Origin of the sequence: Amycolatopsis melonis (assembly GCF_040064235.1) — a bacterium.
In the GTDB taxonomy this organism is placed as follows: Bacteria; Actinomycetota; Actinomycetes; order Mycobacteriales; family Pseudonocardiaceae; genus Amycolatopsis; species Amycolatopsis melonis.
On sequence record NZ_JBDZYD010000001.1, the window covers coordinates 914,087 to 971,757 of the forward strand.

Below are 57,671 nucleotides of genomic sequence, written 5' to 3' on the forward strand. Positions count from 1 at the left end.
AGGCGGTCGTGAGTGTTCAGGCGGGTATCCGCCTGAACACTCACGACGCTAGCGGGTGGTGCGGATGCGGACGACCTCGAACAGGTCGATGACCGGCAGGTCGACCGTCAGCACGTCGCCTTCCGGCCGGGCCGGTAGTTCGTGCCTGGCCACCGAGGCGGTGGCGGGCCCGGTGGCGCCGTGGACCACGAGCCGGCCGTCGCGCACCGGGATGTGCGGGCCGAACGAGCGGCGGCGGGCGCCGGTCTGGTTGAGCAGGTGGACCACGTAGCCGTCGTCGTCGCGGCCGAGGATCAGCTCGACCTGCTCGGGCAGTTCCGCGCGGACCGGGGCTCCGGCGAGCGGTTCGAGGACGTCCAGGAGGTGGTCGCGCACCTCGGTCTTCGCGAACTCGCGGTAGGTGCGGCCGACCGTCCACGTGAACACCGTCGACGTGCCGGCGCCGTGGCCGATCGAGGCCACCGCCGGGTCGCCGGTGGCGGTGTGGCCGTAGGCCAGCTCCGGCGGGCCCCATGGCGCCTGGGCGAGGATCGTGCCTGCCTTGGTGGCGCCGGATTTCCAGACGCAGCGGGCGTTGCTGCCGTGGATCGGGACGACCGAGCCGCCGAAGACGCCCTCGTCGATGCGTGGCTGGTCGTCGAACGTCGCGTAGGTCGACCACACCTGCTTCCCGGACGACGCAGGGCCGATCCGGCGCACGGCCGGGAACGCGGCCAGCTCGGCGCCGCCGTCCGCGGTGAACGCGCTGCTGCCCGTGCTCAGCAGGTTCCCGCCACTGTGAACGAATTCGTCGAGCAAAGCCGCTGCCGGCCCGATCGGCCCGGTGTCCGGCAGGACGAGAAGCCGATAGCGCTCCAGCGGGATCGACGTCAGCTCGCCCAGCGGCAGGACGTCGAACGGCAGGTGCCGCTGCTGCAATGCCTGGTAGATGCCGCGGAATTCGTCGAGCGCGGCCGGGCGTACCAGGCCGATGGTGGCTGCCGGCCGTAGTGCCGCGTAGAGGGCGTGGTGGTCGCGGTGGAATCTCGTCACGTCTCGGGCCAGGGAAACGCTTGTCATGGGGAGCCGGCCCGGCGCGCCGAGGATGTAGGTGGACGGGTTGCCGCCGCGTGCGATCGCTTGCAGCAGGTGCTGGGCCACGTGCTCGGGCTGCTCCGCCGCCATGCGGTAGGTGGAGTCGACGTGCGCGGGGACGTTCACCAGCAGCGGGGTTTCGGGTCGCGACGAGCGGTGGGCGCTGACGGCTTCGGCCGTCGCGTGCGGCCACAGTTCTTTGCCCGGGAAGTGCCGGAACGCGTTGTTGCCTTCCTGGTAGCCGACGGTGCCGCCCTGGTTGAGCACCAGCGCGAGGTCGCGGTCGCGCGTCGCGAGGTGGTCGGCGTACCGGCGGCCCAGCTCCGCTTTCGTGCTTCCGGTGTATCGCCGCCACGATCCGAACGTCGGCGAGTCCCGGCTGTTGGGCAGGTCCCCGCCGCCGCTGAATTCGGCGAAGCGCTTGACGCAGGACGCGCAGTGGCAGACGCCGTGGATGACCTCGCTGTAGTCGCGCTCGTTGAAGTTGAACCAGTTGAAGAAGAACCCGTCGACGGGGTAGCGGTCGAGGATCTCGTCGAGGATGTCGAAGGCGCGCTGCTGGTAGTACTCGCCGGACAGGCACGTGCTGTACAGCGCGTGGTAGACCTGCGGTTCGCCGCCGGCCGAGACGAACAGCCAGTCCGGGTGCGCGGCGGCGGTCCCGGCGGTCACCTTGGAGAGGTCGAGACGGGCGAGCACGCGGACACCGCGCCGGGTGGCCGCGGTCACCGCGTCGCCCAGGAGGTCACCGGACGGCCGGTCGGCGAGGAAGGGATTCCGCGCCTGGTAGGGGAGTTCCGTCGGATAGAACGCGGAGATCCCGCCGGCGTTGAGCAGCCACGTGTCGGCGCCGTGGCTTTCGACGACGTCGAGCGTGGCTTCGACGTCCATGGTGGCGTCGATTTCCTGGAGGTTGGTCTGGAAGACCGTGAACGGATGCTGCCACCGGCTGGGCATGGGCTTGCTACTCCTTCAGGCGTGGTCCGCCACGGCTCGGTGGTCGCGCAGGAGCCGGAGGGCGGCGTGGTCGTGGTCTGCGAGGCCGGCGTCGACGGCGGCCTCCAAGAGGCCGTGCACCAGGCTCGCTCCCGGCAACGCTGTACCCAGCCCCTCCGCAGCCTCGGCCGCGAGCCGCAGGTCCTTGCGGTGCAGCCGGATGCGGAAACCCGGCTCGTACTCTCCCTTGATCATCCGCGGCCCGTGCACTTCCAGGACTCGCGATGCCGCGAATCCGCCCATCAGGGCGCTCTGGACGGCCGCGGGGTCCACGCCGGAGGCCTCGGCGAGGTGCAGTGCCTCCGCGACGGCCTCGATCGTCAGGCCGACCACGACCTGGTTCGCGATCTTCGCCACCTGGCCGGCACCGGACGGCCCGATGTGCGACGTCCGCGCGCCGAGCACGGCGAAGAGCGGCCGGGCCCGGTCGACCGCTTCCGCGTCGCCGCCGACCATGATCGACAGAGTTCCTTCGCGCGCGCCGATCTCCCCGCCGGAGACCGGCGCGTCGAGGTGGGCACCACCGGCACCGGCCACCTGGTCCGCGATTTCCCGTTCCGCCGCGGGCGAGATCGAGCTCATGTCGATGACGAGCGTGCCGGGCCGCAGCGCCCCGAGCACCTCACCCATGACTTCCTGGACGTCAGGGGTGTCCGGCAGCATCAGGATGACGGCTTCGCTGTCGCGGGCGGCCTCCGCGGCCGACCCGGCGTACCGCACGGTGTCCCCGAGCACCTCCCGTGCGGCCGTGGTGTCGCGGTGGACGATCAGCCGGTGCCCCGCCTTGGCGAGGTTGGCCGCCATGGGCCGTCCCATCACGCCCGTGCCGATGAACCCGATGTCCACTTCAGACACTCCTCTTCGCGTTGTCCAGCACGAGTTCCGCGACCTTCTCCGGCACGGCGGCCGGCGCGAGGTGGCCCACCGACGGCAGGATCTCCACCCGGCCGCCGTCGACGGCGGCGGCGATGGCGTGTTGCTCGGCCGGCGGGGTGGCCGGATCCTCCGCACCGCCGATGACGAGCGTGGGGGCCTTGATCGCGGCCAGGTCGTCCCGGACGTCCGCCTCGGCGAGCACGTCGCAGCCCATCGCGTAGCCCGCGGCCGGGGTCGACCGCAGCATGGCCGAGTAGGCCTCCACCACCTCCGGCCGCCGGTCCCGGAAGGCCGGTGCGAACCAGCGGGCCAGGACGGCGGGCACGATCGGCTCCAGCCCCTGCGCGCGGACGGTCGCCGCGCGCTCCAGCCAGCTTTGCCGGTCCAGCACAGGAGCACAGCACATCGCGGTGACCGAGCGGACCCGCTCCGGGTTCCGGCTCGCGGCCCGCAGGGCGATCATGCCGCCGAGCGAAAGCCCGGCGAAGTGGGCGTGATCGAACCCGAGCCGGTCGAGGACCGCGAACACGTCGTCGACGAGGTCGTCGAGCCGCGTGGTCGGCGGGGCGTCCGCGGCGGTCCCGTGGCCACGCTGGTCGAACCGCACCACGTCGAACGACTCCGTGAGCCGCGGAGCGACGTCGTCCCACAGCGCGGTCGTCGTCCCCAGCGAGTTCAGCAGGACGAGGGTGCGCGAACTGCCTTCCATGTGCCTCAGCCCTTCGTAGTCGAGCTGGGCCGGTCTCGCGTGTAGACGTCGCGTTCGGTCAGCGCGTTCAGTAGGGGCTCGCCGGCGCGGTACCGCCGGGCGTTCTCGATGATGATGTCGACCGAGCGCTGGGTCCGGTCCGGCAGTGCGGGGGTCATGTGCGGCGTGATCAGGACGTGCGGGGCGCTCCAGAGGGCCGAATCCGGCGGGAGCGGTTCGGGATCGGCGACATCGAGGCCGGCGCCCGCGATTTCCCCGGCCTGCAGCGCCTCCACCAGGGCGTCCTGGTCGACGACCGGGCCCCGGGCCAGGTTGATCAGGAACGCGGTGTTCTTCATCGCGGCGAACTCGGCGGCCGAGAACAGGTGGTGGGTGGCGTCGGTCAGCTGGGTCGCGAGCATGACGACGTCCGCCTCGGCCACGAGCCGGTCCATGCTGTCCCCGCGGTCGGCGGACAGCAGGACGTCCACGTCCGCCGTCGCTTCGCCGTCACTGCGGCGGTAGACGATCACCCGCATCCCGAACGCCTTGCCCAGGCGCGCCATTTCCCGTCCGGTGTGGCCGAAGCCGACGATGCCGAGGGTCTTGCCCCACAGGGAGAGCCGGTCCGCGTAGCCGGGCGCCGGGCGCCACAAGTGCGCGTCCTGCATTTCGAGCAACCCGCGCGCGTCGAAGGTGAGGGCGAGCGCGAAGTAGAACGCGTGCTGGGCCAGCGCGGGCGCGGAGCGGCCCGCGGAGCCGGTGACGAGCAGGCCTCGCTCGAACACTTCGGGTCGCGCGGACCGGGTGAGTCCCGAGTGGTCGCAGTGCACCCAGCGCAGCCGGGGTGCGTCGACGTACCGGTGGTCGAGGTCGCCGGCGATCACGGCGACGTCCGCGTGCTCCAGCGCGGCCGCGATCCCGTCGGCGTCCCACGGCTGAACGTGCACGACCTCCGCGGGCGCGAACGCCCGGCGCAGCTGGTCCAGGTGGTCCTCGCCGAACATGACCGTCGCCAGGACGCTGCGGATCTCCGGGGTGCGATCGCTCATGGTTCCCTTGCTGCTAACACGCGTTACCAACGCGCGTTAGTAGACTCCTCCAAGCGGCTCCGGAACAAGGCCTGGCCCGGTAACGACTGGGTAACGGGGCTGGGTGGGATGCGGCTGCTGAAGTCCGCCGCGCGCTATATCTGCATGTCGCGCCCAGTGATCGGTGAAAGGCCCATGACGCGCTCGAGCAGACGCATCACCAGCGAGGACGTCGCTCGCGCGGCCGGGGTCTCGCGCACGACGGTGAGCTTCGTGCTCAACGACCGGCCGGGGCAGTCCATCCCCATGGAGACCCGGCAGCGCGTGCTGGAGGCGGCTCGGAACCTCGGCTACCGCCCGCACGCGTCCGCGCGGACGCTCGCGGCCGGGCGCAGCGACCTCGTCCTGCTGGCCATCCCGGACACCCGGCTCGGTCCCGCCACCAGCCGGTTCGTCGAAGAGCTCGCCGCGGCACTGGCGGAGCACGGGCTGACCTTGATCACCCACCTCGCGGGCGCGCCGCTGCCGGACGTCTGCGCGACCGTGAACGCTTCCGCGGTGGTCGGGCTGAGCCCGTTCGACGCCGAAACCGCGGACGCCCTGCGCCGGGCCGGCGCCGAGGTCGTGCTGCCGCTGCCGGACCCGCGCGGTGGTGTCGACGAGGCGATGGAACAGGTCGGGCGGTTGCAGGCCGGGCACCTGATCGACCGCGGGCACCGCCGCCTCGGCTACGCCATGCCGGTCCATCGCGGGCTGCGTGCCATGGCCGATGCCCGCCTGGCCGGCGTCACCGCCGCGTGTGCCACCGGCGGCATCGACCCGCCGGTGGTGGCGGAGCTCGGCCTGGCGGTCGCCGACGCGAGCCGGGCGGTGACGCGGTGGCGTGCCGCGGAGGTGACGGCAGTGTGCGCCTACAACGACGAGACGGCGATCGCCGTGCTGGCCGGTGCGCACGACCAGGGCCTCGCGGTGCCCGCGGACCTGGCCGTCATCGGGGTCGACGACATCCCCACGGCGAAACTGGTGACCCCGGCGCTCAGCACCATCCGCTTCGACGTCCACGAGGCGGGCCGCCGGCGCGCCGAAGCGGTCGTGGCCGCCTTGGCGGGGCAGGAGCCGGTGTCGTCGCCGGACATCGGCGGGCCGTCGGTCGTGCCACGCGACTCGACCTGACGCGCCGATCAGGCTTGGCCGGCGGGGCGGACGAGGATCTCGTTGATGTCCACTGTGGCCGGTTGGCCGACCGCGTAGAGCACGGCACGGGCGATGTCGGCGGGGTCCAGTTTGGGCTCTTGGGCGCGTTCGGGCGGGATGCCGCCGGTGTCCACCAGACCGGGCTGGACGAGAGTGACGCGGACGCCCGTGCCGATGCATTCGGCGCGGATGTTCTGCGCCAGGCCGGTCAGGGCCCACTTCGTCGCCGAGTACAGGTTGCCCGGGCGGATGCCGCGGCCGGCGGCCGAGCCGGTGAGCACGAGGTGGCCGCGGGATTCGACCAGGGCCGGGAGCGTGGCGCGGGCGGTCAGGGCGGGGCCGTAGACGTTGACGAGCACCATGTCCCGCCACTGGTCCGGCGGGGCGCCGCGGGTGCCGAGGAATGACGTCACCACGCTGGCACCGGCGTTGGCGAACACGACGTCCAGCCGGCCCCAGGCATCCCGCACCCGGGTGACGAGCCCGCTGAGCTGCGCCCAGTCGGTCACGTCACAGGCGACCGGCCACACGCGGTCGGGGTCGCCGAGCCGGGTGGCGAGGTCGGACAGCTGGTTTTGGTTGCGGGCAACGAGTACCAGGCGGTAGCCCGCTTCGGCGGCGAGCCGGGCGGTGGTGGCGCCGATGCCGCGAGAGGCGCCGGTGATGAGGAACACGGGATCGGTCACGGAACGCAGGCTAGCCAACGAACCGCGAATGGTCTAGACCATAGGGGTATCTGTCACCCGAGTGAGGAGCACCCGTGGATTTCGCCACCGACTTCGGCGCGGCCACGCGCGAACACCTGCGCCTGATCGAAGACCGCAATGCCGCCACTGTGGACACGGTGGCCGCCCGGCTCCTCGACGTCGTCCGCGCCGGGCGGCTGGTGCACACCGCGGCGGCTGGCCACAGCCTGGCCGCGGTGCTGGAGACGTTCTACCGTGCCGGCGGCCTGGCGTGCGTGCGCCCGCTGTTCCACCCCGGCCTGCTGCCGCTGCACGGTGCCCAGGCCAGCACCCAGCTCGAGCGGGTGCCCGGCCTGGCCGCGTTGCTGGTCGCGCAGGCGCAGGTACAGGCCGGCGACGTCGGGGTCGTCTTCTCCAACTCGGGCGTCAACGCCTTTCCGGTGGAAATCGCCGACGAACTCAAGAAACGCGGCGCCTACGTGGTCGCGTTCTCCTCCCGGCCCCACATGGACAACGCCCCGGCGCGCTCCTTCGCCAAGCTCGGCGAGCTGGCCGATGCGGTCCTGGACACGGCGATCCCGCCGGGCGACGCCGTGGTCCCCACGGCCGGCGGCACCACCGCGGCGCTGTCCACCCTCTGCTCGACCTACCTGTGGAACCTGCTCCTCGTCCGCCTGGCCGCGCTGGCCGGTGACCTCGCCGTCCCGCTCTGGCAAAGCTCCAACCTGCCCGGCGGCGACACCGCCAACGCGGGCCACCTCGACCACTACCGGGCCCGGGTGCCGATGCTGTGAGCGAAGCTCGACCCGGCGATCGGGTGATCGTATGCTGCGCGGAACCGATCGAACGAACAGCCGGCGAACGAAGGTCGAGATGCGGGAGTCGGGCGAGGACAGGCGGCGGCGGATCCTGGCCGTCGTCGAGGCGCGGGGGCAGGCGCGGGTCACCGAGCTGGCCGCCGAGCTGGCGGTCTCGGTGATCACCGTGCGCCGGGACGTCGAGGAGCTGGCCAGGGCCGGCCGGCTGCGGCGGGGCCACGGCGTTGTCCGCTCGCTGGTTCCGCGGCGGCCGGAGCCTGCGCCCGCGCCGGACGGGGGCGGGCCGGTGGTGCTGGTCGTGCCCGAACGGCACGCCTACCTCACCGAGGTGCTGCACGGGGCCCGTGCCGCGCTGGAGGAGGCCGACGTCCGTGTTGTGCTGCAGCCGGCGCCGCAGGTGCCCGGCGCGGAACGGACGATCGTCGAGCGGCTGCTCGCCGAGGATGCCCGGGGCGTGCTCGTCGCGCCGCGCTGGCGCAGCGTCGTCGACGAGGAGGCCGACGATGGCTGGCTGGCCGCCGCCGACGTCCCGGTCGTCCTGATGGAACGGCGCCCGCGGCCCGGAAGTGCGCTGCACGCCAGGGATTCCGTGTGCACCGACCACTGGTACGGCGTGCACCTCGCGGTGACGCACCTGCTGGCCCTGGGGCACCGGCGGATCGTCCTGGCCGCGCGCGACGACAGCCCGACCGCGCGGGCGATCCGGGCGGCGTTCACCGACATCTGCGCGGGACGGCCCGAGATCGAAGACCGGACCGTGGTGCTCAGCGCGCCGGGCGCCGGCCGGCAACCCGCGCGCGATCTCCGCCCTCTCGCCGACGTCCTGCGGGAGCGTGCCGCGACCGGCGTGGTCATGCACGGCGACGTCGACGCCCTGATGCTCGTCCAGCAGCTGGCCGACGCCGGGATCACGGTGCCCGGCGGCTGTTCGGTGGTCGCCTATGACGACGTCGTGGCCGCTTTGGGGAGCACACCGCTGACCGCGATCGCGCCACCCAAGGCCGAAGTCGGCAGGCTGGCCGCGGAGCTGCTGCTGGAACGGCTGCGCGAACCGGCCGGTCGGCCGCCGCGGCGGGTCACCGTGCTGCCCGAGCTGAAGGTCCGCGGGTCCACCCGGCCACTGATCGATTGACCGAGTTGCCCGGGACTATTGACCGGAATTCGGTCAGGCACCCAAACTGCGGGGAGCCCGCGACCCGCAGGAGGCGTCGATGCCCAGCCGCCGGACCATCCTCGCCGCGGGTCTCGCTTTTCCCCTCGCCGCCGCGTGCTCCGGACCAGGCGGGGACGCCCCGCGCGGCGCCATCCGGATCACGTTCTGGTCGGCGCTGCGGGGCAGCCAGCAGGTGGTCGACGCGTTCAACAAGACGCAGAACCGGATCCACGTGGTGTTCCAGCAGATCCCGTCCGGCGACCAGGGCGGGTACGCGAAGCTGAGCAACGCGGTCCGCGCGGGCAACGCACCGGACGTCGCCACCATCGAATACCCGCAGGTGCCCGGGTTCGCCATCGACGGGGTGGCCAGGGACCTCACCGGCCTCGTCTCCGATCGCCTGCGCGCCAAGCTCCTCCCGCAGGCGCTGCGCCTGACGACGTTCGCCGGGCGGGTGTTCACCGTGCCGCTGGACGTCGAGCCGATGGTCCTGCACTACCGCACCGATCTGTTCGCCCAGCACGGATCCGGCCCGCCGCGCACATGGGACGAGTTCACCGCGGTGGCCCGCAAGGTCCGCGACGAGCGCCGCCGCCTGGTGGCCTTCGCCACCGACGGCGCGACCCAGTTCGCCGCGCTCTCGTGGCAGGCGGGCGCCCAGTGGTTCGACACCTCCGGCGGTGCCTGGAACGTCTCCCTCGCCGACGCCGCGACCCGCCGCGTGGCCGGGTACTGGCAGGACCTGATCGACGACGGGCTCGTCTTCGCCAACGGCGTCGCGGGCCGCCAAGGCGACGCGCAGATCGGGCAGGGACTCGTGCTGGCCCGGCTCAGCGGCGCCTGGGACGCCGGCGCGCAGATGAAGGCCCGTCCGGGCCAGAAGGGCAAGTGGGCGATCGCGCCGTTGCCCCAGTGGGATCCCGCGCACCCGGCGGTCGGGACGCACGGCGGCTCGACGTTCGCCGTCACCCGCGACAGCGCCCACCCGGAAGCCGCGATGGAGTTCATCGAATGGCAGGTGTCGCACCCGGACGCGTTGCGCGCCCGGCTGTCCAGCGGCACCAGCAGCCAGTACCCGGCCGCGCCGGACCTGGTCGAGGTCGGGCGGAAGGCGTTCGACCGCCGCTACTACGGCGGCCAGGACATCTACCGCCTGTTCGAAGCCGAGGCCGCGAAGATCCGGGACGGCTGGACGTGGGGCCCGCGGATGAGTGCGACCCAGCGCGTGCTGCAGGACGGCTTCGCGCGGGCGGGCGCCGGCCAGGGCACCCTCCTGGACGCCGTCCGCGACGCCCAGCGCGCCACCATGCCGGACCTGATCGCCCTGGGACTGGCGACCACCGAGCACAGCAGCTGAGGGAGACCGATGACGACGACACTCGCGCGTCCGGAAAGCGCTTCCAGAACACCGGTACCGCACGTCCGGAGACGACACCGGCAGGGCACCGCCTGTGCCGTGCTGATGGCCCCGTTCTTCGTGCTGCTGGTGGTGGTCTTCCTGATCCCGGCCGGAACGGCGCTGTGGCTGAGCTTCTTCGGCGCCGACGAACCGGGTCTCGGCTTCGGCCCGGAACACACGATCTTCGTCGGGCTGCGCAGTTACGCCGCCGTTCTCGCCGACCCGACGTTCCTCAACGGGCTCGGCGTCGTCGCGCTGTACTGCCTGCTCTACCTGCCGCTGCTGGTCGTCTGCTCTCTCGGGCTCGCCCTGCTGCTGGACTCCGGCGTCGCGCGGCTGCGCGGATCGGCGCGGCTGGCGCTGTTCCTGCCGCACGCGGTGCCCGGCATCATCGCCGCGATCATCTGGCTCTACCTCTACATTCCCGGCCTCAGTCCGGTGGTGGACCTGTTCGGCAAGGCCGGGATCACGGTGGACTTCCTCGGCGTCCACACCGTCATCCCGTCGATGGTGAACATCGCGCTGTGGAGCAACCTCGGCTACAACGTCGTCGTCTTCTACGCCGCCCTGCAGGCCGTGCCACGCGAGGTGATCGAGGCGTCCGTGGTCGACGGCGCCGGTGGCGTCCGTACCGCGCTGTGGATCAAGACGCCGATGATCCGCGCGTCGATCGTGATGGTCGTGCTGTTCACGCTGATCTGGTCGCTGCAGCTGTTCACCGAGCCGATGCTGCTGTCGCAGGCCACGCCGATGATCACCGCGCGGTTCTCGCCGAGCATGTACATCTACGACGCCGCCTTCACCCGCAACAACTACGGCCTCGCCGCGGCAGCGTCGGTGATCCTGCTGGTCTGCACGATCACGCTGTCCTACGGCGTCACGCGCTGGACCAACCGCACCCGGGAGGTGACCGCGTGAACCCGCCGAAGCTCCTCGGCCGCGCGGCCGTCAAGACCGTCGTGGCGATCTCGGTGCTCTACACCCTGCTTCCCGCGTTGTGGCTGGTGCTCGCCGCGATGAAGGACCGGGACGCGCTCTTCGGCAGTGAAATCCTTTCGTTGCAGGGGTTCTCGCCGCTGAAGAACCTGAAGGACCTGTTCGCCATGGACAAGGGCATCTACGGCCACTGGTACCTCAACAGCCTGCTGTACGCCGTCGGCGGGGCGGCGGTCAGCGCGCTGGTGAGTATCGCCTGCGGGTACGCGTTCGACAAGTACGTCTTCCGGCACAAGGAGAAGCTGTTCGGGCTGGTGCTCGCCGCGGTGATGGTGCCGCAGACCGTGCTGGCGCTCCCGCTGTACCTGCTGGCCTCGGGCACCGGCGTCGTCGACACGGTGTGGGCGGTGTTCGTCCCGGTGCTGTTCAACCCCTTCGGCGTCTACCTGGGCCGGGTGTTCAGCCAGGGTTACGTGCCCGGCGAGGTCATCGAGGCGGCGCGGATCGACGGCGCGGGGGAGCTGGCGACCTACTTCCGGGTCTCGCTGCGGATGCTCGGCCCCGGTGTCGTCACCGTGTTCCTCTTCCAGCTCACCGCGATCTGGAACAACTTCTTCCTGCCCATGGTGATGCTGTCGAACCAGAAGCTGTACCCGGTCAGCCTCGGCCTCTACAGCTGGAACAGCGCGGCCACGACGTCACCCGAGTACTACCCGGTGGTGATCATGGGCTCACTGCTGGCCGTCCTGCCGCTGGTGGTGGCCTTCGCGCTGCTGCAACGGTTCTGGCGCTCGGGGCTCACCGCGGGGGCGGTCAAGTGATCCGTCCCCGTGCCGCGCTCGCGATGGCTCCCCGGACCGCGGCGGCGGTGCTCGACGACACTGCGCTGACGGCGTTGCGAAGCGTCTGCGACCTCGCCGACGGCGTGCTCGCCGACTTCACGAGTGCAGCCGCTCACGCCGTCCTGCGCGACGTAGAACTGCTGGTCACCGGCTGGGGCTGCCCGCCGCTGGACGCGGCCGTCCTCGCCCGCGCGCCGCGGCTGCGGGCGGTCGTGCACACCGCGGGCTCGGTCCGCAGGCACGTCACCGAGGCATGCTGGGACCGCGGGATCGCCGTGACGTCCGCCGCGGCGGCGAACGCGGTACCGGTGGCCGAGTACACCCTGGCGATGATCCTGCTCTCCGGCAAGCGCGTCCTGGAACGCGCCCGCGATCACCGGATCGGGCGATGTGCGGACGACGGGCTGAGCGTGCCGGCGCACCTGGGCAACTACGGCCGGACCGTCGGCATCCTGTCGGCGTCGATGATCGGACGGCGGGTGATCGGCCTGCTGCGGCCGCACGACTTCCACGTCCTCGTGCACGACCCCCACCTGACCGCGGCGGAGGCGGCGGAGCTGGGCGCCGAACCGGTGAGCCTGGCCGAGCTGTTCGCCCGCGCGGACGTCGTCAGCGTGCACACCCCGCTGCTGCCGGAAACCCGCGGACTGGTCGGGCGCGAGCTGATCGCGGCGATGCGGCCGGACGCCGTGCTGATCAACACCGCCCGCGGCGCGGTGCTCGACCAGGACGCGCTGGCCGAGGCCACCGGCGCCCGCCGGATCCGGGCCATCCTCGATGTCACCGACCCGGAGGTCCTGCGACCGGACCATCCGCTGTGGACGGACGACAACGTGCTGATCACCCCGCACCTGGCCGGGTCCCAGGGCAACGAGCTGCGGCGGCTGGCCGAACTGGCCGTCGCCGAGGTCGCCCGCTGGGCGGCCGGGCAGCCGTTCGCCCACCTCGTCCGCCGCGAGCGCCTGGGGATGATCGCGTGAAGCTGCCCGGCGAAGACCGTGTGCTGAGCCCGCACACCGGGTACACGCGGGACCACTGGGTCGCCGTGGCGGACGGCCTGCTGACGGCGGCGTGGCGGTGGGCGACTCCGGGCGGCGCCCGGCTCGACCTGCCGGGACCGCCGTCGGGCAGCGGGGTCCGCTCGGACGGCCTGGAGGGCTTCGCCCGCACCTTTCTTGCCGCGGCCTTCCGGGTTGCCGGGGAGGACGGGAAGGATCCGCACGGCTGGCTGGAGCGGTACGCCACAGGCCTCGACGCGGGCACCCGGTCGCCGGGACGTGACGACGCCGAGTCGTGGCCGGTGATCGCCGACCGCAGCCAGCCGATGGTCGAATCGGCGTCGATCGCCCTCGGCCTGCGGCTGACCCGGCCCTGGCTGTGGGATCACCTCGCGCCCACCGTGCAGGACCGGGTCGAGGCGTGGCTGCGCGGCGCGCTGCGGCACGTCCCGGCGCCCAACAACTGGTACCTGTTCCCGTTCACGGTGGCCGGGTTCCTCTCCGCGGTGGGCCGCGCCGACGCCGAGACGTCGCAGGCGCGCGAGCGGGCGCTGGAGCTGCTGGAGGGCTGGTACCACGGGGACGGCTGGTACGCCGACGGCGACGGCCGCGCCTTCGACCACTACAACGGCTGGGCGCTGCACCTGTACCCGGTGCTGGACGCCCACCTCGCGCGCGAATCCACGCACTTCGGCCCGCGCCTGCGCGAGCACCTCGAGAGCTTCGCGCTGTGGTTCGGCGGCGACGGCGCCCCGCTCCACTTCGGACGGTCGCTGACCTACCGGTTCGCGGCCGCGTCGGCGGTCGGCCTCGGCGCCGTCACCGGGCACACGCCGCTGCGGCCCGGCGTGTCACGACGGCTGCTCAGCGGCGCGCTGCGCTACTTCCTCGACCGCGGAGCCGTGGACGACCGCGGATTGCTGAGCCTCGGCTGGCACGGTCCGCACGCACCGACGGTGCAGCACTACTCCGGGCCGGGTTCACCGTACTGGGCGTCGAAAGCGTTCGTGTGCCTGCTCGCGCCGCCAGACCATCCACTATGGACATCCACCGAGGAACCGGCGCCGAGCGAAACAGCCGACACCGTACTGGCGCTGCCTGCGGCGGGCCTGCTGCTGCAGTCGACCCACGACGGCGTCGTCCGGCTGCACAACCACGGCAGCCACGACGTCAAGCCGCACCAGGCCGAGTCGGCGGCCGAGGACAACCCGCACTACGGCCGCTTCGCCTACTCGACCCGGACCGGACCGACCGCGCGGGACAACCCGGCCGACAACCACTTCGCCGTCGTGGTCGACGGCGTCCGCAGCGTCCGGCGCCGGATCCACCCCCTCGGGGCGGGCCAGGGCGACGGCTGGGGCTGGGCCGCGTCCTGGCACCGCCCGGTGTTCGGTCACGGCCCGGCGACGGTGCCCGGGCTGCGCGTCGAGAGCGTCACCGTCGTCCGCGGTCGGGACGAGCTGCGGGTGCACCGCGTGCTCGGCGCCCCGCCGGGCGCGGCCGTCGAGCAGACGGGCTGGGCGACGGCGCCCGGCGAGTCCGTGCTCCGGCCGCTCTCCGGCTGGACCGGCCAGGACGAAGCCCGCGCGCCGCACGGCACCGCCTTCGGCTCGTGGGTGTCGCTCCCGCGGCTCACTGCGGACGTCCGGGGCACGGGCGTCTTCACGGCGTTGGCCGTGCTGGGCACCGAGTCGGAGCATCCGGTCGCCTCGGCGACCACCGAGGCAGTCGAAATCGGCTGGCCGGACGGGTTCGCCGTGCGGATCCGGTTCGAGCCATTGCAGGTGAGCGCGGTGAGCCTCTCCCGGGAAGGAGTACGCGCATGAGGAAGACGCGAGGGTTCGCGAGCCTGGTCGCCGTCATCGGGGCGGCGATGGCGGTGACCGGCGGCGAGGTGAGTGCCTCGGCGGCGACCGTGACGCATCTCTACATCGCGGGGGACTCCACCGCGTCGACCTACGTCTCGGCGCAGGCCCCGCGCGCGGGGTGGGGCCAGGCGCTGCCGGTGTTCCTGACCTCGAACGCCGTCGCGGTGAACGTGGCCAAGTCGGGGGCCAGTTCCAAGAGCTTCATCGACCTCGGCCGGCTCGACCACATCCTCGGCCTGCTCAAGAAGGGTGACTACCTGCTGATCTCGTTCGGGCACAACGACGAGAAAGCCGACGACCCGACCCGCTACACCGAGCCGTCGACGACCTACAAGCAGTACCTCTCGCAGTACATCGACAAGAGCCGGGCCAAAGGAGCGATTCCGGTCCTCCTGACGCCGGTGGAACGGCGTCACTTCGGCAGCGCGGGCGTGATCACCCCGTCCCACGGCGCCTACCCGGCGGCGATGCGGGAGCTCGCGGCGGCCAAGCGCGTGCCGTTGATCGACCTGACCGCGGCCAGCACAGCGCTCTGGAACCGCGCGGGTGTCGAGGGCACGAAGAAGTACTTCATGATCTTCCCGGCGGGGAAGTACCCGAACTACCCCGATGGCAGCCAGGACAACACGCACTTCCAGGCGGCAGGGGCGATCGAGGTGGCCCGGCTCGTGGCCACCGCCCTGCGGAACCAGGGCGTGGTGCCGGCCGGCGCGTTCCGGCAGCTCTCCGCGAGCATCCCGCCGAGCGTGATCGGCTGGCCGGTGACCGCGCCCTACTGAACGCCGCTGTACCGCGGATGCGGTACGGAGATGACCGCGCGAGGCTGACGCCCGGAACGCCCGGGACCGGGAGGCTGTTCGGTGACCGACTTCCTCCCGAAAGGCTTTCACCGTGAGTTCTCTTGCCCGTTGGTGCTTCCGGAGGCGGGGTGTCGTGCTCGCCGGCTGGGTGGGTGGCCTCGTCGCCCTGGCCCTGCTGGTGATCGGCGCCGGGACCGCGTTCACCGACTCCGCGGACCTGCCCGACAGCGAGTCGGCCACCGCCTACCACCTGCTCGGGGAAGCCGGTGGCCCGGCGGCGGGGAACGTCGTCCGCGGCACGATCGTGTGGCACTCCACCGGCGGCCCGGTCGACTCGGGACCGGTGCGCGAGCGGGCCGTCGCCGCGCTTGGCGACATCGCCGCGATGCCCGGGGTGAAGCAGGTCGTGAGCCCCTACACCGCCGCGGGGGCCGCCCAGCTGAACCCCGGCGCCGGGACTGCTTATGCGACCGTCGTGCTCGACAAGGGCGCTGGGCCCGACCCCGTCGTCCAGGCCGCCGAACAACTCCGGGGGCCCGGGCTCGACGTCGAGGCCGGCGGCCAGGCGTTCACCGAACAGCCCGCCGGCTCGAACGGGACCGAGGCGATCGGCCTCCTCGCCGCGCTGGTCCTGCTGCTGCTGTTGTTCCGCTCGGCGTGGGCGGCGGTCCTGCCGATCATCACCGGCCTGGTCGGGGTGGGCGCGTCGCTGCTGGTGGTGATGCTGGCCTCCCACGTGATCGACCTCGCGGCGACGAGCCTCACCATGGGCGCGCTGATCGGCCTGGGCGTCGGGATCGACTACGCGCTGTTCATCGTCAACCGCCACCGCAAGGCGCTGCGGGCCGGGGCGAGCGTCCCGGACGCCCTCTCCCAGGCGGCGGACACCTCCGGCCGGGCCGTCGTGTTCGCGGGCGTGACGGTGATGATCGCGCTGCTCGGCATGTTCGTCGTCGGCCTCGGCCTGCTCACCGGCATGGCGCAGGCGGCCGCGGTCACCGTCCTGTTCACCGTCGCCGCCGCCTTGACCCTCCTGCCCGCCCTGCTCGGGTTCCTCGGCTACCGGGTGCTGTCGCGAAAGGACCGCGCGGCCATCGCGGCCGGACGCTTCCCCCTGGCCGAGCGCCGGACCGCGAAGGCGCCCCTGGCCGCCCGCTGGGCGAACCTCGTGCAGCGGCTGCCGGTGGCCGCGGGCGGCGCCGCGCTCGTCGTGACGGTCCTGCTCGCGTCGCCCGTGCTGGGCATGCGGGTCGGCAATGCGGACGCCAGCAGCGATCCGGTGGGCACGCCCACCCGCGCCTACCACGACCTGATGGCCGGTGCGTTCGGCGACGGTTTCGACGCCTCGCTGCTGCTGGTCGCGAGCACCCCCGACAGCGCGTCCGCCCAGGCGTTCGGCACCCTGGTCCACCGGCTGGATGCGCTGCCCGGCGTCGCCCACGTGACCGGAGCTCCGGCCACGAGCGGGCCCGTCAGCTCCGTGACCATCACCCCGGTGACCACGGCCCAGGCCGCGGAGACCGCGAATCTGGTCGAGACGCTCCGCGGCGACGTCATCCCGGCCGCGGAGGCGGGCACCGCGCTGAAGGTCTACGTCGGTGGCCAGACCGCCACCAGCATCGACGTCGCCGACGCGCTGATGAGCAAGCTGCCGCTCTACCTCGGGCTCGTGGCGCTGCTCGGCTTCCTGCTGCTCGCCCTGGCCTTCCGCAGCATCCTGGTGCCGCTGGTGGGTGCGGTGAGCAACATCGCCACCATCGCGGTCGGGCTGGGCGCGGTCACCGCGATCTTCCAGAACGGCTGGGGGCTGGCGCTGCTGGGCGTCGGTTCCGGGGCGCCGGTGATGTATCTGGTGCCCGTGCTGGTGGTCGGGGTCATGTTCGGGTTGTCCATGGACTACCAGGTGTTCCTGGTCAGCCGGATGCACGAGGAGTGGGTCCACACCCGCGACAGCAGGCGCGCGGTGCGGGCCGGGGTCGCCGAGACGGGCCGGGTCATCGCCGTCGCGGCCACGATCATGCTCTGCGTGTTCGCTTCGTTCGGGTTCAGCGGCGAGCGGATCGTGGCCATGATCGGGATCGGCCTGGCGATCGCCGTGCTGGTGGACGCGTTCGTGGTGCGGATGACGCTGATCCCCGCCGTGATGACCCTGCTGGGCCGGGCCAACTGGGCCTACCCGCGGTGGGCGGAGCGGATCACGCCGCGGCTGTCGGTCGAAGGCCCCGAGCGGGAGCCGCAGACGCGGGAGATGATGATCCGATGACGATCCGCGTCCTGCTCGCCGACGACCAGGCCCTGCTGCGGGCCACCTTCCGGCTCCTCATCGACGCCGACGAGGACATGACGGTGGTCGCCGAGGCCGCCGACGGGCAGGACGCGGTGATCAAGGCGCGGGAGGCGCAGGCCGACGTCGTCGTGATGGACATCCGCATGCCCGGGGTGGACGGCATCGAGGCCACCCGGCGGATCACCGCGGACGAGGACCTCGCCGGGGTGAAGGTCCTGGTCCTGACCACGTTCGAGACCGACGAGTTCGTGGTGGCCGCGCTGCGAGCCGGGGCCAGCGGCTTCCTCGGCAAGGGTGTCGAGCCGGAGGTGCTGCTGCAGGCGATCCGCACGGTGGCGGCGGGGGAGTCGCTCCTGTCGCCGTCGGCGACCACGGCGCTGATCGGCCGGTTCCTGGCCCAGCCGGAGAGCCGTCCGGTCGAGCCGCGGACGGAGCTGGGCGAGCTGACCGCCCGCGAACAGGAGATCACCGCCCTGGTGGGGGCCGGTCTGTCCAATGCGGAGATCGCCGCCAAGCTGTTCATCAGCGCCGCGACGGCGAAGACGCACGTCAACCGGGCGATGATGAAGACCGGCTCGCGGGACCGGGCCCAGCTGGTGGTCTTCGCCTACGAGACCGGGCTCGTCACGCCCGGGGCGCCGCGGTGACCGCGCCGCGGTGGTGGCACCTCGCGGCGCCGGTGGTGGCCGCCGTGCTGGTCGGGGCGTTCCAGCTGTCCTACCGGGACACGGACGGCTGGGTGCCGCCGAGCACCTGGCAGCTCGCGGTGTACCTGGCCGAGTGCCTGGCGCTGCTGCTGCGGTACCGGCACCCGGTGGCGGTCGCCGGGGTGACCGTGGTGTTCAGCGCCGCGCTGCCGGTCATCCGCCCGCACGCGGTGATCATCGACGTGCCGGCGATCATCGCGCTCTACACCCTCGCCCGGTACACCGGCCGCCGCACGGCGTGGACCGCCGCGGCGGCCGCGGCGGTCCTGCTGACGATCAGCTCGGCCTGGTGGCGATCGGAGCAGCTGCTCGACATCCGCAACCTGCTACCCGCCAACTACGTCGGGATCGCCGTGGCCGTCGGCGACTCCGTGCGCGCCAACCGCGCGGTCCTGCGCCAGGCACAGGACAAGGCCCGCGAAGCCGAACGCACCCGCGAGGAAGAGGCGCGCCGCCGGGTGCGCGACGAACGCGTCCGCATCGCCCGGGACCTCCACGACGTCGTCGCCCACCACATCACCCTCGTCAACGCCCAGGCCGGAGTCGCCCACCACCTGCTGGACCGCCAACCGGCCAAGGCCCGGGAGGCCTTGGCCGGCATCAAGGACACCAGCCGGGCCGCGCTCGACGAGCTGCGCGCGACGGTCGGCCTGCTGCGTCAAGACGACGACCCACCCGAATCCCGCCGGTCCGTCCCGGGGTTCGCCGAGGTGGGGTCGCTGGTGGACTCCTTCCGGTCCGCCGGGTACGACGTCCGCCTGTCCACCCGCGGGCCCGCCCGGCCGCTGTCCGGCGCCGCCGACCTCGCGGCGTACCGGATCGTGCAGGAAGCGCTGACGAACGCCGGCAAACACGGCAGCGACCGCCGCGTGGACGTGACGCTCACCTACACCGGTGACCACCTGGAACTGGCCGTGTCGAACGCCGCCCGGCCCGGCCACCGCGGACCCGGCACCGGGCACGGGCTCATCGGCATGCGCGAACGCGCTTCCAGTGCCGGAGGCACGTGCACGGCCGGATTCCGGGAAGACGGGCGGTACGAGGTGCGCGCCGTGCTGCCGCTGCGCGGCGAGACCGCTTAGTACCGCGTCCGCGGTAGGTCCGGATACCGCTGCACGCCGACGTTTTCCGGCGCTGCCACGACCAGCATGGAACCGTGATCGACAGTCTGGGCGCGGCCCCGCGAACCAACCGCCGGAGTATCTTGATCCGCTGCGCGGCGGCGGTCGTCGTGGTGGCGTTGGTGGCCTTCGTCCACACCGCCGGCACCGCGGACCTCGGAGCGGTCCTCGGCACCGCCGAGCCGCTGTGGGTGCTCGCCGCGGTCGTGGTCTTCCTCGTACCGCTGCTGGGCAACGTGCTGGCCCTCCGGGCCGTCGCGCCGGTGTCCCTGCCGTGGGGACTGACGACGGTCGCCCAGCTGGCGGGAGCGTTCGGCAACCTCGTCGCGCCGGGGAACCTCGGCGGCATGGCGACCAACGTCCGGTTCCTGCAGCGGCGCGGGGTCGCGACGACCGGCGCGGCGGGCGCGGTCGGGGCGGCGCAGGCCACCGCGGTGGTCGTGACGGTGGCGGTGGCGCTGCCGGGCCTGATCGCGTCGGGACGGCTCGCGGCCGTGGGTTCGGCGGTCTCCGGCCCGGTGGCGCCGATCGTCGCGGCGACGCTGGTCGCCGTCGTTGTCGCGCTGGGGTGCACGCCGGCCGGCCGCCGGTGGGGGAGCAGGCTGCGCTCGGCGGCGGTGGCCACGTTCGCTTCGTTCCGGTTCGCGCTGGCCGCGCCCGGCCGCGCCGGGCTCGCCGTGGCGGGGAACCTGCTGGTGACCCTGGGTTCGACCGCGGCACTGGCCGCGGCCGTCCAGGCGTTCGGCGCCACGGCATCCTTCGGTGATCTCCTGCTCGTCGTGGCCGGCAGCGCCGTTGCCGGAGCTTTGCCGCTGCCCGGCGGCGCCGGTGGAGCCGAGGTGATCCTCGCGGCGCAGCTGACCGCGGTAGGACTCCAGCCACCGGTCGCCTTCGCCGTGGCCGTGCTCTACCGCGTGGTCACGTTCTGGTCCCGGGTCCCGGTCGGCTGGCTCGCTTTCGCGTTGTTGCGGCGATCCGGCCATCTCTGATCCGACTGTCCACTTCGGGTCATCCGTGGGGGTCAGCGTTCGCCGGCCGTCTCGCTCTTCGGGTTCGTGCCCACCGGGGTGGTCGCGTCGGTGCCCCAGCTGGTCAGCAGCCGCAGGGCCTCGGCCGACTTCGAGCCCGGTTCGGCGTGGTAGGTGACCATCGTCTGGTCCGGGTCGTCGGGGAGCGGGAACGATTCGTAAGCCACCTGCAGCTCGCCCACCAGCGGGTGGCGCAGGCGCATCGGGCCGTGGCTCTTGCGCTGTACTTCGTGGGCCGCCCAGAGCCGTCGGAATTCCTCGCTGCGCATCGACAGCTCGCCGACCAGCTTGGTGAGCTGGGGATCGCCGGGGTGGTTGCCGGCGTGCAGCCGCAGGATGCCGGTGACCGCGCGGGCCTTGTGCTCCCAGTCGAGGAAGAGGTCGCGGGTGGCGGGGGAGAGGAAGATCAGCCGCCCCCAGTTGCGCTCCTCGGGTGGCAGCTCGGCCCAGTTGCCGAAGAGCGCGGCGGCGGGCTTGTTCCAGCCGAGGATGTCCATGCGGAGGCCGTTGACGTAGGCGGGCACGTCGGTCATCGCGTCGAGCAGCTGCTGGACGGCGGGCCGCAGCTGCTGGGCCCGGGGTGCCGGCTTGCCCGTGCGGCGCCGGGTGGGCTTGACCAGTTGCGTGAGGTAGGCGCGCTCGGTGTCGGTCAGCCGCAGCGCGGTGGCGATGGCTTCCAGGACCTCCACCGACACGTTCGCGGCGTTGCCCTGTTCGAGGTGGGTGTAGTACGAGATCGACACGCCGGCCACCTGGGCCAGCTCTTCCCGGCGCAGACCGGGCACCCGCCGGCGCGTGCCGTAGTCGGGCAGGCCGACGTCGGCCGGCTTGAGCTGGGCTCGGCGGGTGCGGAGGAATTCGCTGAGCTCCTCGCGCCGGTCACCGGAGGTAGTGGGCATGCCGCCATTATCGCCCGGCGAGCGGCGGCGATCCTGCCACTGCCGGTGGTACCCGCGGCAGTGGTCAGCGCCCCTTCGCGCCATTGGTGCGCGGTCGGCGAGCTGACGTCGAGGCGGGCGCATGCCCTCGTCGCCCGGGGAGGCTCAGTCGTCGAGCTTCCGGAGCTCGTTGGCGATGATCGCGTCCCGGAGCCGGAATTTCTGCAGCTTGCCCATCGCGTTCGTCGGCAGGTCGCCGGTGACGTACCAGGATTTGGGTGTCTTGTGCGGGGCCAACTGCTCGCGGACGAAGTCGTGCAAGCTCCGCGCTGTCGGCGCAGTGCCGGTCGGTTCGGGCTGGACGATCGCGGCGACAGATTCGCCCCATTCTTCGTCTGGGATCCCGATGACCGCCGCGTTGCCGACGTCCGGGTGCCGCAGCAGCACCTGTTCGATCTCGCGGGGGTAGATGTTCTCCCCGCCGCGGATGATCAGGTCTTTGAGGCGGCCGGTCACCGTGACGTAGCCGCGCTCGTCCATCGAGCCGAGGTCGCCGGTGTGCAGCCAGCCGTCGGCGTCGATCGTCGCCGCGGTTTCCTCGGGCATGTCGAGGTAGCCGATCATCGTCTGGTAGCCCCTGGCGCAGATCTCGCCCTCTGTCCCGACGGGAACGACCGTGCCGTCCGGCACGGCGAGAATGGCGACTTCGACGTTCCACAGCGGCTTTCCGGCGGTGTGCCGGTTGTCTCGTTCGGTGTCGTGCGGGCTGGTCTGGGTGACGATGGGACTCAGTTCGGTTTGCCCGTAGACGGTGCTGAAGCTCGCGGAGAAGGTGTCTTCGCAGCGTTCGACGAGCTCGGCGGGCACGGTATCGCCTCCGGAGACGATCACCTGCAGCGACGACAAGTCGTACGTGGCCACGTCCGGGTGCGCGAGCAACGCCTTGAGCATGGCGGGGACGCCGATGAGGACGTCACCCTCGAAGGTGTCGATCGCGGCCAGGACCAGGGCCGGCTGGAAAAGCTGGGCCAGCACGAGCGTCCCCCGCTGGACGAGGTTGCCCAGCCCGGCCATGCCGCAGCCGGCCGTGTGGAACAGCGGCATCGCGCTGATCCACACGGCTCCGGCGGGCGAGTCGCACCGGGCGCGGACGTAGTCGGCGTTCGTGATCATGGCGCGGTGGCCCAGGATCGCGGCCTTGGGGAATCCGGTGGTGCCGGAGGTGAACTGGATCTGTGTCGGGGACTCCGGGGCGACCTCGGGGAAAGTCGCGGTCGGGACGTCGGTGTCACGGATTTCCGCGAGCCAGGTGCTGAACGGGATCGCGGTGATCTCCGGGAGGTCGGTCAGCACCTGGCCGAGCAGGCCGGCCATGTCGGTGCCGCGGAACTCTTCGGCGTAGGCAACAGCGACAGAATTCGATCGGCACAGCGCGTAGGTCAGTTCACGCTCGCGCAGTGCCGGGTTCGTGGTGACCAGCACCATGCCGGCGAGTGCCACGCCGTATTGCAGGATCAGCCACTCCGGCGTGTTGGGCGCCCAGACGGCGATGTGGTCACCGGGCCGAAAGCGCCGGAGAAGCCACGCGGCGGCGTGTTCGGCGTCGGCCAGCAGTGCCGCGTAGGTCCACGTCCGTGGCTCGTGGTCGGGGGCGATCCAGATGAGCGCCGTTCGCTGTGGGGCTTCGCCGGCGGCCTGGCGGAGAAGCCGGCCGACGGACAGGTCGAGCACCGGGCGGGTGGCGTCGGCGGGGTAGTGGGATCGGGTCGGTGCGACCGGCGGTTCCTCGGGCATGGCGACGCTCACGCCTCCCCGCCGACGAGGTCCTCTGCCGCCGGGATCGGGCCACCGCCGTCGGGAATGAACCGGCCCTGATCGCGCCAGCGGACCGCGGCGCCGAACCCGTGCTGCCGGGCGAACTCGGCGAACCACCGGCCCTCCGGGGAGTGCCGGGTGATCCCGTCGAAGAGGACCGCGAGGTTCTGCGTCGTCTGCAGGCCCATGTTGTCGTAGGCCTGGTTGATCATCATCTTCTGCATGATCAGCTGGTTCGTCGGAACCCCGGCCATCCGCTCGGCGAGTTTCTCGACCGCCGCGTCCAGGTCTGCCTCGGGAACGGCATCGATGACGAGACCCCACTCCTTGGCCTGCTGCCCGGTGATGGTGTCCCCGGTAAGCAGCATGCGCTTGGCCCGTTCGGCGCCCAGCCGGTAGACCCACATCGCGGTCGTCGGGCAGCCCCAGACCCGGGCCGGCATGTAGCCGATGCGGGCGTCTTCGGCCATCACCACCAGATCGCACGACAGCGCGATGTCGCTGCCGCCGGCCACGGCGTAGCCACGCACCTTCGCGATGGTCGGCTTGGGGGAGCGCCACAGGGAGAAGAAGTTGTCGGTGTTCGCCTTCATCATCCGGAAGTCCTTGATGGGGTCCCAGACTTCGGGCTGCAGGTCTTCGCCTTCCTCGGCGTAGAGCTTGAGGTCGTAGCCGGCGCTGAACGCGCGTCCGGCGCCCTGGACGACGATGACGCGCACCCGGTCGTCGTCGTTCGCGGCGGCCACGGCGGCGGCGATTTCGCGGCCCATCTCCGCGGTGATCGCGTTGAGCCGGTCCGGGCGGTCCAGGGTGAGGTAGGCGCGGTGGTCGCGGACCTCGTAGCTGATTGTGTTCGTGCTGAGGGTCATGAGGCTGCTCCCTTGCCGCTCTCGGACCGCCGTGACCACCGGCGACAACGCTCGGGACAATTTCACAGTCCGTCTAGACTGTCAATGAGCCTTGAGGTCCGAGCTCGGGTGGCTACACTCCGTCGGATGGTGGCACTGACTCGCCGGGAGCAACGAGAACAGACGCGAGAGCGCCTGCTCGACGGGGCCATGATGGCGCTGGTCGAGCACGGCTACGCCGGCACGACGACCCAGCGGATCCAAGAACGGGTCGGCGTCTCCCGCGGTGCTTTGCTGCACCATTTCGGCTCCAAGGCGGAGCTCTTCGCCGCCGCTGTCCACCACATCGCCGACCTCCGGATCGAGAACATCCGGGCGGTCGCGAACCTGGCCGGGGATGGGCCGGACGCGCTGCGCAAGATCGCGTTCGCCATCCACGAAGCGCTGTCCGGCCCGGCGTTCCAGGCCGCGATGGAGCTGTGGACGGCGTCCCGGACCGACCACGAGCTACGCGCGGCATTGCTCCCGGCCGAACGCCGCCTCGGCCGGGCGCTCCGCGAGGTGTTCGACCAGGCGGCACGAATCGACGACCCGCAGACCGCGCGCGTCGAGTTCGAATCCCTTCTGGCCATGCTGCGCGGCCTCGAGCTGGTGCGGCTCATGCGCCAGGATGACGCCCTCGCCGTCGCGGTCATCGAACAGTGGCTCGCCCGCTTCGATCGGGAGCAGCACTGACGGCTTGCCGGCCGATCGGCTTCCCGATCGCAGAGCCAAGGGTCTAGCGGGCTTCGAAATCACCACGACCGGGGCAACCAACCAGCCGCCTTCGCCGCTCGATGATCACGAACGAGGGAGCATTTATGCTCCATAATGGCGACAATCGGCGTCGATTGATTCCGAATCAGGGTATGAGCGAATGCAAACATCCCAGCTGGATCGACTGAGGTCGACCCACGTGTAGAACTTCTCGTGCCGGAAGTGTTGGTTCGAGCGGCCGACGGACTCGTTCAGCTCTCGAGGCTCCGGGTACTGGTGGTCAGGCCGGACAGGACCAGGGCGACCCATCGGGCGCGGGTGGCGGCGGGCCGGTCGGTGGGGGCGGTCACTCTGCGCTACAGTGAGCGCATGATCTCCCCAAACACGGGAGATATCCCACGTATGGGGGTTCAAGTCCCCCTTTGAGCACGCAGACACGGAAGATTTCCCGTGTTCCGCTCGGGTCTTATGAAGCGATCGGCGACCGTCCGCGTCGTTCGCGAACCGGGCCGTCGTCACTCGAGCAGCAGGTCGGTGGCGAACTTCAGGTTGGGGTTATAGATCAACTCGGTCCCCCTTGGACACTCAATAACCCCACGACGCGGCCGGTTCAAGGCGGAGGCCGCCGTGATCGTAGATGATCGACTGGCCTCTCGTGTGAAGGATCCTCGCGAGTTCGGCGCGACCGATGTGCGGCGCACGTTCCAGGCAGCAGCGAAGTCTGTCGACAAGAACGTCCTCTCGGATGTAGATGCTGCGGCCCAGGCCAGGCGGGCGACACTGGGCGCTGGTGTGGCCATGTCGGCACCGGTAACCGGGGCCGCCGTGTGCCCAGTGCGAGTCCATCCGCCTTCGACATAGGCCACAGACCAGTTGGCCAGCGAAGGCGTAACTGCGAGCTGTGCCGTCCTTGCTCGGTCGCGCGGTGCGGAGGCCCTGCACCTCTAGGAATACCTCGTCGGTGACGAGTGGTGGATGCGCGAGTTGCTCCGAGACCACCCACTGTCGGGCGGATTCCATCGTTGCACGGCGTGCCGGTCGCTGTGATCGCCTTGATCGGCCAGGAGCGCTGCCGGCAAGATCGCCAGGAGAGCCAGCCAGGCGGGCCCATGCCCAGGCGAGGTAATTCTGAACGGCCCGTGTGGGTCCAAGTCGACGGTCCTGGGTTCGCGCCTGTAAATGGCTCCCGGTGCCGATCGCCAGATCGTGTGCGCGGGCAGCTCACCCGCAACCAGCCAAAATGCGACGCGGTCTAAGTGATCCCGAGGTGGTCGGGGAGTTCGCCACGGTTCCAGCGCATCGCAGTGTGCAGTGCAGCGATCAGGGCTTCGTCGCCGGCGAGAGTGGGCGTGTCGCCCATCGGCAGCCACACCGCGTGGTCGACGATGCTGTCCTGTAGGTGGGTCTACAGCGGAACGCCAGGGGCGCGGTGCTGGTGATCTCGCTGCGAGTGAGCGACGTATGATTTGGGTCCAAACCAGAAGGCTGGTTCCTGTGGATGCAACGAGCACGAAGGAGTGTGCCGGTGCCCGGCCAACGATCCATCACCGAAGCCGAGAAGCTGGCCGAAGCCAAGCTCGGCGGTAGCCCCATCAGGCGCGACCGGATGGCCGTCGTCGCCAACATCTATCGCGCCGCCTCGACGGTGCGGCAGCACCTGGAGAACTCCGTGTTGCGGGGAGTCGATCTGTCCTGGACGGCCTTCGTGGTGCTCTGGGTTGTCTGGATCTGGGGCGAGTCGGAGACACGGCACGTGGCCGAAGAAGCCGGGATTTCCAAGGGGACGCTCACTGGCGTTGTCCGCACGCTCGAAAAACGGGGGCTTGTGCAACGGGCAAGCCATCCCACGGACGGGAGGCTGGTGCTCCTGAGCCTGACCGACGAAGGCGAAAAGCTGATGCAGCGCCTCTTCCCAGCGTTCAACGAGGAGGAATCCTTCGTCACCGACAAGCTGAGCGACGCGGATTGCCGGGCTGTGGCCGACGGGCTCCGGCGGGTGGTGCTGCAGGTCGAACAGAACGGCGAGGAGCGCCGTCAGGACGTGCTGGGCGACGCCACCCTCGCGCCACGCAGCAGCGGCCGCCGGAAGGCCTGAGCCTCGGCAGCTCCGTGGATCACGCCCGGGCCGGCGCCCCGGGAGGACTCCGGCTTTGGCCATGACCAGGTCGCTGGCTGGTTTCGAGCTGTCCTTGACAAATTGTCCAGATGGACAGATTCTAGCTCCAGTGCATGTCCCCTCGACCCACTGGAGCCCCCATGGCCGTCCCCGTCGGACTGAGCACCACCCCGTTCGCTCCTCGCTACGCGGATCGGGTGCAGGAGTGGATCGACGTCTACGGCAACGCCGTGCCGCTGGCCATCGGTGATCCGGTCGAGGAGTACAACTCGATCCGCACCGCCGTCGGGGCCTCCGAGTACTCGATGCTCTACAAGTGGCATATCGAGGGACCGGACGCGGTCGCCACCGTCGATGCCGTCTTCTCGCGCAGCGTCAAAGGACTGGCCGCGGGCCGCATCGCCTACGGGGTGGTGGTCGACGCCGACGGGATGATGCTGGACGACGTGACCGTGGCCGTCCGCGCGGCCGATCACGTCGTCGTCACCGGCGGCAACCCGGCTACCCAGGAGTCCCTGGCCGCCTACGCGCCCTCCGGAACCACGGTCACCGAACGCCGCGAGGAGTTCGCCGTCCTGACCCTGCAGGGCCCGCGCAGCCGCGACGTCCTGCAGCGCCTCACCGAGGTCGAGGTGTCCAACGCCGCGTTCCCCTACTACACCTTCCTCCCCGAAATCCCCGTCGCGGGCATCTCCGCACAGGTGAGCCGCCTCGGGTTCACCGCCGAGCTCGGCTACGAGGTCCAGGTCCAGCGGGGGCAGGCGCTCGCGCTGTGGGACGCGGTTTTCGAGGCCGGCGCGGACCTGGGGATCAGGGCCTTCGGCGCGATGGCCCTGCTGACCTGCCGCACCGAAGCGGGAATGATCATGGGGGAGCTGGAGTACGACCGCACGGTCACCCCGTTCGAGTGCCGGATGGCCTGGGCGCTGGACTTCGACAATGGCCCCTTCCAGGGCCGGGACGCGCTACTGGCCAAAAAGGACAGTGCGACCGGCCGCGTCGTCAGCGTCGTCGTGGAGGCCACGCCGGAGGCTGCCGAGGGTGCCCGGCTGGAGCTGGACGGCCGGGACATCGGCTACGTGACGATGGCGGTGTCCTCGCCCGCCCTCGATGGCGCCACTCTCGGCCTCGCCCGCGTCCACCGCGACGCCGTGCGGTCCGGCACCGCGCTGACCGCCGTCACCGCCGACGGCTCCAAGGCCGACGCCACGGTCCGGCCCACGCCCGTGTACGACCCCGAGCGCGCCCGTGTCCGGGCCTGACCGACGGAGAACCCTTACCGTGCAACGCTTTATCCTCACGCTCCGCTGCCCCGATCAGCCGGGCATCGTCTACGCGCTCGCCGCCGGCGTCGCGGAGGCCAAGGGCAACATCCTGGAGAGCGCCCAGTTCTCCGATCCCGTCACCGGCACCTTCACCATCAGGGTGTGCCTGGAGATCCCCGAGGCCGGCGCCGAGAGCCTGCGGGACGAGCTCACGCTGCGGCTGGCCCGGTTCGACCCGGTGCTGACCGTCCGGCCCGAGGAGCGGCGCCGCCGCGTGCTGCTGATGGTGTCGAAGTTCGACCACTGCCTCGTCGACCTGCTCTACCGCTGGGAGCTGGGCGAGCTGCCCGTCGACATCCCGCTGATCGTCTCCAACCACCTCGACCTGGCGCCGGTCGCGAAGCGGTACGGCATCCCGTTCGTCCACCTCCCCGTCACCCGCGAGACCAAGCCCGGGGCGGAGGCCGAGCTGCTGCAGCTGGTGGCCGAGCACCAGGTGGACTTCGTGGTGCTCGCCCGCTACATGCAGGTCCTCTCCGACGATCTGTGCGGCAAGCTGTCCGGCCGGATCATCAACATCCACCACTCGTTCCTGCCGGGCTTCAAGGGCGCCAAGCCCTACCACCAGGCCCACGACCGGGGCGTCAAGCTCATCGGCGCCACCGCGCACTTCGTCACCGCCGATCTGGACGAAGGCCCGATCATCGAGCAGGACGTCGTCCGCGTCGGGCACCGCCACACCGCGCCCGAACTGGTCGCGATCGGCCGGGACGTCGAGCGGGTCGTGCTGGCCCGGGCGGTCCGGCTGCACGCGGAGGACCGCGTTGTTCTCACCGGCTCCCGCACCGTCGTCTTCTCTTGACGACCGTACCGAGAGGTTCCTCCGCCATGACCACCGCGACGCTGCTCGACGGGAAAGCCGCGGCAGCCGAAATCAAACGGGAACTCGCTGGCCGCGTCACGATCTTGAAGGGCCGGGGTGTCACCCCGGGCCTGGGCACCATCCTGGTCGGCGACGATCCGGCCAGCCACTCCTACGTGGGCGGCAAGCACCGTGACTGCGCCCAGGTCGGCATCGCGTCGATCCGGGTGCACCTCCCCGCCGACGCCACCCAGGCCGACGTCGAAGCCGCCGTCCTCCGGCTCAACGCCGACCCCGCCTGCACCGGCTTCATCGTCCAGTTGCCGTTGCCCGCCCACATCGACACGCATGCCGTGCTGCAGCTCATCGATCCGGCCAAGGACGCCGACGGGCTCCACCCGGCCAACCTCGGACGGCTTGTGCTGGGCATTCCGGGTGCGTTGCCCTGCACCCCGCGCGGCATCATCGAACTCCTGCGGCGCCATCACGTGCCCATCACCGGGCGGCAGTTCTGCGTTATCGGCTGCGGAATCACGGTGGGCAGGCCGCTGGGCCTGATGCTGACCCGGAAATCCGAGCACGCCACGGTGACCCTGTGCCATGAGGCCACCCAGGACACCGCGGCCCACGCCCGCGTCGCCGACGTGGTCGTGGCCGCCGCCGGGGTGGCCCATCTCGTGCGGCCCGACTGGATCAAACCGGGCGCCACGGTCCTGTCCGTCGGCATCACCCGGACCGTCGAGGGCATCCTCGGCGACGTCCACCCGGACGTCGAGCAGGTCGCCGGTTCGCTCGCACCCCCGGTCGGCGGCGTGGGACCGATGACCCGGGCCATGTTGCTGACCAACATCGTCGAGGCCGCCGAACGCGGCTGAAACCGCGGGCCGGTGGTACCGGCCCGCGGTTTCAGCGTCGATGCGTATCGCGAGCGGACTCGACGAGCGCGTTGAAAAGCCTTTGCTGGGCCGGGTCCTGGTGCGCGGTGTCTTCGGGATGCCATTGCACCGCCGTGAACCACGCGGGGCGTCCGGGCAGTTCGAGTCCTTCCACCGTGCCGTCGGCGGCCCGCGCCGTGGGCTCGAGCCCGGGACCGATGCGGTCGACCCGCTGATGGTGGTAGCAGGAAACCTCCGCTTTCTCGGCGCAGGTGGCCCGTTCGAGCAGAGTGCCGCGCTGGATCGCGACCGGGTGCACGACGTGCCGGTGGTCCGCGCCGCCCATGTCCTGTTCCAGGCTGCCGCCTAGAGCGACGTTGACCACCTGGAGCCCACGGCAGATCGCGAGCGTGGGCATACCCGAGTCGAGGGCCCGCCGGGCGACCTCGAGGTCGAACACGTCCTGGAGGTCGTCGACATCGTAGACGCTGTCGTGGGTTTCGGCGGCTCCGTAGCGGTGCGGGGCCAGGTCTCCGCCACCCGGCAGCAACAGGCCGTCGAAGCGGGCGAGCCGCTCGGCCACGTCGGCTGTGGCCGGGTCGGCCGGGTGGATGCTCACCGGTTCGCCTCCTGCCCGCCACACGGCTTCGACCAGCGCGCGGGCGTTCACCTCGGCGGCGTAGCGGAGTGCTGACGTGGTGGCGGCGAACCGGGCCGGAATGGCAATGAGGGGCCGCTTAGGCGTACTCACAGCTGGATCCAGGTGGTTTTCAGTTCGGTGTACTTCTCGATCGCGTGCGCGGACTTGTCGCGGCCGTTGCCGGACTGCTTCATGCCTCCGAAGGGGACGGTCAGGTCGCCTTCCTCGTAACAGTTGACCCATACAGTCCCGGCCTTGAGCGCGCGCGAGACCTTGTGGGCGGTGGAGAGGTCGGAGGTCCACAGGCCGGCGGCGAGGCCGTATTCGGTGGCGTTGGCGAGCCGGACCGCCTCGTCGAGGTCGTCGAAGGTGAGCACGGACAGGACGGGGCCGAAGATTTCTTCGCGGGCCAGCCGCATGCCGGGGTCGACCCGGTCGAACACGGCGGGCCGCAGGTAGCTGCCGCCGGTGTCGGTCAGCGTCCGGCCTCCGCCCACGCGCAGGCGGGCACCCTCGTCCAGGCCGGTGGTGACGTGCTCCAGGACCTTGCCGAGGTGGCTGTCGCCGACCAGCGCGCCCATCTCGGTGGCCGGATCGAGCGGGTCGCCCACCCGCAGCTCGCGCGCCCGGGCCACGACGGCCTCGGTGACCTGTTCGGCGATGGAGGAGTGGATCAGCAGCCGGGAGGGTGCCGTGCACATCTCCCCTTGGTTGAAGAAGATTCCCCAGGCCGCGGTCGCCGCGGCCTTCTCCAGGTCCGGTGCGTCGGGCAGCACGATGTTCGGTGACTTCCCGCCGAGTTCGAGCCAGACGCGCTTGAGGTTGGAGTCCGCGGCGTAGCGCAGGAAGTGCCGGCCGACAGCGGTGGATCCGGTGAACGCCAGGACATCGACGCCGGGGTGACGGCCGAGCGCCCTGCCTGCCACCGGGCCGTCCCCGGTCACGACGTTGAGGACTCCCGGTGGCAGTCCCGCATCGGTGGCTACGCGGCCGAGCAGGAGGGCGGACAGCGGAGACGATTCCGACGGCTTCAGCACGACCGTGCAGCCGGCAGCGAGCGCGGGAGCAATTTTCCAGCTCGCCAGCGTGAGCGGGAAGTTCCACGGCACGACAGCCCCGACGACACCGGTCGGTTCCCGGGTGATCAGGGCCAGCGAATCCGGTGCCGTGTGGGGAGACTCGTCCGTGAGCTTGTCGGCAAGCTGCCCGTACCAGCGGAAGGTCGTGATCGCGGCACGCAGCTCGATGGCGTACGCGTCCGTGATCGGTTTACCCATCTCCAGGCTTACGGTCAGCGCCAGTTCTTCACGCCGTTCCTCGAGCAGATCGGCGATCCGCAGGAGGATCCGGCCACGCTCGGCGGGCGCCAGGTGCGGCCACGGGCCGGTGTCGAAGGCGCGGCGCGCCGACGCGACGGCGAGATCGACCTCCGCCTCCCGCGCGTCGGCGACCCGCACCAGGGTCTGTCCGTCGCGCGGGGAGATCACGGCGAACGAGGCACCGTCACCGGCTTCGCTCCGGCCGTCGATGTGGTGCTGCGTGGGCAGGTCGAGTTCCTTGGCGCGGCGCAGCAGTTCCTCGTGAGTGGCGTTCAGCACGGACTCTCCATCTCGTTCAACGACAACGATTCATGCTCCTTCGGTGACAGCCCGATACGGCCGGAGGGGATGGTTCCGGCCGTATCGGGTCAGGGGCACGCTGATCAGCCGGCGGGTTCCACCCGTGACCGGGTCAGCCGGGCAGCGACGATGCCGAGGACCAGCACCACCGGAACGCTGATCTCGAGCCAGACAGCGGTTGTCACGTCTCCGCCGATGAGCGTCGTGAAGTTGGCGATGATGAGCCAGATGGCACCCGCGATGCCGAGCGCGCCCAGGACAGGGGCGATCACCGTGTTCCAGGGGCGGGTGTCGGCGCGCGAGCGGCGGAAGAACACGACGACCGAAACCGAGGTCAGGAAGTACAGCAACATGATGCCGAGCACGGCGACCCCGCTGAACCAGGAGAAGAGGGTCAGCACCGGGTCCTTGCCGAGCACGGCGAACGGCATCACCAGCAGCACGGCGAGCACGGTCTGCACGGTCCCTGCCAGCCAAGGCGAATGGCGCCGGTTGAGGACGGCCAGCCTGGAGGGCAGCAGGCCGCCGCGGCCGAGGGAGAACAGGTAGCGGTTGGCCGAATTGTGGAAGGCCAGGATGCCCGCGAAGAGCGAGGTGGCCAGCAGGATCGGCAGCACGTCGCCCGCCCAGCCGCCGAACAGGGCGATGATCGGGTCGAAGACGAAGTTCGTGGCAGCGCCGCTCTGCAGCGCGGTGCCCGCATCTCCCGTCGCCCGGGACGCCCCGTGCGCCGAAACAAGCATCCACGAGGTGAAGGCGAAGAAGCCCGTGATCACCGCGACCGACAGGTAGGTGGCCCGGGGAACGGTCTTGCGGGGTTCGCGGGCTTCTTCGCCGTAGATGGCGGTGGCTTCGAAGCCGAACATCGACGCCACGGCGAACATCAGCGTCACTCCGGGGGCGCCCTGCAACGCGGCGGACGGCGAGAAACTGTCGGTGAAGCCGAGTCCTTCGGGTCCGCCGCCCTTGAACAAGGTCACGAGGGCGAACACCAGCAGGATGCTGAACTCCGCCAGCACGAAGACGGCGAGGATCTTGGCGCCCATCTCGATGCCCAGGGCGCCGAGGATCTGCACGAGCACCATGGTGGCCAGTGCCCAGACCCACCACGCCACCTGAACACCCGAGTAGTGCTCGACCAGGCCGCTCAGCGTGGCGCCGTACAACCCGTACATGGCGGCCTGGACGGCACAGTAGGCGAAGAGGGCGATCCCGGCACTGCCGGAACCGGCCGGCCGGCCGAGCCCCTTGCCGATGTAGGTGTAGAAGGCCCCGGCGTCGACGACGTGGCGGCCCATGGCGACGAAGCCGACCGAGAACAGCAGGATGATCACGCCGGCCGCAAGGTAGGCGGCCGGGACACCGGCACCGCTGCCGATGGCGACGGCGATGGGAACGGCGCCCGCGACACCCGTCAGCGGTGCCTGGGCGGAGAGAACGAAGAAGAGAATGCCCAGAACGCCGAGGGAGTCGGGCTTGAGCCTGCCTGGTTCGGCTGCGCCATCAGTTGTTTGCGGGGAAAGCGTGGTTTGACTGTCCACTTGCATCACCTGCCGGACGGGAAGGGGCGGAGTTGTTTCGAGCCAAACGAGTTGTCCCATGGTGAGCGAGAGCCATCCGTTTGGCAAGAGGCTGCGGGAAGATCCTCTTGCGGCGGCGGACTACGGCGCGGTCATCTTCTCCACGCGCCCCATGACGTTCCGGCAGAAGGCTCCGATGCCGCCGGGGTCGTCGATGAACTGGTTCGGCTTGATGCAGAAGGTGGTGAAGCCGAGCTCCAGCTGCTCGGGAATGGAGGCGAGGGCGGCGCCGAGGTCGGCCGGGGAGCGGTCGTCGGGGAAGGTGGCCTGGGTGCCGCCGATCAGTTCCAGGTCGGCGAGGTCGCGCCCGGCTTCGGTCATGGCGTTGCCGAGCTTCCGCACGTCCTCGGGTGCGGGGCGGCCGAGCGGATGGAAGCCGTGGCCGTAGCGCACGAGCCGCTGCAGCAGCGGTCCGTGCAGGTCCTGGCCGCCGAACCACAGCCGTGGGCCGTCAGGGCGGTACGCCTTGGGTTCGAAGTAGACGTCGCGGAAGGGATAGTGCTCACCGTCATGGGAAATCGGCGACGGTCCCCATGCCTTCGCCCAGACCTCGAGGTGCTCGTCCAGCAGCCGTCCGCGTCTGCCGAACGGCACCCCCAGGGCCGCGTACTCGTCCCTGCTCCAGCTCACCGTGGGTTGCACCACGAGACGGCCCTCGCTGAGCAGATCCAGGGTGCCGAGCTCGCGGGCGAGCAGCAGGGGATGGCGCAGCGGTGCCACGACAGCCGCGGCGGCCAGCCGGAGGCGCGAGGTGACGGACGCGATGGAAGCCAGCAGGAGCAGGGAGTTCGGCCAGGGAGTGCCCGGGTCCTGGTTGCCCGGAAGTGCGTAGTCGCGGGGATTTCCCATGACACCGGCGGCGCCGGAGTCCGGTCCGAGCACGACGTGTTCGCTGACCATGATCGCGTCGAAGCCGGCGTCCTCGGCCTCACGGGCCCACCGTACGGCGGCGGGGAGGTCCGCCCGGCCACCGGTCAGTGTCCAGTTCTCGCTCAGGACGAGCAGCATGCGGGGAAGCCTGGGTACGGGCACGGTCGATGTCCTTCTTCCCGGCTACTCGTGCACCGTGATCGCCTGCAGTGGACAGATGTCGGCGGCCTCGTGCAGCTCCTCGGCGTTTTCCTCCGCGACGTCGGCCACGTAGACGGCGGCCGCCCGAGACCGCAGGGACAGGCGGCCCTGCTCGTTCAGCGCGAACAGGCCGGGTGCCGCGTACACGCACTGGCCGTGGTCCTGGCACTTCTCGAGGTCGACTTCTACCTTCATGAGGGCTCCTTGAGTCCGAAGTGGATCGGGGAATCAGCGGAAACGGAGAGGGAGGTGGGTGATCGTGCGGAGGAACTCGGTGTGCGCGTAGGCGGGCTCACCCGCCAACTCGATCCCGGAGAACCGGTTGACGATCGAGCTGAAGACGACATCGGCCTCGGCGCGGGCCAGCACCTGGCCGGCACAGCCGTGCATGCCGGAACCGAAAGCCAGGTGCTGGCTGGCGGCGACGGGCCGCGTGTGGTCGAACGTGTCGGGGTCGGCGAACACCTCGGGGTCGCGGTTGGCGGAGGCGATCAGCAGGGCCAGCGCCTCTCCGGCCGGCACGGTCCGGTCGCCGACGACGGTGTCCTGTGTGGTCAGCCGCACCACCATCGACTCGGGCGTGTCGATCCGCAGGATCTCGTTGATGATGCCCGGGCGGGCCGCGGGCTCGTCCCGGTAGACGGCGAACAGTCCGGGCTGCTGCGTCATCAGCCAGAGGCCGTGGTTGATCAGGTGCTTGACGTCGAGGTGGCCCACGGCGAAGAACAGGAAGATGGTGTAGACGACTTCGTCCTCGGTCATCCTGCCCTCGTCCTGCGCGGCGATGAAAGCGTCGATCAGCCCCTCGCCGGGGTGAGCTCGTTTGCCGGCCACGAGCCGGCGAATGTGCTCGGTGAACCAGGCGAAGGCTTCCGTGGTGACGACGGCTTCGTCGTCGTTGCCGCCGGGGCCGAGGCTCAGTCCGATCTCATAGGTCTTGCGCTGGATGGTGTCCATTTCGGACGGTTCGATGCCGAAGATGTGACAGGTGGTCTCGAAGGTGCACTTCAGGGACAGGCCGTCGGCCGCGTCCAGGGTGCCGTCGCCGTTCTCGACCTCGTCGAGCACCGCCGCCACCGAGGCACGCGTCACCTCGGTCCAGCCTTCGACCGCCTTGGGCGTGAACCAGCGGTTGGTGATCCGCCGCAGCCGTGTGTGATCGGGGGCGTCCTTGCCGAGCACGGTGTGGTGGATCGGGGCGGCCGGCCCGAAGTCGAGCTGCTGCACGCTCAGGGTGGGGTTGCGGATCAGCCGGGCGACGTCCTCGTAGCGGGAGACGACGTACAAGCCTGCCGGGTGCCGGTAGACAGGGTGCTCCTGCCGCAGCCGCGCGTAGTACGGATACGGGTCCGCGCGGAAACCGGGGTCGCGGAAGGGCAGCAGGTCCTCGGTGGTGACGGTCATTCGTGGCACTCCTCGTGTCGGCGCGAGGCGCAGGGGGCTGGCGGGGAAGGGCGCGGGCGACCCTGCACCACCGAGGATTGTCCATCTGGATAATTTAGTCAATGCTTCGTGCGCACGTAATCGACTCTTCACCCCGCCGGAAACCGGCGAGTCCCCGCCGCGTGGGCGGCGGGGACTCGCTCTGACCTGCTGTTATGACTCGGCCGGGACTACTGTGGACCGCCACACTGCCGCGTCAGCAGTGCCCGCAGCTCCGCCAGCGCGGCCTCGGTGACCTCCGGCTCGTCGAGGACCAGCTGGTGCAGCACGAGACCGTCCAGCGCGGCGAAGACCAGCCGGGTCAGGGCCCGGCTGGTGCCTTCGGGCAGGCTGCGGGACAACTCCCGCTCCGTGGCCGCGAAGTACTCGTCGTACAGCGCGCGGATCTGCGGCTGCAGCTCGGGCCGTCGCCGGGACTCCAGCATGAGCTCGTACTGGAACACCTGCATTTCCGGCTCGCCGGTGACCATGTCCGCCAGCCCTGCCGCGAAGTCCGCGATGTCGCCCGTGCCGGGCTCCAGGGAACTCGTACCCGCACTCGTGCGCACCGAATGTTCGAGGGCGGCCGCGATCAGGGCGTCCCGGGAACCGAAGTGGTGGACCACGAGCCCGTGCCGGACACCCGCCTCCTCGGCGACCGCACGATAGGTGAGCTTGCGCAGCCCACCTCGGGCGACCACGCGCACGGCGGCGTTGAGCAGGGCCTCACGTCCGGTCCCGTAGTCCGCGCGTTTGCGGGACTTGGTGGGGGGCTTCTCGGAGGAATCGCTCATGAGCGCGACCCTACGGCCCGCCCTTGCGCCGGAGTCCGCAGACCCGCCGAGGTGTCATCGCCTCGGCGGGCGGATGCCGCGGAACTCCCAGTCGCCACCGAGCGCGGTCGACAGCACCTCCTCCGATTCCGTGGGCTGGGCGCCGACGTCGGCCCGGATCGGCGTGGGGCCGGTGACGATGTGGTTGGTGAGCCGGCCGAGGCCCTCGACCTCGACCTCGACGACGTCGCCCGGCTGGACGGGGCGGGAGTTGGCGGGGGTACCGGACAGGAGCACGTCGCCCGGGTGGAGGGTGATGGTGCGGGCGATGTCGGCCACGAGGTAGTGCATGTCCCACTTCATCTCGTCGGTCGAGCCGTCCTGCACCACCTTTCCGTTGACGTAGGTGCGCAGGCTCTTGCCGTGGAAGTCCCAGTCGGTGACCAGGCCGGGGCCGAGGGGGCACAGCGTGTCCGAACCCTTGACCCGGAGCATGGACCCGGCGTCGGTGTCGCGGAAGTCGTGCAGGCCGTAGTCGTTGGCGATCGTGTAGCCGGCGATGTACCCGCCCGCCTCGGCCGGGGAGATGTTGCGCGCGGTCTTGCCGATGACGATGGCGACCTCGCCCTCGTAGTTGAGCCACTGGCAGCCCTCGGGGCGGACGACGGCACCCCGGTGGGCGTTGAGGGCCGAGGTCGGCTTGTGGAAGTAGGTGGGCGTGCCGGGGAGGTCGATCCGGAACTCCTCGACGCGGCTGCGGTGGTTGAGGTGGACCGCGATCACCTTCGAAGGGACGGTCGGCGGCAGGTGCTGCGCGTCCTCGGTCTTGACGCGGCGGCCGTCGCCGGCGACGAGTTCGTCCCCGTCGACGGTGACCTCGACGGCGGCGCCGTCGAGCAGGATACGGCGGTACTCGGGCATGGTCGGGACTCCTAGCTTCGGCGGTGAAGGCTGGGCTGGGCGGTGCCGGTCCAGCCGTCGGCCGGGCGGTCGAACCAGAGGTGCACCTGGCCGGTGCCGATCGAGTTCTCGTACTCGCCGTACTGGCGGGCCTTGGCCACGCAGGCGTGTTCGCCGAGGGCGCCGGCCATCATCAGGTAGTGGAAGAACCTCGCCTCGGGCTTGTACTTCCGGAACTCGTCCATCGTGTCGAGGACCTTGTCGTGGCGGCCTTCCTTGAACCAGGCGATGCGCTCGAGGTCCGCGGCGCGAGCCTCGGGCGTGAAGATGTGCGCGGGATCGCTGGATTCGTGCTCGCGCAGCTCGCGCAGCGGCCAGAACGTGTGCGACAGGGCGCCGGAGGCGATCAGCAGCACGCGCCGCCCCGGGGTGGCGGCGATCCCGTCCGCGAGGGCGCGGCCGAGCCGCAGGTGGTCCTCCATGTCTCCGGTCTGGCAGACGCCGATGGTCACCCACCGCTTGTCGGGCAGGCCTTCGCCGAGGAACTTCCAGAGGTTGATGGTGGCGTAGTAGATCGGCAGGTGGTCGTCGTCGATCGGGGTGATCCACGTGCCGTGCTCGTCGGCGAACTTCGCGATGTTCCCGGCCAGTTCGGGATCGCCGGGGAAGTCGTACGGCATCCGGCACATCCCGCGCGGCAGCTCCTCGGAGGTGAACAGGCCGGCGCGGCGGTGCTGGGCGGTGACGACGAACTCGACGGTGGTGGCCCAGTGGGAATCGAGGACCACGACGGTGTCGTAGCCGTCGCGCGCGAAGACGTCCTCGCGGAGCTGCTGCAGGCCCGTGACGAGGGTGATCTCCTTGCCCTCGTTGAGTTCCCGGCGCTGCTCCTCGGGGAGCACGATGGTGGGGACGTGGGCGAGCAGGCCCGCCCCGGCGATCTCACCCATGGTCGGTCCATCCGTTCGGTGCGGTGACGGTGTTCTTGAGGTCGCAGTAGAAGTCGAAGCTCCAGGTGCCGCCCTCGCGGCCCACGCCGGAGAGCCGGGAGCCGCCGAAGGGGGCCTGCAGATCGCGGACGAAGAAGCAGTTCACCCACACCGTGCCCGCGACCAGCCGCGCGGTGACGCGTTCGGCGCGTCCGGGGTCGCCGGTGGCGACGGTGGCGGCCAGGCCGAAGCGGGTGCCGTTGGCCAGCCGGACGGCCTCGTCCTCGCCGGTGAAGGTCTGCAGGGTCAGGACCGGGCCGAAGACCTCCTCCTGCACGATCTCGGAATCCTGGGCCACCTCGGTGAGCAGGGTGGGTGCGTAGTACTGGCCGTCCTTGCGGTGGCCGCCGATGACTGCGCGGGCCCCGGCCGCCACGGCCCGCTGCACGAACCCGTCGATCTTCTCCAGCTGGCGGGGGTGGATGTTCGGGCCGATGTCGGTGGCCTCGTCGCGCGGATCACCTTGCGTCAGTGCACTGGCCTTCTCGACGAACCGGCGCGTGAACTCGTCCGCGACCGGTTCCTCGACCAGCAGCCGGGTGCCGGCCAGACACACCTGGCCGGCGTTGTCGTACTGCTCCACGGCCAGGTCGACGGCGAGGTCGAGGTCCGCGTCGGCGAACACCAGCAGCGGCGACTTGCCGCCCAGTTCGAGGCTCAGCGGCGTGAGGTTGGCGGCAGCCGACGCGGCAATCCGCTTCGCCGTGGCCACCGATCCGGTGAAGCTGATCCGGCGTACGTCGGGATTCGAGGTCAGGGCGTCGCCGATCTCGGAGCCGTAGCCCTGGACGACGTTGAGGACACCGGCCGGGAGCCCGGCCTCGGCGGCGATGTCGGCCAGCAGGGATGCGGTCAGCGGCGACCACTCGGCGGGCTTGAGGACCACGGTGTTGCCGGCGGCGAGGGCCGGCGCGACCTTCCAGGTGGCCAGCATGAGCGGGGCGTTCCACGGCGTGATCAGCACGCACGGGCCTGCCGGGTCCCAGCTGACGTGGTTGGCGTGGCCGCGGGTGTCGAAGTCCTCGTGGTCCAGGCTCTGCAGCCAGTCGGCGAAGAAGCGGAAGTTGTGCGCCACGCGAGGCATCACGCCGCGGCGGTGGGAGCGCACCAGGGCCCCGTTGTCGGTGGTCTCGACGATGGCGAGCTCTTCGATCCGCTTCTCCACCCCGTCGGCGATCGCGTGCAGAATGCGGGCACGTTCCGCGCGGGAGGTGCCAGCCCAGGCAGGGAACGCCGCCTTCGCAGCGGCCACAGCGGCGGCTGCCTCCACGGCCGTGCCTCGGGAAATGGTGCCGATCGTGCTGCCGTCGATGGGCGAGATGTCGGGGAAGGTCTGTGCCGAGGCGACGCGCTCGCCGCCGATCCAGTGCCGGGTGTCGACGGCGACCCCGGCGACGGTGAGGGTGTGTTCGCTCATGCTCTGCTCCTCTACTCGGCGCCGGAGGTGCCGGATTCCAGCAGCCGTCCGCCGTCCCAGACGACGCCGACCTGGCGGTAGTAGGCGGCGATCGGCTCGCGGATCTCGAGGCGGGCCAATTCTTCGGTGGGCGCCTCGAACAGCTCCAGCTCGGCCTCGCCGCACCAGGGCTGTCCCGCCTCGAAGGACGCGGCGCCCGACTCGATCAGCTCGTCCAGCGCGAGGCCCTTGCCCTTCTCGATGGAGGGCAGCCAGCGGTGGTGGGCCATCGGATGGGCGTTGACGAATCCGTTCGTCTCCGACGGCTCGCGCAGGGTGACCACGGCCTGGGCGAGGCGCCGGTCGGCGGCGGCGAGCGTGGCACCGAACCGGGCCCCTGCTTCGATCCGCGGCGCGGGACCGTACGGGTGCGGGCGGGTCTGGTGGATCGAGCCGAGCTTCTTCGGGTAGCCCTGGTGCAGCCCGCGCGCGATGGCGAAGTCCTTGTCCACCCAGATGTGGACGCAGCGCGAGTAGGTCTGCCCCCGGTACCGGCAGCGGACGACCGCGAAGGCCTCCTTGTACTGGGAGAGCACGGGATCGAGCAGCTCCTCGCCGGACGCCGAGCAGGACTGCCAGTCGGCCCAGATCAGCGCCACCGCGCCGGGGTCCTCGTCGGCGAGTTCCAGTGGCTCGGGAAGCAGCTCCCGCACGCGTGCGGGGTCGGTGCGGTACTCGACGGTGAGCAGGTCGCCCGAGTAGCGCCAGGGCGGTGCGGGGATCAGCGACGAGGCTCCGCTCGCCGTCTTGGGCAGGAAGAATCCGCGAACGGTCATGATCGGCAGGGTCCTTAGGCGGTGAGGGTGGGCTGCTTGAGCAGTTCGGCGCGGTAACGGGCGGCGGCAGCCGCCGCGGCCTGACCGCCCAGAGCGACGACACCGGCCAGCCGGCCACCGGCGTGGTAACCGACGACGACGTCTCCGTCGAGGTCGCCTTCCAGTACCCGCACGTCCTCCTTGCCGCACACCGGTGCGCCGAAGGACTGCAGGCGGAAGTCGTGCTGGTCGCTCCAGAAGGTGGGCAGCGGCGCGAACGGCGGCAGGTCGTGGCCGGTGCCGGCCAGCCCCGCGGCAAGGGTCTTCGCGGCGTGCTTGGCGGTGTCCGTGGGGATGCACCAGTGCTCCACACGGCGCGGCACGCGGTCGTAGCGGGCGTTGGGGAACCGGGCGACGTCCCCGACGGCCACCACGTCGGGCCGGCCGCCGACGCGCAGGTGCTCGTCGGTGAGCACGCCGTCGCCGAGATCGAGGCCGTTGCCCGCCAGCCACTCGGTGTTGGCGATCGAGCCGACCGCCTCGACCACCACGTCGGCGGGCAAGACCGTGCCGTCGGCGAGAGTGACACCGGTGACGTGGTCATCGCCGGTGAAGCCGGTTACGCCAGTGCCGAGGGCGAAGCGCACGCCACGTTCTTCGTGGCGTTTCAACAGGGTCCTGGCGAGGAGTTCGCCCAAGGGGGCGAGCATCGGCAGGGAGAGCGGGTCGACGACGGTCACCTCGTGGGCACCCAGGGCGAGAGCGGTGGCGGCGACCTCGCAGCCGATGAAGCCGCCGCCGACGACGACCACGCGGGCTCCGGGCCTGGTGAGGGCCTGCCGCAGGCCCTGCGCGTCATCGATGGTGCGGACGGTGTGGCGGCCGGCGAGCGGGCCTGGGCAGCGCAGGCGCCGCGGCCGCATTCCGGTGGCGACGACCAGGCCGTCGTAGGTGAGTGCCTCGCCGTCGTCGAGCTCGACGACGTTGTCCTCGAGCCGCGCGGCGACGACCTCGGTGCCCAGCCGCCACTGCACGTCGGCCACGCTCGCCCGCGGGCGGAAGGCGAGCGACTCGAAGGGTGCCTTGCCGGCCAGGACCTCTTTGGACAGCGGCGGCCGGTTGTAGGGCATGTGCGGTTCGGCACCGACGAGCGTGATGGCTCCGGTCCAGCCGGCGGCCCGCAGCTGCTCGGCCGCGCGCAGGCCGGCCATGGCGGCACCGGCGACGACGACGCGTGCGTTCATGGTCAGCCCTCGATGCGGATGGCCTGGAGCGGGCACACGTCGGCGGCTTCCTCGACCTCGTCGCGCAACGCGTCGTCGGGGTCGGAGACGTAGACCAGGTGGCCGCTGTCGTCCATGGAGAAGACATCGGGGGCGGCGAAGACGCACTGGCCGTGGTCCTGGCACTTGTTCGTGTCGACGACGACCTTCATGGCCGGTCCTCCTGGAAGTGAGGGCGTCAGGGCGGGGCAAGAGGAAGAAGAGGGGCCCGGCCGACGTCTGCCGGGCCCCGGCCAAGGGGACCGGCGGCCGACCGGACCCTTACTCGTTTGGCTTCAAACAACATAGGGAGCCGTTCGGCTCTGGTCAATACCTGTCCATGTGGATAATTTCTTCCTCGAACCTCTTGCGGGACGCCCGCAGCTCTCCTACCGTTCACATACCGTTTGATGCCAAACAAGTTGTTCTCCATGCACACCAAGCGCCCGAGGAGACATCGGTGAGCGCAGCCCCCACCCCCAGCCTCAGTCAGGACCTGCAGCGGTTCGCCGCCGAAGGCATCGACGTGGTGCGCGTGACCTATCCCGATCTCATCGGCACCGAGCGCGCCCGCGACATCCTGCTCGACCACCTGCCCTCGGCTTGCGACCACGGCCTGGCCTTCTGCCGGGCCGTCTACCACACCAGCCCCCAGGGCGACGTGGTTCCCGTCTCCGGCGGCCTCGACGCCGGCCTGCCCGACATCACGGTGCGCCCTGACCTGGACACCCTGATCTCTCTCCCCTGGGAACCCGGCGTCGCCTCCTGCCTGGCCGACGTCACGGACCCGGCCACCGGCCTGCCCGCCCCCGAGTCACCCCGCGACCTGCTGCGCACTGTCGTCGCCCGGTGTGCCGAGCACGGCTTGCGGCCGGTTGTCGGCCCGGAGCTCGAGTACTTCCTCTGCGCCGAGGACCCGGCCGCCCGGAGCGGCTGGAAGCGTTACTCGGGCGCTACCGGCGTCGTCTACACCGCCGGGCTGCGTGCCGACGGCGACAACCACCTGCTGCGCACACTGCGCCTGTTGCAGGCCATGAACATCGGCGTGACCAGCGGGAACCACGAGTTCGACGGCGGCCAGTTCGAAATCAACCTCACCCACTCCGACGCCCTCTCCGCCGCGGACCGCGCCTTCCGCTTCAAGTCCGCGATCAAGGAGCTGGCGCGGCGGGAAGGCAAACTCGCCACGTTCATGGCCAAGCCGTTCAACGACGCCGGAGGCTCCGGTTTCCACCTCCACCTGTCCTGCGGCAACGACGAAGGCGGCAACGTCTTCGACGGTCCCGCGGAGCCGTACGGGTTATCCGCTACCGCCCGGCATGCCGTAGCCGGCATCCTCGCCCACGCCCCTGCGCTGGCCGCGCTGGCCAACCCGACCGTGAACTCCTACAAGCGGTTCGGTCCGGACACCCTCGCGCCCTGGCTGGTCGACTGGGGTCTGGACAACCGCAGTGCCATGGTCCGCATCCCGCCCGAGCGCGGGGCCGGCGCACGGTTCGAACTCCGTCAAGGTGACGCCAGCGCGAACCCGTATCTGCTGATCGCCGGCACGCTGGCCGCCGCGCTGCTCGGCGTGCTGACCGGCAAGGAGCCACCCGCCCCGCTGGAAGGGTATGGCTACGACACCGCCAAGGCGGCTGTGCTGCCGATGGACCTGCCGGCCGCGCTGGACGCCCTGGAAGCGGACACGGAACTGACCGACGTCCTCGGCAAGGACTTCACCGCCTCCTTCCTCGCTTACAAGCGCAACGAAGTCGAACGCTTCCACCGGCACGTCACCGACTGGGAGTTCACCGAGTACGCCGACCACCTGTGACAACTGGGAGCCCTGTGATGACGACCGAGACCCGGACCGCCGCGGTGAACGAACCGATGCCGCTGGCGGACGTCGACCTCGCCGACCTGGACAACTTCACCGACGGGATCACCCCGTGGCGCATGTTCCACACCCTGCGCCACGAGGATCCGGTGCACTGGCAGCCCGAGGAGGCCCCCAACTCCGGCTTCTGGGCGGTGACCCGCCACGCCGACATCGCCCGCGTCGACCGCGACGCCGAGACGTTCACCTCGACGAAGTTCGTGAACCTGGAAGAGGTCGACGAGGACCAGATCAAGAAGCGTGCGTCCATCCTGGAGCTGGACGGCGTCCGCCATCGCGCCCTGCGCAGCCTCCTCCAGCGCCAGTTCGGCGCGAGCGTCATCACCAGCTACACCGACTTCCTGCGCGGGCTGACCGCCACCACCCTGGACGCGGCGCTGGCCAAGGGCACCTTCGACTTCGTCAAGGAGGTCTCGGCCGACTTCCCCATCAACGTCCTCGCCCGCCTCCTCGACGTCCCGCCGGAGGACAACCAGCAGCTCATCGACTGGGGCAACCGCATCATCGGCAACACCGACCCCGACTACGCCGACGTCCTGCTCGACAGCACGGAAAGCGAGCAGTACCGCGACCTGCCCTTCCGCTCGCCGGCCTCGCTCGAGGTCTTCGAGTACGGCCGCGAGCTGGCCCGGCAGCGACGCGGCGGCGACGGCACGGACCTGGTGTCGAAGCTCGTGAACACCACCCCGAAGGACGGTGTGCCGCTCTCTTCCCAGGATTTCGACAACTACTTCCTGCTCCTCGTCGTGGCCGGCAACGAAACGACCCGGCACACCATCACTCACTCCATGCTGGCCCTCCTCCAGCACCCCGACCAGCTGGCCCGACTCCAGGACGACCCTTCTCTCATCCCCGTCGCGGTCGAGGAGTTCCTCCGCTGGGCTTCGCCTCTCTACCATTTCCGCCGCACCGCGACCCGTGACGTCGAACTGGGCGGCAAGCTGATCAAGGAGGGCGACAAGGTCGTCATGTGGTACGCCTCCGGCAACCGCGACGAAGAAGCCTTCGGCAACCCCTACGACTTCGACGTCACCCGCGCCGACAACGACCACGTCACCTTCGGCAAGGGAAGCCCCCACCTGTGCCTGGGCAACCTGCTCGCCCGCACCGAGATCCGCATCATGTTCGAGGAACTCATCCCCAGGATCGCCGCCATCCGCCTGACCGGCGACGTCCCCCGCGTACGGTCCAACTTCGTCAACGGCATCAAGAAGCTCCCCGTCGAAGTCACCCTCGCCTGACTGTCAACACACCTCCCGCTGACCACTTTCCGCTCTGCCGACAGTGATCCGCTGGGCCCACGGCATCATCGCCGAACTGTGCTGGGCCATGGCCCAGTGCGCCGACGATGTGATCCTCACCGGAACTCCGGCGAGATCGGAAACGCCCGCCAGTTCGAAGTGTTCCTCGCGCGCGCAACGTTCGGGGGTGCCGGTGTGGTTGGGCCTGTGGGTGCAAGCCCAACCACACCGGCGGCGGATCGGCGGGTTCGCTATTGCGCTCTTGGTGGGAGCGACAGAAGTGAACGACGGTTTCCGATCATGCCACGGGGCCGGTTTCGCGGGGCAGCAGGACGCGTGTCCCGGGTAGCAGGGTAATGGTTTCGGGCGCCACCACGGGGTCCTTGCGGGCGATCGACAGTCCGATCTGGACGCGGTCGCCGGGTTCGAGTTGCAGGTGGATGGGGAAGATCTCGATGTCCACCGTTGTCGCTTCGCCGGGCACGAGTGGCGTCGCCGTTTCGTGGGTGTGCCATGGCCAGGCGATCTCGCCGTCGCCGGTGAGCAGGCTGCGGTCGATGTCGACTTCCCGCTGGGAGGCACGAAGCCGGCCTTCGGTGACCTGGTGCACGGTGCCGTCGCCGCGGACCAGGCTCAGCCGGGCGTGCAGGTCGAGATCGGTGGCGGACTCGGTTTGCAGTTCGACCCGGAGCGCCACCGGCCCGCGGTAGCGGGTCGTTTCGGCGACGGGGTCGCTTTGCGCGGTCCACATTTCGCCCCACAGCCGCATTCCCGAGTCCGTGTACATGTCGTGGTGGATCGGGAGATGAGACGGGTGGGCCGGTGGCACCACCTGGGGGGAGGTGACCACCGGGACCGGGGCCGGGGTGCTGATCGGGTTCCAGCTCTGCCACTGCAGCTTTTCCGTGGCCGGCCAGTCCGGGTAGGAGACCCATTCGTCGGTGCCGACCAGTTGCAGAACGACGTTGTCGCCTTCGGTGGGGTCATCGCCCTCATCGAGCAGCCAGTAGGCGAGCCAGCGCCTGATTTGTTCGGCTTCGGGTGCGGGGGATACTTCCTCGTGGCACCCGTTGCCGATGAACAGCCGCTTGGGCACGGACAGCCGGTCGAAGGCGTGGATCGTGGCTCGCAGGAAGTAGTCGTACCAGCCGCCGGTGACGAGGGCGGGGACCTCGATGTCGCCGAGGACGTTTTCACCGGAGCGGTTCCGGAAGCGGTCGCTGTCGTAGAGGTCGGCGCTCGTTTTGGTGAAGAAGTCGGTGAGGATGTTGTTCCTGGCATCGGCGCGGTGCTGGTGCAGGTTCGCGACGAACGCGCCCCAGTTGGTGTGCGAGGGCATGCCCCCTCGATGCCATAGATCGCGGTAGGAGTCGACCGGCGCGATCTGGGGGGTGATGCACCGCAGGCCACGGGGCTTACGGGCGGCGATCAGGTATTGGATGCCGCCGGGGTAGGAGGCGCCGAGCAGTGCGGTGCGGCGGGTGTTGAAGGGCTGCTCGGCGATCCATTCCAGAGCTTGGGCCGCGGCGGTGATCTCGGTGGGTGAGTAGGGTCCGTCCCAGACGCCGCCGGAGGCACCCGTGCCGAGAGTGTCGACGACGATCAGATCGCAGCCGATGTCGTGGGCGAGGGGGGCCGTCACGAAGTACCCGAACGGCGACTCCTTGCGGTAGGGAGTGAACGTGACCACCGCCGGCGCGGGATGCTGGGCGGCAGGATAGCGCAGTGCCGACAGGGTCACCCCGTCTCCGACGGGGATCTCCAGCGGTTCAGGGGTCGGCTGGGCTGACATGGGCGGGGTTCCCTTCAAGAAGCGAAATCGGGGCAAGCAGACCGGCAGGACCTCGTCAGAACAGCCAGGGCATCTCGTCGTGGCCGAAGTCGTGGAAGTCGCCGAAGCGGCCGGAGTAGAAGACCAAGCCGGTTCCTTCTCTCCGAGACGATCTTCACCGGGCACACCACCCAACATGGCGGCGATGGAGAGAGGACGGTCCTCGTCTCCGGTCGCTTCGGCTTCGATGCCACCGCCGCCGAGCCGCTGTTCTCGGCCCTGCCGCCACTGCTGCGGCTCGACCTGGACAACGCCGCCGGGCGAGCGTTGCGCGCGACCTTCGACCTGCTCGAAACCGAGACCTCCACCGGCGGATTCGGCGCCGCGCTGGTCGCCGGCCGGCTGACTGACGTCCTGTTCGTGCAGGCCATGCGGGCCTGCTGCGCCTCCGTCGGCGGCGGGGCCGTCAACTGGCTCGCCGCGCTCCGCGACCCGCAGCTCTCAGCCGCCATGGGCGCCATGCACGGGGACATGACCCGGCGCTGGACCATCGCCGAACTCGCCCGCGTCGCCGGCATGTCGCGCTCCGCCTTCGCCGCTGCCTTCCGCGCCAAGTCCGGCGACACTCCCTTGGGCTACCTCACCTCATGGCGTCTCTACCGGGCCAAGATCCTGTTGCGTGACACGCCGCTGAGCGTCCAGGAGATCGCTGTCCGTGTGGGCTACGACACCGGCACCGCCCTCAGCCGTGTCTTCGCCCGCCACGAAGGCATCAGCCCCGGCGCCCGGCGGAGAAACCGCCGGGACAGCCGCTGATCATCACGGGCAAAATCCGGTCAGGAATGCCCGTGAAGTCCACTGAGGGCGAAGAACTCCTGGCGGGATCGGGCGTCCTCGCGCAGCGCACCCAGCAGCGTGGAGGTGATGGTGCTGGACCCGGCTGCCTGTACGCCGCGCAGGGTCATGCAGCTGTGCTCGGCCTCGATCACCACGCCGACGCCCTTGGGCTGCAGCCGGTCGGTGAGCCAGTCGGCGATCTGCTTGGTCAGCCGCTCCTGAACCTGGGGCCGGCACGCGAAGTGTTCCACGATCCGGGCCAGTTTCGAGAGCCCGAGAATCCGTTCCCCCGGCAGGTATCCGACGTGCGCGACCCCGACGAAGGGCAACAGGTGGTGTTCGCAGACCGACCGCATCGGGATGGACCGCGCCAGGACGAGTTCGTCGTAGCCCTCGTCGTTGGGGAAGGTGGTCAGGTCGAACGGGCGCGGGGTGAAGAACTCCGCGTAGGCGCGGGCCATGCGGTCCGGAGTGCTGCGCAGGCTCTCGGAGTCCAGCGGGATGCCCAGCGCGCGCAGGAAGTCGGCGGCCCCGCGCCGTGCCGCGGCCAGATCGATGTCGTCGGTGGGTTCGTGCACCGCCGAGAGGGCGGAACGAGCGGTTGCCATGGTGACCTCTATCCGGTGAGAAGTGGCAGGGCACGAACCCTCCCGGCTGTGATGGGTGGCAGCGCTGCGGTGCCACCCATCAGCAATTGCGGTGAACGTTGTCGGCGTGTGGTCAGGCGTGTCCGACCAGCCAGGTGACCGACTTCTGCTCCAGGTACTCGGTCATGGCGAAGGCGCCGCCTTCACGTCCGATTCCGCTGTGCTTGTAACCGCCGAACGGTGCGTCCGGGTTGGGGGTGAAGGAGTTGTTGATGTTGACGGTGCCACTGCGGATCTGCTTCGCGACGCGCCAGGCGCGGTTCACGTCACCGGTGAAGACCGAGGCGTTGAGGCCGTAGGGGCTGTCGTTGGCGATCCGGACGGCGCCGGCTTCGTCGGTGAAGGGGATGACCGCATTCACCGGACCGAAGATCTCCTTCCGAGCCACCGACATGGTGTTGTCGACGTCCACCAGCAGTGTGGGTTCGAGGAAGTACCCGTCCGGCAGATGATCCGGCCGACCTCCTCCGTAGGCGATCCGGGCTCCCTCCGCCACCCCGGTCTTGATCATGGCCTCGATGCGATCCCGTTCTTTTTCGCGGATCACGGGGCCCATGCCGGTGGCGGGGTCGGTGGGGTCACCGATGTTCACCGCGGGCAGCATCGCCACCGCCTTCGCCACGACCTCGTCGTAAACGGATTTCTCGACGAGGGTCCGGGTCGTCAGCAGGCAGCCCTGGCCACAGCTGAACACCGTGTTGCCCACGATCTCCAGCGCGGCGCGATCGAGGTCGGCGTCGGCGAACACCACGTTGGCCGACTTGCCGCCCAGCTCCAGCACTACTTTCTTGAGGTCGTCGGCGGCTTGGGCGAGGATCTTGCGTCCTACGGCGTCCGAGCCGGTGAAGCTGATGATGTCCACGGCCGGATTGGTCGTCATCTCCACACTGACGTCCGTGTCGCCGCTGATGATGTTGACCACGCCGGGAGGAAAGCCGGCCTCTTCGACGATCTCACCCAGCGCCAACACCTCCAGCGGGGTGTAGGGGGATGGCTTCAGCACGACGGTGCACCCGGACGCCAGAGCCGGGATGAGCTTGGCGGCACTCAAGGCGATCGGCGCGTTGAACGGTGTGATGAGCGAGGCCACGCCGACCGGCTCGCGCGTGATCACCCCTTGAGTGATCTGCGGCAGGCCGGTCATCGACTGACCGAACATGGGGTTCACCGGATCCATGAAGGGAAAGCGCGGCAAGATCCGATCGGCGTAGTCGAGCGCCATCTCGATGGACACCCGAAGGTGCATCCCGTCGGCTTGGGCGGCCACGACGCCCGCCTCCGCGACGGTCAACTCCACCAGCTCCGCACGGTGGCGTTCCATCGCATCGGCGAAGCCGCGGAGGAACCCGGCGCGCTCCTTCGGGCTCATGCCGGGCCAAGGCCCCTCGTCGAATGCACGCCGGGCCGCATCGACCGCGCCGGCCGCATCCTGTGCCGTGGCCAGTGGCGCGCTGCCGATGACCGTCCCCGTCGCCGGGTTCAGCACCGGCATTCCCGCGTCACTGCGCGGATCAACCCATCTTCCCCCGATGAACAGCTTCTCACGGGTGAACGTCATTGTTCCTCCTGCTCGGTTTTCCGGTCGTGATCACGCGTCCGTCAGCAGATGACGCTGCGGATGACCTCGCCCGCCTCCATCGCGCGGAAGGCGTCGTTGACCTCGTCGAGGCGGATCCGCCGGGAGACCGCGGACCCGATGTCGAGCTGTCCGCTCTCGGCCAGCGCGACGAGGTCGCCGAAGTTCCGGCGGATCTGGGCCGATCCGTAGAACGAGCCGACGAGGCGCTTCTCCTGGAGGAACAGAGGCACGGCCGGCAGGGTGATCGTGGCGTCGGCCGCGGTCATGCCGACGACGACCGTGGTTCCCCGGGGGCGGGTCGCGTCGTAGGCCTGCATGATCACGTTCGGGTTGCCGATGACCTCGAAGGCGTAGTCGACACCGCGCCCGCCGGTTGCCTCGCGGATCTGCTCCACCGGATCGGCGCTGCCCGGGTCGACGAGGTCCGTGGCGCCGACCTGCCGGGCGTGCTCGCGTTTCATCGGGACCGGATCGACGGCGAAAATGCGTGCCGCGCCCGCGATCCGGGCGCCCTGCATCACGAACTGGCCGACGCCGCCGCAGCCGAACACCGCCACGGTCGCCCCCGGCTCGACCCGGGCGGTCCACAGCGCGGCGCCCACGCCGGTGGTCACGCCGCAGCCGATGAGCGCGAGCTGCTCGCTCGGCAGATCGGTGCGCACCGGGACGACGGCGTGCTCGTGCACGATCATCTCCTCGGCGAACGTGCCCAGCCCCGACATGCCCGCCGGGCGCGACCCGTCGGACCGGGTGACGTGGCCGGCCCCATTGCCCCCGTAGGTCTCGCAGTGGTTGGACTCGCCGCGTACGCAGTACCAGCACTCACCGCACTCGGGGACGAACGAGGCGATGACCCGATCGCCGGCCTTGACCCGCCGCACGTCGGTTCCGACGGCGGTGACGACCCCCGCGCCCTCGTGGCCGAGGATCATCGGCGGTGCCCCCGCCGGACCGGCCGCCTCCGCGGTCGCCCGGAGAACCGACAGGTCGCTCCGGCACACTCCGCTGGCCTCGACGGCCACCCGGACGTCCTGCGGGCCGAGCTTGTCCAGGGTGACTTCCTCGATGACGAGCTTGGGTTCCGGAGGGGCGAACACCGCTGCCTTCATGACCTGCTCCCGTTGCCGTTGACGCGCGTGCCCTTCGGTACGTGCACCGCTTTCTTCTCGATGAACTGGGCGAAACCTTCGGGGCCGTTCTCCCGGCCGACGCCGGAGGCCTTGAAGCCGCCGAAGGGTGCACAGCTCTCCATCCCGAAGGCGTTGACCCCGTAGTTCCCGGCCCTGATCCGCGCGGCGATCTCCATGCCGTGGGCGAAATCGGCGGTCCACACCGTTCCGGAGAGTCCGTAGGGTGTGTCGTTCGCGATCGTGACCGCGTCGTTCTCGGTGTCGTAGGGGATGACCGAGACGACGGGCCCGAAGATCTCCTCCTGGGCCACCTGCATCCGGTTGTCGACGTCGCGCAGCACGGTCGGCTCCACGTACCAGCCGCGGGACAGCCCCTGGGGCCGGCCGCCGCCCAGGACCGCCTGCGCGCCCTCGGAGAGGCCGCTCGCGATGTAGCGCTCCACCCTGTCCCGGTGCTGCCGGCTGATCAGCGGGCCGAAGGCGGTTTTCGGATCGTGCGGATCGCCGACCGGCATCGCGGCGATGGCACCGCTGAGCGCGTCGACCACCTCGTCGTAGCGGCTGCGCGGAGCGAGCACCCGGCTCTGCAGGACGCACGCCTCGCCGTTGTTCAGGCACGCGGCACCCGCCAGGCCCGGTATCACCGCGGGCAGATCGGCGTCCTCGAGCACGATCGCCGCGGACTTGCCGCCGAGTTCGAGGCTGTAGCGCCGCAGGTCACGAGCGCAGATCTCGGCGACGCGGGTGCCCGTGGCGGTGCTGCCCGTGAAGCTGACCTTGTCGATCCCCGGGTGCGCGACCAGTGCCTCGCTCACCTCGCGCTCCGCGGGCAGGATGTTGACCACCCCTGGCGGGAGCCCGATCTCCGCCAGCACCTCGCCCAGGACGAACGCGTGCAACGGTGTCTGGGGATCGACCTTCAACACGACCGTGCAGCCCGCCGCCAGCGCGGGCGCCAGCTTCATGAACGCGATGGCCAGCGGTGAGTTCCACGGCAGGATCGCCGCCACCACGCCGACCGGCTCGCTGCGGACGACGACATCGGCGTAGTTGCCCTCGCGGAGCTCGGCGAAGTCGTAGCTCTCGAGGAAATCGGCGTAGTAGGTGAGGAGGCCGATGGACGAGCCGGCCGTGCTCGCCATCGTGGGCAGGCCGGCCTCGTCGGTGATGACGGTGCTGAGCCGGTCGCCGTGGGCGCGAAGACCGTCGGCCAGCCGTCGCAGGTGCTGTGCCCGGTCGGCCGGGGACAGCCGGGGCCACGGACCGGTGTCGAACGCGGCACGCGCTGCCGCGACCGCCCGGTCGAGGTCCGCGCGGGACGCGCTCGGCGCCGTTCCGACGGATTCCTCGGTGCTCGGGGAAATGACGTCCAGGGTCTGAGTCGAGTCCGGGGTGACCCAGTCACCACCGATGTACAGCTTCTGAAAAGTACGCAAGAGAATGTCTCCCGATGGGTGCGCCGGCGGGCCGGTAGGGGTGCCGGCTCGCCGGCGTGCTCGATCAGTCGGTGGGGACGTCGATGTTGTAGACCCTGGCGGCGTTGCCGCTGAGCAGCTTGACCCGGTCCTCCCAGGGCACGTCGTTCTCTCCCAGCACCTTGGCGATCCCGTTGAGCGGCTGCGGGTAGAGGCAGGTGGGGTGCGGGAAGTCGGTCTCGAACATGCAGTTGTCGATCCCGATGCGACTGATGTCGTTCAGGAAGTTGTTCTGCGACTCGAACCAGAAGCAGGCGTGGATGTTGCGGCGGAAGTAGTCCGACGGCTTCATCGACAGGTGGTCGACGTTGTTTTCGACGGCCTGGTAGTCGAGGGCGTCGAGGATGAACGGGATCCACCCGACTCCGCTTTCGACCGAGACGATCTTCAGCCGGGGATGGCGGTCGAGCAGGCCGGAGTAGATGATGTTGGAGATGACCCGGGCGTTGCCGATGTAGAGCATCGTCGAGCCCAGCGCGATCTGCGTGTCCCAGTCCAAGGACGGCCAGGGGCCGTCGCCGGCATAGCTGCTCTGGGAGACGCTCGCCCCGATGTGGAAGTTGACGGACAGGTCGAAGCTTTCGCAGGCATCCCAGAACGGCCGGTAGTACGGCGCCGAGAGGTCGGGGTGGCCCTGGTTCTGCGGGTCGGCGTTGGTGTTGATGCCGTGCAGCCCCAGGGCGTGGATGCGCTCGATCTCCTTGACGGCGACGTCGATGTCCCACCAGGGGGCGATCCCGAGGCCCATGATCCGGCCGCCCGACTGCTCCTGCATTTCGGCCATGGCGTCGTTCCAGATCTGCAGAACCGTCAGCCGCAGCTCCGGGTCCTGGATCCGGGCCATGGACTGGCCGCCGAACCCGACCGCGTTGGGGTAGAGGATCTGGCCCCAGATGCCGACTTCGTCCATGAGCGTGAGGCGGGGCTCCACCAGGCTCGCGGCCGGCGAGACTTCGGTGAGCGGCCAGTGGACGAAGTCCGCGCCCCTGACCTTCTGGTTGGACTTGTTGACGACGCTGGCACCGCCCGCGAAGCCGAGGGGAATGTCCTCTCCGACCATCCAGACGGGGGAGGAGTCGGAGTCTTCGGTGTTCTTCGGCCGGAACACGCCCAGCTTGGCGAGCTCGGAGTTCTTGAGGTGGACGACCCGTGGGACGAGGTCCTTGAACTTGGCCGGTGCCCGGGAGGTCCACAGGTCACCCGGCTCGGTCAGGTGGGTGTCGACATCGATGATCTTGATGCCCTTGATCGATTCCAGCAGGGGGTGGTCCCGGTCCAGCGGGAGTTCGGTGTTGATGTCGTCGGTGACGGTCATGGCTGTGCCTTTCTCGGGCGATCGGTGGGAGTGCGTCGGGACGGCTGCGTCCGGTGTCAGATCACCCCTTTTCGGGAGAGGTCCTCGATCTCGTCCGGGGAGAGTCCGAGCAGTTCGCCGTAGACCTGGGCGTTGTCCTGGCCGTAGTCGGGTCCGCTGCGATCGAGCAGGCCGCCGATGTAGGTGGGGGTTTCGCTGAACCGGACGGGGACCTCCTTCACCGGCCAGCGGCCCAGCTCGGCCTGCTCGACCTCCACCAGCCAGTTCAGGTGGGCGAGCTGGGGATCGGTCTCGTAGCGGTCCTGGGCGGTCTGGCAGACCCCGGCCGGTACCCGTGCGGCCTGGAGTTCTTCCATGAGCTGGAACGGTTCCCACTTCGCCGTGGCCGTCGCGAGCAGTGCGTCGAGATGGTCCTGGTGGGCCAGCCGGTCCGCCACCGTGATCAGCTTCGGGTCGGCGGCCCACTCGGGCACCCGGAGCACCCGGGTCAGGGCGAGCCACTGCTCCTGGTCGAACGCCGCGATCGCGATCCACCGGTCGTCGCCCGCGGCCGGGTACACGCCGTGCGGGGCCGCCGGCAGGTAGGGCGACTGGTTGCCGTAGCGGGACCAGGAACGGCCGTTGACCGAGTGGTCGAGCACGGCGGTGCCGGTCAGGTAGAGGCCGCACTCGACCTGCGAGGAGTCGATCCAGCAGCCCTCGCCGGTGGTGCGCTTGCGGTGGAGGGCGGCGATCATCGCGGTCGCCATCTGGTAGGCGCCGAACCAGTCGAGGTAGGAGTAGCCGATGCCGGCCGGTGCGTAGGGCTCAGGCAGCCCGGACATGTCCGAGATCCCGGACATGGCCTGGGCGGTGGGCCCGAACGCGCGCAGCCGCTGGTAGCGCCCGTGCTGGCCCATGCCGGACTGCTGCACGTAGATGATCGCGGGGTTGAGCTTGCGAAGCTCTTCGTAGCCCAGCCCCATCCGCTCCATGGTCCCGGGCGAGAAGCCTTCGACGACCATGTCGGCGTCCTTGATCAGCTCCTTCAGCAGTTCGCGGGCACGCGGGTCCTTCAGGTTGAGGCTGATGCCCCGCTTGCCCGCGTTGATCTCCATGAAGGCGCCACTGCGGTTCACGCTGGTCGTCGGGGACGGCGCGATCGGCGCCTGCGCCCGGTCGCGCTCCGCCCGGCCGCCGTCGGGCAGCATGCCGAGGCCCAGCCGCATCCCGTCCAGGCGGGACCGGTGCTCGACCTTGATCACCTCGGCCCCGTGGGCGGCCAGGAACCGGCCGGCGCCCGCACTGGCGAGGAACCAGCTGAGGTCGATGACCCGGACGCCGGCCAGCGCGAAGGGTTTTCCGTGCTTGCTGAGCACCGGCTCGGGCGCGGTTCCCGCCGGCTTGCCGGTCGTTGCGGGGGAGACGGTGTCGAGGCCGGCGAGCACCTCGGCGGTGTGCTCGTCGAGCAGCGGCGCCCGGGGGCCGTCGCGCCACGGTAGGCCGGGGCTGTACCACTTCGCGCCGATCTCGGTGACGGTCCTGCCGATCTCGGGGTGTTCGACGTCGATGAAGGCGCCGCGGTCCCGCCAGTGCTCGTCGGCGGCGTTCTCCTCGGGCCGGCGGACGGGCGCCCAGGGCATCCCGGCGGCCTGGCCCTCCTGCCACAGGTCCTTGCCGAAGGTGAAGCCGGCGACGAACCGGTCGACGGCCGCGTTGATGTGGAGCGTCGTCTCCGTCCTGGCGGCCACGGCGGGGTCGTCGTACTTCTCGTCGAGGAGGTCACCCTCCATCCCGTGGGAAGCGAGCACGCGTCCGATCGCGGCCGCGCCGGAGCCGAAACCGGGCAGGTAGGTCCGGTAGGGCAGGACCCAGCGGCCGTCCTTCGTCCGCGAGATGCCCGGAGTCGTCGCGGCCGCGCCGGTGCCGGACTCCTCCCGCTGGCCGAAGGAGTGCCGGCAGGTCAGGCGCCGGTGCGGTGTCCGGTTGTAGATCCAGTCCGGCAGATCGGTCTCGGTGTTCTTCGAGACGGCCTCGTGCACGGCTGACGACAGCGCCTGCCCCACGCCGGTCTCGAGCCGGTAGCAGAGCGCCACCATGATCTGCGCGGCCATGATCTCCCCGGTGATGTGGTACGAGTGCCACATCTGGGGCGCCACGGGCGGGGTGTCGTAGGTGCCGGTGGGGTCGGGGTCGTACCCGCAGTTCATGACCACGCCGCCCAGGGCCAGGTGGATCAGGTCACTGCCCACGTAGTCGGCCCAGGGGCCGGCGTCGCCGAACGGGCTGATGCGCGCGTACACCAAGCCGGGGTGCGTGCGGCGCAATTTCTCGTAGCCGAGACCCCGGTCGCGGAGGTAGTCGCGGTGCCGGGTGTCGAGCAGGACGTCGGCGATGCGCACGAGCCGGGAGAACTGCTCACGTCCCTCGGGGCTTTCCAGGTCGAGGACCATCGCGCGCTTGCCGAAGTTGTAATGCCAGAAGTGCAGGCTGCGGTTGGGGTCGGGCCGGTCGTCGGCGAACGGCCCGATCCGGCGGGTCCGTTCGCCGCCGAGCGGCTCCACCTTGATCACGTCCGCGCCGAGGCCGGCGAGGACCTTCCCGCAGTACTCGCCGAGCTCGTCGGCGATCTCCACCACCCGGACGCCGGTCAGGAAGCTGCCGGTCTCGAAATCTCGTTCGGTCACCGTTGTCATCCCTCTTGTGGTTCGGCGCTGTGTTGATCGGCGCTGTGGGGTTCGGGGCGCCAGAAGGCCGCGAGGGTCAGCACGCCCGCGACGGCTCCGACGCCGGCCGTGATGGCGAGACCGGCCCAACCGTCGACGTGGGGGTCGAGGCGGTGGTCGACGGACCAGGTGCCGGCTCCCAGCGCACCGAGTGCGCAGGAGGCGACGATGATCATGAGGACGTACTCGTAGCCCTCACCCGGCCGGAAGATGAAGAAGCCGTTGCGGAGGTGGTTGGTCACCAGCGCGACGAGCATCGTGCCGACCACGGCGGCGGCCGCCAGCGGCGTGAGTAGACCGAGCACGAGCAGCAGGCCGGCGCCGAGTTCGGTGGCGGTGGCGACGAGGGCGTTGAGGCGGCCGGGGCGGACGTGGATGGACTCGAACCAGCCCGCCGTGCCCGCGATGCCCCCGCCGCCGAACGCGTGGTTCCAGCCGTGCGCGATCATCGTTCCGCCCACGGACAGACGCAGCAGCAACGCGGCGATGTCCGTGCCCACCGCGGCGCTCACCGGAGCCCTTCCCGTGCCGCTGGGCGGCGGAACTGCGGCACTGTCCAGCCCACCTGCTCCTCGAAGCAGACCTCCAGCGGCTCACCGATCGTCAGCGTCGCCGGATCTGCCCCGACGACGTTCGAGACCATCCGGACGCCTTCGTCCAGGTCGACGACCGCGATGACCGCGGGGCCGTCGAAGCCGGGCGCGGGAG

51 protein-coding genes (1 of these 51 cut by a window edge) are annotated in these 57,671 nt (G+C 70.4%); 21 read left to right on the top strand and 30 right to left on the bottom strand.

The window, feature by feature from the left end; all coding sequences use genetic code 11:
• Positions 1 to 48: 48 nt before the first annotated feature.
• Genes ABJI51_RS04050 through ABJI51_RS04065 form a run of 4 tightly spaced genes read right to left on the bottom strand, consistent with a single transcriptional unit; the run spans position 49 to position 4,686 of the window.
• Positions 49 to 2,031, bottom strand: coding sequence for an alpha-amylase family protein (locus ABJI51_RS04050; RefSeq protein WP_348947552.1), 1,983 nt, complete (start codon positions 2,029 to 2,031; stop codon positions 49 to 51).
• A 15-nt stretch (positions 2,032 to 2,046) separates the two neighbouring features.
• The gene (locus tag ABJI51_RS04055; protein WP_348947553.1) at positions 2,047 to 2,916 is read right to left on the bottom strand and encodes an NAD(P)-dependent oxidoreductase; all 870 of its coding nucleotides are present in this window, start codon (positions 2,914 to 2,916) and stop codon (positions 2,047 to 2,049) included.
• Between the two features lies 1 nt (position 2,917).
• Positions 2,918 to 3,655: an alpha/beta fold hydrolase gene (locus ABJI51_RS04060; RefSeq protein WP_348947554.1), complete on the bottom strand. Its 738-nt coding sequence runs from the start codon at positions 3,653 to 3,655 to the stop codon at positions 2,918 to 2,920.
• A gap of 5 nt (positions 3,656 to 3,660) precedes the next feature.
• A complete protein-coding gene (locus tag ABJI51_RS04065) occupies positions 3,661 to 4,686 on the bottom strand; it encodes a D-2-hydroxyacid dehydrogenase (RefSeq protein WP_348947555.1) in 1,026 nt (341 codons plus the stop codon).
• Positions 4,687 to 4,860: 174 nt separating this feature from the next.
• Between ABJI51_RS04065 and ABJI51_RS04070 the strand changes: the two genes are divergently transcribed.
• On the top strand, positions 4,861 to 5,838 hold the full coding sequence (locus ABJI51_RS04070) for a LacI family DNA-binding transcriptional regulator (protein WP_348947556.1): 978 nt from the start codon (positions 4,861 to 4,863) through the stop codon (positions 5,836 to 5,838).
• Between the two features lie 8 nt (positions 5,839 to 5,846).
• Here the strand turns inward: ABJI51_RS04070 and ABJI51_RS04075 are convergent, their stop codons facing one another.
• Entirely contained in the window at positions 5,847 to 6,545 is a 699-nt protein-coding gene (locus tag ABJI51_RS04075; RefSeq protein ID WP_348947557.1) for an SDR family oxidoreductase, read from the bottom strand.
• A gap of 74 nt (positions 6,546 to 6,619) precedes the next feature.
• On the opposite strand from ABJI51_RS04075, the gene ABJI51_RS04080 reads away from it, so the two are divergent.
• The 12 genes from ABJI51_RS04080 to ABJI51_RS04135 all read left to right on the top strand — a co-directional run bounded on the left by ABJI51_RS04080 (position 6,620) and on the right by ABJI51_RS04135 (position 20,463).
• On the top strand, positions 6,620 to 7,339 hold the full coding sequence (locus ABJI51_RS04080) for a sugar isomerase domain-containing protein (RefSeq protein WP_348947558.1): 720 nt from the start codon (positions 6,620 to 6,622) through the stop codon (positions 7,337 to 7,339).
• 79 nt (positions 7,340 to 7,418) lie between these two features.
• Positions 7,419 to 8,495 (top strand): substrate-binding domain-containing protein, encoded by a 1,077-nt coding sequence (locus ABJI51_RS04085; protein WP_348947559.1) that lies wholly within the window; start codon positions 7,419 to 7,421, stop codon positions 8,493 to 8,495.
• Between the two features lie 79 nt (positions 8,496 to 8,574).
• Complete coding sequence (locus tag ABJI51_RS04090) at positions 8,575 to 9,873, top strand: ABC transporter substrate-binding protein (RefSeq protein ID WP_348947560.1); 1,299 nt, start codon at positions 8,575 to 8,577, stop codon at positions 9,871 to 9,873.
• Positions 9,874 to 9,882: 9 nt separating this feature from the next.
• Positions 9,883 to 10,833, top strand: a complete 951-nt coding sequence (locus ABJI51_RS04095) for a carbohydrate ABC transporter permease (RefSeq protein ID WP_348947561.1) — start codon at positions 9,883 to 9,885, stop codon at positions 10,831 to 10,833.
• Positions 10,830 to 11,672 (top strand): carbohydrate ABC transporter permease, encoded by an 843-nt coding sequence (locus ABJI51_RS04100; protein ID WP_348947562.1) that lies wholly within the window; start codon positions 10,830 to 10,832, stop codon positions 11,670 to 11,672. Before ABJI51_RS04095 ends, ABJI51_RS04100 begins: the two co-directional genes overlap by 4 nt.
• Entirely contained in the window at positions 11,669 to 12,673 is a 1,005-nt protein-coding gene (locus ABJI51_RS04105; protein ID WP_348947563.1) for a hydroxyacid dehydrogenase, read from the top strand. Before ABJI51_RS04100 ends, ABJI51_RS04105 begins: the two co-directional genes overlap by 4 nt.
• Positions 12,670 to 14,517, top strand: coding sequence for a DUF2264 domain-containing protein (locus tag ABJI51_RS04110; protein ID WP_348947564.1), 1,848 nt, complete (start codon positions 12,670 to 12,672; stop codon positions 14,515 to 14,517). Before ABJI51_RS04105 ends, ABJI51_RS04110 begins: the two co-directional genes overlap by 4 nt.
• Complete coding sequence (locus ABJI51_RS04115) at positions 14,514 to 15,338, top strand: rhamnogalacturonan acetylesterase (RefSeq protein ID WP_348947565.1); 825 nt, start codon at positions 14,514 to 14,516, stop codon at positions 15,336 to 15,338. Before ABJI51_RS04110 ends, ABJI51_RS04115 begins: the two co-directional genes overlap by 4 nt.
• Before the next feature lie 112 nt (positions 15,339 to 15,450).
• A complete protein-coding gene (locus ABJI51_RS04120) occupies positions 15,451 to 17,622 on the top strand; it encodes an MMPL family transporter (protein ID WP_348947566.1) in 2,172 nt (723 codons plus the stop codon).
• Complete coding sequence (locus ABJI51_RS04125) at positions 17,619 to 18,293, top strand: response regulator (protein WP_348947567.1); 675 nt, start codon at positions 17,619 to 17,621, stop codon at positions 18,291 to 18,293. Before ABJI51_RS04120 ends, ABJI51_RS04125 begins: the two co-directional genes overlap by 4 nt.
• Positions 18,290 to 19,435 (top strand): sensor histidine kinase, encoded by a 1,146-nt coding sequence (locus tag ABJI51_RS04130; protein ID WP_348947568.1) that lies wholly within the window; start codon positions 18,290 to 18,292, stop codon positions 19,433 to 19,435. Before ABJI51_RS04125 ends, ABJI51_RS04130 begins: the two co-directional genes overlap by 4 nt.
• A gap of 74 nt (positions 19,436 to 19,509) precedes the next feature.
• Entirely contained in the window at positions 19,510 to 20,463 is a 954-nt protein-coding gene (locus ABJI51_RS04135; protein WP_348947569.1) for a lysylphosphatidylglycerol synthase transmembrane domain-containing protein, read from the top strand.
• A 32-nt stretch (positions 20,464 to 20,495) separates the two neighbouring features.
• On the opposite strand, the gene ABJI51_RS04140 is transcribed toward ABJI51_RS04135, so the two are convergent.
• The 3 genes from ABJI51_RS04140 to ABJI51_RS04150 form a co-directional block, all read right to left on the bottom strand.
• Positions 20,496 to 21,401 (bottom strand): helix-turn-helix transcriptional regulator, encoded by a 906-nt coding sequence (locus ABJI51_RS04140; protein ID WP_348947570.1) that lies wholly within the window; start codon positions 21,399 to 21,401, stop codon positions 20,496 to 20,498.
• Between the two features lie 144 nt (positions 21,402 to 21,545).
• Positions 21,546 to 23,186: a class I adenylate-forming enzyme family protein gene (locus ABJI51_RS04145; RefSeq protein ID WP_348947571.1), complete on the bottom strand. Its 1,641-nt coding sequence runs from the start codon at positions 23,184 to 23,186 to the stop codon at positions 21,546 to 21,548.
• Positions 23,183 to 24,064 carry a crotonase/enoyl-CoA hydratase family protein gene (locus tag ABJI51_RS04150; protein WP_348947572.1) on the bottom strand — a complete coding sequence of 294 codons (882 nt, stop codon included), beginning with the start codon at positions 24,062 to 24,064 and terminating at the stop codon, positions 23,183 to 23,185. Before ABJI51_RS04150 ends, ABJI51_RS04145 begins: the two co-directional genes overlap by 4 nt.
• Before the next feature lie 126 nt (positions 24,065 to 24,190).
• Between ABJI51_RS04150 and ABJI51_RS04155 the strand changes: the two genes are divergently transcribed.
• From ABJI51_RS04155 to ABJI51_RS04175, 5 genes are all read left to right on the top strand, one after another.
• On the top strand, positions 24,191 to 24,778 hold the full coding sequence (locus tag ABJI51_RS04155) for a TetR/AcrR family transcriptional regulator (RefSeq protein WP_348947573.1): 588 nt from the start codon (positions 24,191 to 24,193) through the stop codon (positions 24,776 to 24,778).
• 1,546 nt (positions 24,779 to 26,324) lie between these two features.
• Complete coding sequence (locus tag ABJI51_RS04160; protein WP_348947574.1) at positions 26,325 to 26,894, top strand: MarR family winged helix-turn-helix transcriptional regulator; 570 nt, start codon at positions 26,325 to 26,327, stop codon at positions 26,892 to 26,894.
• A 161-nt stretch (positions 26,895 to 27,055) separates the two neighbouring features.
• Positions 27,056 to 28,177: an aminomethyl transferase family protein gene (locus ABJI51_RS04165; RefSeq protein WP_348947575.1), complete on the top strand. Its 1,122-nt coding sequence runs from the start codon at positions 27,056 to 27,058 to the stop codon at positions 28,175 to 28,177.
• 19 nt (positions 28,178 to 28,196) lie between these two features.
• Positions 28,197 to 29,042 carry a formyltetrahydrofolate deformylase gene (purU, locus tag ABJI51_RS04170; protein ID WP_348947576.1) on the top strand — a complete coding sequence of 282 codons (846 nt, stop codon included), beginning with the start codon at positions 28,197 to 28,199 and terminating at the stop codon, positions 29,040 to 29,042.
• A 26-nt stretch (positions 29,043 to 29,068) separates the two neighbouring features.
• Positions 29,069 to 29,917, top strand: a complete 849-nt coding sequence (locus ABJI51_RS04175; protein ID WP_348947577.1) for a bifunctional methylenetetrahydrofolate dehydrogenase/methenyltetrahydrofolate cyclohydrolase — start codon at positions 29,069 to 29,071, stop codon at positions 29,915 to 29,917.
• 31 nt (positions 29,918 to 29,948) lie between these two features.
• Here ABJI51_RS04175 and ABJI51_RS04180 read toward each other — a convergent pair whose 3' ends face one another.
• From ABJI51_RS04180 to ABJI51_RS04240, 13 genes are all read right to left on the bottom strand, one after another.
• Positions 29,949 to 30,668, bottom strand: a complete 720-nt coding sequence (locus ABJI51_RS04180; RefSeq protein ID WP_348947578.1) for a gamma-glutamyl-gamma-aminobutyrate hydrolase family protein — start codon at positions 30,666 to 30,668, stop codon at positions 29,949 to 29,951.
• Entirely contained in the window at positions 30,665 to 32,155 is a 1,491-nt protein-coding gene (locus tag ABJI51_RS04185; protein ID WP_348947579.1) for an aldehyde dehydrogenase, read from the bottom strand. Before ABJI51_RS04185 ends, ABJI51_RS04180 begins: the two co-directional genes overlap by 4 nt.
• A gap of 104 nt (positions 32,156 to 32,259) precedes the next feature.
• A complete protein-coding gene (locus tag ABJI51_RS04190; protein ID WP_348947580.1) occupies positions 32,260 to 33,717 on the bottom strand; it encodes an APC family permease in 1,458 nt (485 codons plus the stop codon).
• Positions 33,718 to 33,837: 120 nt separating this feature from the next.
• The gene (locus tag ABJI51_RS04195) at positions 33,838 to 34,764 is read right to left on the bottom strand and encodes a TIGR03619 family F420-dependent LLM class oxidoreductase (RefSeq protein ID WP_348947581.1); all 927 of its coding nucleotides are present in this window, start codon (positions 34,762 to 34,764) and stop codon (positions 33,838 to 33,840) included.
• A 45-nt stretch (positions 34,765 to 34,809) separates the two neighbouring features.
• A complete protein-coding gene (locus ABJI51_RS04200; RefSeq protein ID WP_348947582.1) occupies positions 34,810 to 35,022 on the bottom strand; it encodes a ferredoxin in 213 nt (70 codons plus the stop codon).
• 33 nt (positions 35,023 to 35,055) lie between these two features.
• Positions 35,056 to 36,231: a cytochrome P450 gene (locus ABJI51_RS04205; RefSeq protein ID WP_348947583.1), complete on the bottom strand. Its 1,176-nt coding sequence runs from the start codon at positions 36,229 to 36,231 to the stop codon at positions 35,056 to 35,058.
• Positions 36,232 to 36,440: 209 nt separating this feature from the next.
• Entirely contained in the window at positions 36,441 to 37,043 is a 603-nt protein-coding gene (locus tag ABJI51_RS04210) for a TetR/AcrR family transcriptional regulator (RefSeq protein ID WP_348947584.1), read from the bottom strand.
• A gap of 54 nt (positions 37,044 to 37,097) precedes the next feature.
• Positions 37,098 to 37,943, bottom strand: coding sequence for a fumarylacetoacetate hydrolase family protein (locus ABJI51_RS04215; protein WP_348947585.1), 846 nt, complete (start codon positions 37,941 to 37,943; stop codon positions 37,098 to 37,100).
• 11 nt (positions 37,944 to 37,954) lie between these two features.
• Complete coding sequence (locus ABJI51_RS04220) at positions 37,955 to 38,872, bottom strand: 3,4-dihydroxyphenylacetate 2,3-dioxygenase (RefSeq protein ID WP_348947586.1); 918 nt, start codon at positions 38,870 to 38,872, stop codon at positions 37,955 to 37,957.
• The gene (locus tag ABJI51_RS04225) at positions 38,865 to 40,328 is read right to left on the bottom strand and encodes an aldehyde dehydrogenase (protein WP_348947587.1); all 1,464 of its coding nucleotides are present in this window, start codon (positions 40,326 to 40,328) and stop codon (positions 38,865 to 38,867) included. Before ABJI51_RS04225 ends, ABJI51_RS04220 begins: the two co-directional genes overlap by 8 nt.
• An 11-nt stretch (positions 40,329 to 40,339) precedes the next feature.
• Positions 40,340 to 41,143, bottom strand: a complete 804-nt coding sequence (locus tag ABJI51_RS04230) for an acetoacetate decarboxylase family protein (RefSeq protein ID WP_348947588.1) — start codon at positions 41,141 to 41,143, stop codon at positions 40,340 to 40,342.
• Positions 41,144 to 41,157: 14 nt separating this feature from the next.
• Positions 41,158 to 42,366 carry an NAD(P)/FAD-dependent oxidoreductase gene (locus ABJI51_RS04235; protein WP_348947589.1) on the bottom strand — a complete coding sequence of 403 codons (1,209 nt, stop codon included), beginning with the start codon at positions 42,364 to 42,366 and terminating at the stop codon, positions 41,158 to 41,160.
• Between the two features lie 2 nt (positions 42,367 to 42,368).
• Positions 42,369 to 42,557: a ferredoxin gene (locus ABJI51_RS04240; RefSeq protein WP_348947590.1), complete on the bottom strand. Its 189-nt coding sequence runs from the start codon at positions 42,555 to 42,557 to the stop codon at positions 42,369 to 42,371.
• A gap of 287 nt (positions 42,558 to 42,844) precedes the next feature.
• Here ABJI51_RS04240 and ABJI51_RS04245 point away from each other — a divergent pair, with 287 nt between their 5' ends.
• Positions 42,845 to 44,200 carry a glutamine synthetase family protein gene (locus ABJI51_RS04245; RefSeq protein ID WP_348947591.1) on the top strand — a complete coding sequence of 452 codons (1,356 nt, stop codon included), beginning with the start codon at positions 42,845 to 42,847 and terminating at the stop codon, positions 44,198 to 44,200.
• Positions 44,201 to 44,217: 17 nt separating this feature from the next.
• Complete coding sequence (locus tag ABJI51_RS04250) at positions 44,218 to 45,504, top strand: cytochrome P450 (protein WP_348947592.1); 1,287 nt, start codon at positions 44,218 to 44,220, stop codon at positions 45,502 to 45,504.
• Positions 45,505 to 45,802: 298 nt separating this feature from the next.
• Here the strand turns inward: ABJI51_RS04250 and ABJI51_RS04255 are convergent, their stop codons facing one another.
• Complete coding sequence (locus tag ABJI51_RS04255; RefSeq protein ID WP_348947593.1) at positions 45,803 to 47,314, bottom strand: CocE/NonD family hydrolase; 1,512 nt, start codon at positions 47,312 to 47,314, stop codon at positions 45,803 to 45,805.
• Positions 47,315 to 47,446: 132 nt separating this feature from the next.
• On the opposite strand from ABJI51_RS04255, the gene ABJI51_RS04260 reads away from it, so the two are divergent.
• A complete protein-coding gene (locus ABJI51_RS04260; protein WP_348947674.1) occupies positions 47,447 to 48,091 on the top strand; it encodes an AraC family transcriptional regulator in 645 nt (214 codons plus the stop codon).
• Positions 48,092 to 48,111: 20 nt separating this feature from the next.
• On the opposite strand, the gene folE is transcribed toward ABJI51_RS04260, so the two are convergent.
• The 8 genes from folE to ABJI51_RS04300 all read right to left on the bottom strand — a co-directional run.
• Positions 48,112 to 48,720 carry a GTP cyclohydrolase I FolE gene (gene folE / locus ABJI51_RS04265; RefSeq protein ID WP_348947594.1) on the bottom strand — a complete coding sequence of 203 codons (609 nt, stop codon included), beginning with the start codon at positions 48,718 to 48,720 and terminating at the stop codon, positions 48,112 to 48,114.
• Positions 48,721 to 48,832: 112 nt separating this feature from the next.
• A complete protein-coding gene (locus ABJI51_RS04270; RefSeq protein WP_348947595.1) occupies positions 48,833 to 50,317 on the bottom strand; it encodes an aldehyde dehydrogenase family protein in 1,485 nt (494 codons plus the stop codon).
• Between the two features lie 41 nt (positions 50,318 to 50,358).
• Positions 50,359 to 51,447, bottom strand: a complete 1,089-nt coding sequence (locus ABJI51_RS04275) for a Zn-dependent alcohol dehydrogenase (protein WP_348947596.1) — start codon at positions 51,445 to 51,447, stop codon at positions 50,359 to 50,361.
• Positions 51,444 to 52,904, bottom strand: coding sequence for an aldehyde dehydrogenase (locus ABJI51_RS04280; protein ID WP_348947597.1), 1,461 nt, complete (start codon positions 52,902 to 52,904; stop codon positions 51,444 to 51,446). The genes ABJI51_RS04275 and ABJI51_RS04280 overlap by 4 nt, the downstream gene beginning before the upstream one ends.
• Positions 52,905 to 52,968: 64 nt before the next feature.
• Positions 52,969 to 54,258, bottom strand: a complete 1,290-nt coding sequence (locus ABJI51_RS04285; protein WP_348947598.1) for an amidohydrolase family protein — start codon at positions 54,256 to 54,258, stop codon at positions 52,969 to 52,971.
• Positions 54,259 to 54,314: 56 nt separating this feature from the next.
• A complete protein-coding gene (locus tag ABJI51_RS04290) occupies positions 54,315 to 56,924 on the bottom strand; it encodes a CaiB/BaiF CoA transferase family protein (protein ID WP_348947599.1) in 2,610 nt (869 codons plus the stop codon).
• 5 nt (positions 56,925 to 56,929) lie between these two features.
• Complete coding sequence (locus tag ABJI51_RS04295) at positions 56,930 to 57,475, bottom strand: DoxX family protein (protein WP_348947600.1); 546 nt, start codon at positions 57,473 to 57,475, stop codon at positions 56,930 to 56,932.
• On the bottom strand, positions 57,472 to 57,671 hold the 3' portion of the coding sequence (locus ABJI51_RS04300; RefSeq protein ID WP_348947601.1) for a Zn-ribbon domain-containing OB-fold protein. Its footprint extends 223 nt past the window's final position; only the last 200 of its 423 coding nucleotides appear in the window; its start codon lies off the right edge, out of view; the stop codon is at positions 57,472 to 57,474. The genes ABJI51_RS04295 and ABJI51_RS04300 overlap by 4 nt, the downstream gene beginning before the upstream one ends.

Coding starts and splice junctions, on each gene's coding strand:
- ABJI51_RS04065 (WP_348947555.1), bottom strand. CDS start 4,686: ATGAGCGATCGCACCCCGGAGATCCGCAGCGTCCTGGCGACGGTCATG.
- folE (WP_348947594.1), bottom strand. CDS start 48,720: ATGGCAACCGCTCGTTCCGCCCTCTCGGCGGTGCACGAACCCACCGAC.
- ABJI51_RS04140 (WP_348947570.1), bottom strand. CDS start 21,401: ATGCCCACTACCTCCGGTGACCGGCGCGAGGAGCTCAGCGAATTCCTC.
- ABJI51_RS04175 (WP_348947577.1), top strand. CDS start 29,069: ATGACCACCGCGACGCTGCTCGACGGGAAAGCCGCGGCAGCCGAAATC.
- ABJI51_RS04250 (WP_348947592.1), top strand. CDS start 44,218: ATGACGACCGAGACCCGGACCGCCGCGGTGAACGAACCGATGCCGCTG.
- ABJI51_RS04050 (WP_348947552.1), bottom strand. CDS start 2,031: ATGCCCAGCCGGTGGCAGCATCCGTTCACGGTCTTCCAGACCAACCTC.
- ABJI51_RS04225 (WP_348947587.1), bottom strand. CDS start 40,328: ATGAGCGAACACACCCTCACCGTCGCCGGGGTCGCCGTCGACACCCGG.
- ABJI51_RS04200 (WP_348947582.1), bottom strand. CDS start 35,022: ATGAAGGTAGAAGTCGACCTCGAGAAGTGCCAGGACCACGGCCAGTGC.
- ABJI51_RS04095 (WP_348947561.1), top strand. CDS start 9,883: ATGACGACGACACTCGCGCGTCCGGAAAGCGCTTCCAGAACACCGGTA.
- ABJI51_RS04150 (WP_348947572.1), bottom strand. CDS start 24,064: ATGACCCTCAGCACGAACACAATCAGCTACGAGGTCCGCGACCACCGC.
- ABJI51_RS04215 (WP_348947585.1), bottom strand. CDS start 37,943: ATGCCCGAGTACCGCCGTATCCTGCTCGACGGCGCCGCCGTCGAGGTC.
- ABJI51_RS04210 (WP_348947584.1), bottom strand. CDS start 37,043: ATGAGCGATTCCTCCGAGAAGCCCCCCACCAAGTCCCGCAAACGCGCG.
- ABJI51_RS04090 (WP_348947560.1), top strand. CDS start 8,575: ATGCCCAGCCGCCGGACCATCCTCGCCGCGGGTCTCGCTTTTCCCCTC.
- ABJI51_RS04195 (WP_348947581.1), bottom strand. CDS start 34,764: ATGCTGCTCGTCCTGAGCGAGAACTGGACACTGACCGGTGGCCGGGCG.
- ABJI51_RS04085 (WP_348947559.1), top strand. CDS start 7,419: ATGCGGGAGTCGGGCGAGGACAGGCGGCGGCGGATCCTGGCCGTCGTC.
- ABJI51_RS04060 (WP_348947554.1), bottom strand. CDS start 3,655: ATGGAAGGCAGTTCGCGCACCCTCGTCCTGCTGAACTCGCTGGGGACG.
- ABJI51_RS04275 (WP_348947596.1), bottom strand. CDS start 51,447: ATGAAGGCAGCGGTGTTCGCCCCTCCGGAACCCAAGCTCGTCATCGAG.
- ABJI51_RS04270 (WP_348947595.1), bottom strand. CDS start 50,317: ATGACGTTCACCCGTGAGAAGCTGTTCATCGGGGGAAGATGGGTTGAT.
- ABJI51_RS04285 (WP_348947598.1), bottom strand. CDS start 54,258: ATGACCGTCACCGACGACATCAACACCGAACTCCCGCTGGACCGGGAC.
- ABJI51_RS04070 (WP_348947556.1), top strand. CDS start 4,861: ATGACGCGCTCGAGCAGACGCATCACCAGCGAGGACGTCGCTCGCGCG.
- ABJI51_RS04125 (WP_348947567.1), top strand. CDS start 17,619: ATGACGATCCGCGTCCTGCTCGCCGACGACCAGGCCCTGCTGCGGGCC.
- ABJI51_RS04220 (WP_348947586.1), bottom strand. CDS start 38,872: ATGGGTGAGATCGCCGGGGCGGGCCTGCTCGCCCACGTCCCCACCATC.
- ABJI51_RS04230 (WP_348947588.1), bottom strand. CDS start 41,143: ATGACCGTTCGCGGATTCTTCCTGCCCAAGACGGCGAGCGGAGCCTCG.
- ABJI51_RS04115 (WP_348947565.1), top strand. CDS start 14,514: ATGAGGAAGACGCGAGGGTTCGCGAGCCTGGTCGCCGTCATCGGGGCG.
- ABJI51_RS04235 (WP_348947589.1), bottom strand. CDS start 42,366: ATGAACGCACGCGTCGTCGTCGCCGGTGCCGCCATGGCCGGCCTGCGC.
- ABJI51_RS04155 (WP_348947573.1), top strand. CDS start 24,191: ATGGTGGCACTGACTCGCCGGGAGCAACGAGAACAGACGCGAGAGCGC.
- ABJI51_RS04165 (WP_348947575.1), top strand. CDS start 27,056: ATGGCCGTCCCCGTCGGACTGAGCACCACCCCGTTCGCTCCTCGCTAC.
- ABJI51_RS04240 (WP_348947590.1), bottom strand. CDS start 42,557: ATGAAGGTCGTCGTCGACACGAACAAGTGCCAGGACCACGGCCAGTGC.
- ABJI51_RS04205 (WP_348947583.1), bottom strand. CDS start 36,231: ATGACCGTCACCACCGAGGACCTGCTGCCCTTCCGCGACCCCGGTTTC.